The sequence below is a fragment of the Candidatus Protochlamydia phocaeensis genome, assembly GCF_001545115.1.
GTDB lineage: Bacteria > Chlamydiota > Chlamydiia > Chlamydiales > Parachlamydiaceae > Protochlamydia_A > Protochlamydia_A phocaeensis.
Map to the genome: position 1 here is coordinate 115343 of NZ_FCNU01000028.1, position 57671 is coordinate 173013.

Consider the following 57671-nt stretch of genomic DNA (forward strand, 5'->3'; position numbering starts at 1 on the left):
GATCTCTTTAGCTATCAAAGCCGCTTTGCCTGTCAAGCTCCACGCCTTTAATTCATTTAAAAGGGCAGTCACAGTAAGGGAGCAAAGTTGATGGATGTTTTTGCCTTGAATGAGACAGGCAAGGCTTTCCGGCTTAAGGCGCGCGCCTTGACAGGCAGGACACTCTTGCCATTCGATGAAGGGCAGTTCGCTGAGAGAGCCTCTGGTCTTTTTTGTTTGCAAAGCTTGCTCTAAAAGGGGGACAAGCCCTTGCCACTGTTGTTTGACAAGGAGATCCTCTCCGGATACGGAAAGAGAATGTGCAAAAATATGGGCTGAGCCATACAGAAGAGGCTCCAATAGGGAAGAGGGAAGATCGCTTAGGCGAGTGTCATCTGGAAGTTTTAAAAAGTTCCAGAAGGAGGAAAAGAGTTGTTGAATAGGATAGGCGGTTTTTTTGGGAAGATGGTCGATAAGAAATCGGATTTGTTCGATCAAAGGCCATTCGGAATCGGAAAGAAGGAGCTGGGGATTGACCTTCTCTTGCCCCCCTAGGCCTAGGCAAAGCGGGCACGCCCCGCGTGACGAATTAAAATTAAAATCCGCTGCTTCCAAGGGCGGAAAAGACAATCCTGTTTCTGGACAGACGTAAATTTCTGTAAAATAATGAAAACGCCCCTCTCTTCCCTCTTGTACCTTTAAAATGCCTTGGCTTAAATCCATGGCTGTTTCAATGGAATGCGCTAGCCTATCTCTTATTCCCTCTTTTATTTCTATTCGATCAACAATGACTTCAAGCTGGCTCACTTCTTCCAATGAAGGCAATGGGTCTTCGCTGACCCAATCTTGGCCTTCAATTCTCAAACGGATGAATCCCATTTGCTGTAGCCTGGTCACGGCTTGATGAAATGTTTCTTTTTGTAATTTGACAGGGGCTAATAATTGCAGTCGCATTCCAGCCGGATATTCTTTTAAAATTAAATCAATAATTTCCTGCCTTGTATAGCGGATCAAGCGCTTGCCTGTCGCCGGGCTATGCTGTTCTCCAATGCCGGTATAAAGCAAAGTTAAAAAGTCATAAATATCTGTATAAGTAGCAAGTATTCCAAGCGGGTAAAGCTCTTGCCTACCTTGGCCGATAGCTAAAGTGGGGGATAGGCCTTCAATGAGATCCACTTGCGGCTTGGCCATTTGCTTGATCCATACTCTAGCTTGAAGAGAAAGGTATTCCAAATAGCGGCGCTGGCCTTCAGCAAAAAGCGTGTCAAAGGCTAAAGAAGATTTCCCCGATCCGCTCACCCCTGTGATTACCGTAATGGCCTGCTTAGGGATTTTTAAAGCAATATTTTTTAAATTATGCTGGCGGCATCCTTGCAAATAAATAAAATCGCGAGCAGAAGGAACAGGCATAGCTTCACCAAAGTTTGAAAGCCAATTTGTTTTTATTTATCCAGTGAACTCAACTTAAGCTCAGTTATTCGAAAGAATAAAAGGGCTTATTCTTTTGGATAGAGGAAATGAATAGGTTGTGGCGGATATTTTTCTTTCTTTCCTTTAAATTTAATTGTTAATTAAAGAAACATCAAATAGAAAATGATTCAAGTATTTAATTACAATGCCCCTTGGGAAAGTTCTTTGCATTCGCAATAACCTAAATCCGAATCTTTCAAGGGATGGCTTTGAAGAGGAATTTATGAAATTGAAAAAGTTATAATGGTATGAATAGAAATAACGTCTTTTTTAAGCCGTTAGCAGTTTAGGAAACCCTCTTATTAAAAGAGTTATTTTGTTGCAATTTCATGCCAAAACAGCTTAACATAAAATAAAGACAAGGGTTGCTGCCGAAATTGAATCGAGGAGTATATGGGAAATATAGAAGGACTCGTAAGCATCAAAGAGGAAGCAAAAGGAGATATCTTAATTTTAAGGATGAATGGCCGTTTGGATGCCGTCTCTTCTCCCACAGCCGAGCGCAAAATTTTTGATTATATTCATAATGGACAGGATAAGTTATTATTAGATTTCTCCGGCGTCGATTATTTAAGTAGTGCGGGAATGCGCATGCTGTTATCTGTTACCAAAAAGCTTAAAACGCTTTCTGGAAAGCTTGTTATTTGCGAAGTCACGGCTAATGTAATGGATGTTTTAAAGATGTCTGGCTTTGACCATGTATTAGAATTAGCAAAAACAGAAGAAGACGCTCTTCGTAAGTTTTAATGATTTGAAAGCTTAACACTTTTCTTTATCCAAGTTAAAATACCCCTTTTGACCCATGTTAAATATTAAAATTCTACAGTTTATGAACGGATGGCTATTGTGATCAGCGGAATTTCTTTTGAAACTGAAGAGGTCAAACGCATTATTCTAAATTTTGCTTTAGAAATTCAAAAGCAAATCCCTTCGAATCTCCAACGAAAAAAAAAGCGCGTGATTGTTATAGCCGGTCCCACCTGCTGCGGTAAATCGGCTTTGGCGATGAATTTAGCTCAAGCAATGGATGGAGAAATCATTTCAGCAGATTCCATGCAGGTTTATCGAGGCATGGATATTGGAACGGCAAAGGCAACCAAGGAAGAGCGGCTGCTTATTCCTCATCATCTTATTGATATCCGCAATATTCAAGAGAATTTCAATGTCGTTGATTTTTATTATGAGGCCCGACAAGCTTGCCAGCAAATTTTAGACCATGGAAATGTGCCTATCGTTGCCGGAGGATCGGGATTTTATTTGCATACCTTGCTTTATGGACCTCCAAGTGGGCCGCCTTCTGTCCCTGAAGTGCGAAAATCTCTGGAAGAGGAAATTGAGCGTCTTGGATCCGATGTCCTTTATGATCGTTTAAATCAGCTTGATCCGCAATATGCAAAGACCATTACAAAAAATGACAAGCAAAAAATTGTGCGGGCCTTAGAAATTATTATGCTGACTAATAAAAAAGTCAGCAAATTATCTTGGAAAGGAAGGAGAAGGCCGCAAAACTACGATTTTCGCTGTTGGTTCTTGCATCGTCCAAAAGATAAATTATATGAAAGAATAGACCAACGATGCGACAAAATGCTGCAAGATGGATTTATAAATGAAGTGCGCAGCTTAGAGCAACAAGGCTTAAGGCAGAATTCATCGGCCTCGCAAGCTATCGGTTATAGGCAAGCTTTGGATTTTCTTCAGACAAACCAAACGCCTGCGGATTATGAGAAATTTGTTCAATCTTTTAAACAAGCCACTCGCCATTATGCCAAAAGGCAATTTACTTGGTTTCGAAAAGAGCCTTTATTCCGCTGGCTGGATGTTGATATGCATGATCCTGAAGTGGTGTTTGATATTATTATGAAGGACTATGAATCTCTTTAAGCCATATGCCTTCTTATGAAAATTATAGCCATTGGAGGCAGTCTACGCCCCCATTCTTACACTTATCAAATTTTAAATTTAGCTTTAAAAGAGATCCCAGATAAGGACATCCAAACACAATTAATTGATCTGCGTCAATTAAACCTGCCTTTTTGCCAAGGCGGAAATGATTATCCGGCGTTTCCGGACGTAGAAAAATTTAGGCAGACTGTTCGCTCTTCTAGCGGAATCCTTCTCGCTACTCCAGAATATCATGGGAGCGTGAGCGGAGTATTAAAAAATGCGCTCGATCTTTTAGATGAAGAGCATCTTGCTGGAAAAGTGGTCGGCCTTATCGCTGTCGTTGGCGGTGTGCATAGTACGAACGCCATCAATACTTTGCGTCTAATCTGTCGTCAGCTTCATTGTTGGGTGTTGCCTGAGCAAATCGTGATCCCTCACGCTGAAACTAGCTTTAATGCAGAAGGGGAGTTAACAGATCTTCACCTGCAGGAGCGTTTAAGTAAAATGGTTCAACATTTGATTGAATTCTCTAAAAAAATTAAAGGATAATTCTTTTTTTCATTAAATTACCTTTTTTAGAGGCTGTATTAAAATCTTTAATAACCTATGTTTGAGATTATTTTCTCCCTAATCCGAGCCTTCTCGTAGGGGAAAAGAATGCGAATCTACGTCTTTAGCAGTTTTTAATACATCCTCTTAGAGGAAAATAGGCTGCTAGAAAACAGCATAATTTGATTTACTTAAAAAACAGTAATAAACTATGATCTCAGAGTAAAACAAGCACTATTGATTCCATTCTAGGCAATCCTTAAGTGGTGAGCATCTGCCTGTAGAGTTATATGTAGTCAATATCTCAAAAATCTTACCAAGTAACTGTCATGAATGAGTCTGAAAGCATGAGTTTAAAAGAAGAATCTCAAGAGAATCAGTTTCCTATCAATCAAAATGATCCCACTTCTCATCAAGAGGACAGTGAATTAGCTGCCGATACGGATAGTCCTGAATGGCAGGAGGGTGAAGAAATGGATAAGAGTAAAAGTGAAGAAGAGGACCATAAAGACTCAACGCGTAAGAAGAAAGAGCATAAAGAAGCGCATACTGCTCAATTTGAAGCTTTTTTGAAAATTTTTAACGAACAAGCAGATGCAGAAGCGAAGTTGCAAATGGCGATTGATTTTATGGAATCCGCTTTGGCACAAGGCGGCACGCCGCATTTTCGCAGTTTTTGGGAGGCGAGACGCTTATGTCTGCCTTTGTTTAAAGAGAATATTTCACCAGCCGTGCGCAGCCAGCTATGGCAAAAATATAGTGAACTGTCTAAAGAGGCGCGTCGCTTAAAAGAAATTTTAGATGAACAAAGTGCTTTTGCCGTTGAGCAAATCGAAATAGCCATTCAAGCTCTTGAAAAAGATATTCATCAATATGATGAACAAGTCGAAAAGGAATCTTTGCCCGACCATCTCGTTTTTCCGCAAGCGTTAAAGGAAAAGCATGCCCTATATGAAAATTTGCAAAAGCAATTAAATGTACTTAACGTTCAAGCTTCTCGTATTAACGCATTGAGGAAAGAACTCCTAAAAACTGAGATGCGCGTTCGGCAGAAAAATAAGTTTTTCCAACGCCTTTCTTCAGCGGGCGATGCGGTTTTCCCTAAGCGCAAAGAGCTAATCAAGCAAATCAGCCACCAATTTGTCGAAGATGTGGACCAATTCATCAGCTCTTATTTTTCAAATGAAGCGTCTAATGAGTCGTTATATACATTAAGAGAAGAAATTAAGGCTTTGCAAGGATTGGCTAAGGTCTTAACTTTAAATACCAATTCGTTTACGCAAACACGTATGCGCTTGAGCGAATGCTGGGATAAAATTAAAGTAGAGGAAAAAGAGCGCAAGAAAGAGCGAGCTCAACAGAAGGTTGTGTTCAAACAAAATGCGGAGCTTATCCGTCAACAGATTCAGGCGGCTAAAGATGCGTTGGAAAAAGAGAATCTGCCAACCACAGATGCGCATAAAAAAATAGAAGATATTGTCTCTTTGATGCGTAAAACAGATCTTGGGCGTGAAGAGCTCAAGAAACTGCGTGAAGAGCTTGGCGAATTGCGCGCAATCCTCCAAGAAAGGACAAAGAGCGAAGAAGAGGCGCGGCAGCAGCAAGAAAATGAACGTATGCGTCAGAAGAAAGAGAAATATAAAATGCTGCGCGATCAAGCCGATAAGCTCGTGCGCCAATCGGACACTTTTGAAGCAGATCAATTGATTGCAGAACGCGACCAGTTGCTGGCTCAAATCCAAGAGACAAATTTGACTAAGAATGAGAAGAATGAACTTGAAAGGATTTTAAAATCTCTTAAAGACATTATTGCCGAGAAGCAGGAAAAGGCTCTTATGGATATCTCCGAAGATGAGCGGCATGCTTTGCAGCAGCTTCAAGATATTCTTAAGCAGCGCAAAGAGCGACGTCAAGAGATCAAGAATCAATTAGAAATTTATCGTAAGGCGGCCGGTTCTTCTAGTCTGGATTTTGAACGAGCAATGAGCTTTACCGATCAAATTAATGAAGAGAAAGAGCGCTTGGAAAAAGCCAATCAAGGGATCCGTGAAATCGAAAAGAAAATTGCCGACTTGCAGTCCAAATTAAAATCTGGACGTGGTTAGTAATCGATTAAGCATTATTCCATGTGATGCGAGTAAGATAAAAAGCGGACTCTAGAGGTCCGCTTTTTTTTTAGCCTAATTCATTATCTATTTAATGGTTGCGAAAAGCTTTAATCCAAAAGTGATTGTAGCTTAGCTTGACTTCTTTTGTCGGATCTTGAGCCGTATAGGCCAGAAAAGTTTCCGAGACAGCTTGAGCAAATCGCTTCTGCTGAGCGGTTGGAATTTTCGCAATATGAGGTAGCCAAGCTTGCAGACTATTCGCGAAGGCTTCTTGGTTTTCAAAAGAAGACTGGCGAATACTATGCTGAGCCGTTTCTATTCTCATGCCTACACTTAAAATAATGTCTCGATATTGCTCAATTGTCATCTCGGGCATAATGGCTTTTTCTTTAAAATCTTCAAAAAAAGGCTGCCAGTGGGGATGTTGAATGCAAGTTTCAATAGCAAGAGCTAATTCTTTTTGACGAGGAGGGGGATTGAGAGAAACCAGGGCGCATCCTTCTATGCGTAAATGCTCTCTAATTTTTTCCCAGACAGCTTTTTGATCGGGTACCCAGTGTAGAGCAGAGGTAGAAATAATGACATCGGCAGGGCCTGAAAGAGCAAAAATATTAAAAAATTGCGCATCGTCTTCTTTGAAATAGACATTAGAGACGGCTTGAGACTTTTTACTGGCTTCAGCTATCATATTGGCAGATAGATCAATGCCATAAACTTGACCGTTGGGAACCGAGTCATGTGCTAAAATCGTTGCAATTTCTCCGCATCCGCATCCGATGTCAATGATCGTTTCATTTCCACGAAAAGAATAAGCTTTTTCTAACATCTCCAGAGCTAACGCAAATTGAGCTCTCGAATTCTTGGAGTAATTCTCTCCTTGCCACCACTTGTTAAAAAAATTCGCATCTTTATTAGGGAGAGGAGTCTCTTCAAGAGAAGGGAAAGGAGAAACAGAAGGAAGAAGGGAACTGGCTGGAACTTGCATGGAGACCTCTATGGATAGATTAAGAGATATATAAAAGGAGCATGAGTGTATATTTAATCACAAAAAAAATTAATCGAATTTGATTCGATTGGTTTTTGGCTTAACGGTTTTAATACATTCTTTAATAGAAAAAATAAATTTTAATTTTCAAGGTTTTAATGTCAAACCTGTCTGGAATAAAGGAGACTGAATTTGAATTTAACTGTTTTTGATTTGGATCATACTCTGCTGAACGCCAACAGTAGTTATCGCTTTGGGGCTTACCTTTATCGAAAGAAATTCTTTTCTTTTTTTTCCTTGCTTGCTTGCCTGACGTATTATACTCGTCATAAGTTATTAAGAATGCCTTTGCAAAAAGTTCACCAAAAAACTTTCCTTAGCATTTTTAGAGGGCATTCTTTAAGAGAAATTGAAAGGCATGCAAAGGCTTTTGTAGAGCAAGAACTTGCGGGCATGCTTCATTTACCTGTTCTTTGCCGTCTTAGGGAAGCGCAGAAGCAAGGAGATTATACGGTAATTTTATCCAGCTCCCCCGATTTCTTAGTAAGGCCTATTGCAGAGGCTCTGGGAGTCCATGACTGGAAAGCGACTATTTATTCGACAGATGGGCTAGGCAATCTCGCTCATATTTCCCGCATTTTAGAAGGACAGGGAAAGGCGGATTATGTCGAATCTTTAATCAGACAATGGGAGCTGTCTCGCTCGTCTATTACCGTTTATTCGGATAGCTATTTAGATTTACCTGTATTAAAAATGGCGGGAAAAGCTATAGCTGTAGATCCGGATTTTCAATTAAAGCGTATTTGCCAAGCCAATGGCTGGGAAATTCTTTAAGAGAGCTAATAGACTCGATTCGGGGCTTTTCTAGAGAAAAAATAATCTCACATATAGGCTATTATGAGCGTGAATACAGCCTCTAAGAGCATTAGTCTAACACTCTCAAATATAATCTATACCCCTTTTAAAAAGCTATTCTATCATTTTCCTGCACAGCCGCATCTGAAAAAAATGAGCTCGGGCAGAATTGAGCGGACTGCTTTATTTTCTATCGTTCCAGCCATCGAAAAGATTGCTTTTCAAACCAGAGGTGTATTAATACACCTTCTAAGAAGAATAAAATAACGCTTTGAATTTGCCGTTCGAATTTAAAAAAATTTGGATAAGGACAAATAAGTAAGGATAGATATGAATATTAGGTCGACTATACTAAAAGACATGGGAAAAGAGAACCGATTAGCCTATCAAAGCGATATCCGTCCCATGAATTCGGAGACGTTTGGCAAATATATTTTCTCGCGCGAGCTCATGCAAAAAATGCTTCCGCGCGATATTTATAAAAACATTCTTAATGCCATGTCCGGCCGCGAGAAAATTAAACCGGAATATGCGGATACCATTGCTGTGGCCATTAAAGAATGGGCGCTTAGCCATGGTGCCACGCATTACAGCCATTGGTTCCAGCCTTTGACAGGGGCGAGCGCTGAAAAGCATGATGCGTTTATTGATTGGAATACGCCCGATAAAGTAATAGAAAAATTTAATGGAAAGCAGCTCTTGCAAGGAGAGCCGGATGCCTCTTCTTTTCCTTCCGGAGGCTTGCGCAGCACCTATGAGGCGCGTGGTTATACGGGCTGGGATCCTGCTTCTCCAATTTTTTTATGGAAGGCCGGGGATGGAATAACCCTTTGCATTCCTTCTGTTTTTTTCTCCTGGACAGGAGATGTATTGGACAGCAAGATTCCCTTGCTCCGCTCTGACCGCACCATTGATCAAGCGGCTCTGCGGCTGTTAAAGCTGACGGGTATTTCAGCCCACTATGTTTTCTCGAATTTAGGACTAGAGCAAGAATACTTTGTCATTGACCGTGCATTGCGCAATTTGCGTCCCGATTTGGTTTTGCTTGGCAAAACCGTGTTTGGCGCTCCTTCTCCTAAAGGGCAGGAGTTGCAAGATCATTATTTTGGAGCGGTTAAGGATCGCATTTTAGCTTTCATGCAGGCTTTTGAAACATCTGCTATTGAGTTGGGCATTCCCGTTAAGACCCGCCATAATGAAGTGGCGCCTGCCCAGCATGAAGTCGCTCCGGTTTTTGAAAAAGCGACAGCGGCTATTGACCATAATATTTTGTTGATGGAACTGATGCGTCAAACCGCTCAAAAGCATGGATTGGCCTGCTTATTGCACGAGAAACCTTTTGCTGGCATCAACGGATCTGGAAAACACTGCAATTGGTCCTTGTCGACGGATGATGGGCTCAACTTATTAGATCCGACCGATGTCCCTCATAATAATTTGCATTTTTTGATTTTATTGACAGCTATCTTACACGCCGTCTATCAACACTCCGCTTTGCTTCGGGCCTCTATCGGTTCTGCTTCTAATGATTATCGTTTGGGAGGCCATGAAGCTCCTCCGGCCATTGTCTCTGTCTATTTAGGGCAAGCATTGGAGAGTCTCTTGGAAGAAATTGAAAATAAAGGCAGCTCTTCATCGGTTGCATCCAAAGTACGCTATGATTTGGGACTTGAGCTTCCTGATTTGTCTAAAGATAATACAGATCGCAACCGCACATCGCCCTTTGCTTTTACAGGAAATAAATTTGAGTTTCGGGCTTTAGGCTCGTCGGCTAATCCAGCTTTTGCAGTGACGGTTTTAAATTTAATTGTTGCAGAAAGCTTGAACATGCTTTTAGATGAAATTGAAGCCAACCTAAATGGAGATGCGCTTCAAAGAAGTCCCGAGCGTTTAACCCAAGCAGTCATGCCTGTTCTGCAGAAATATTTAAAGCTTTCCAAGGGCATCCGCTTTATGGGAGACAATTATAGCGAAGCTTGGTTGAAAGAGGCTCAAAAACGCGGCCTGCCCAACATTAAGCGTTCACCGGAGGCCTTCTTAATTTTATCCAATCCAAAAACAGTTAAAGTATTCGAGAAGACCTTAACAGAGCAAGAGCTGAAGAGCCGCCAAGATATTTTGCTTGAGCATTATACCCATCACATGAATATTGAAGCGAACCTTATACTTGAGTTATTTAAAACGCAAATTTTGCCTGCTGCGATCGAGTATCAAACCCATCTTGCCACGAGCTTTTTACAAATTAAAGACGCGCTTGCCCCTCATCAATTCCATTCCACTAAGCAGGCCGCCTATTTAAAACATTTTAATGACGCCATTGAAGAGGCGATGCGTAAAGCCGATGAACTGGAGAAAGAAAAAAAGGAGGCTTTGTCCTTGCCGAATACAGAGAAAGCCTTGCGCTTTAGTGAACAAATTTCCCATAAAATGGAGGGATTGCGAGAAGCTGTCGATCGCTTGGAGACGTTGGTCGATGATCAATTATGGCCGCTTCCCAAGTATCGCGAACTTCTTTTTATGGTTTAATATTGAAGGACACACCAGTTATCCAGCTTCCAATTTTTTAAGAGAAACAATTGATAGTTAAATAAGAAAGGGAAAGGCATGCTAAAAAAAATAGGGCTTCTAGGAGGATCCTTTGATCCCGTTCACGTAGGACACCTCAATTTAGCATTTGAACTAATGGAAAAAAAACAACTCGATGAAGTTTGGTTTATTCCCGCCCAACTCAACCCCCATAAATCCCACGCTCCTCCGACCTCGATCGACCATCGATTGAAAATGGTCCATTTAGCGATTAAAGATATTCCTCAATTTATCCTTAAAGATTTAGAGGCCAAACGGCCTCCTCCTTCCTATACCATTGATACCTTGCAGGCTTTTATTGCCGAAGAGGCTTTCAAACCGCAACCCAATCAATTTTTTTTGCTGATGGGAGAAGATATGCTTCCCAATTTTTATCGTTGGCATATGCCGGAAGAGATTGTCAAGCTCGTTCCTTTGCTAATCGGATCACGTTCGGGAATTTGGCAGACAGACGCTTTTCAAGATTTTAATTTAGCGATAAGAGAAGCTATCTTGAAAGGATTAATACAAACCCGGCTGATGGATATTTCCGGTACAGAATTAAGACAACGCTTAGCTCAAAGACATTATTGCGGTCATCTCATCCCTTATCCCGTTTTGCAATACATTCAAGAACATCATCTCTATGTGGAATGAGCCTCTTAGCTAAAGAGGGTGTATTAAATGCATGAGCTGTTTAAAATACCCTCTCGCCTCTTTTGGTTCTTGTTTCGCCCTCTTGATTTAACCGTCAATCTAGGCGGTTTTAATCATCCGTTAACCGGAATGTTGCGTTCTATTTTTCTACCTGATTTCTTTCCTCAATTATAAAGATTAATAAAAGCGTTATTTTTATGATCGCTTTGTTAATAATTTATTTAAAAATATAAAAATGATAAAATATAAAAGAGGTATTAGGAATACTCTCACTGGTAAGAAAGTTCTTTTATTTTATTAAAGTGATGGTGTTTAACTTGCCAGGTATGATAAAATTATCACTCCTAAAAAGAGGTTAACTTTAAACATTAATTTTATGATGGATCAGTCTATTTTTTCAGAACTCAATCAAGTGGCGCAAGCCATCTATGACAAAAAGGGCTTTAACATTCTAGTCTTAGATGTTAGAAACGTTTGTACGATGACGGATTACTTTATCATTGCCGAAGGAACGGTCGACCGGCATGTAAAAGCCTTAACTCAAACAATTGTTGATCAATTGGCGCAAAAGGGAATTCATCCTTTACATGTAGAAGGGGAAAAAGAGGGCGACTGGGTCGTATTGGACTACGGGTATTTTGTCGCTCATCTCTTTATTCCGGATCTTAGAGAAAAATATGCCTTGGAAGAGCTGTGGAAGGAAGGCAGCGTAATCAATGTCCAGATTAATACGGCAGGGGCTCCATTAAAAAATAAAGAATTTGCGAAAAGCCTGTATTGAAGCAAACAAGCTAAAAAAGTGAGAGAGCAAGATCTATCGGCTCAGCTTAAGAAGGCGGATAGGTATTTTTAATCTTTAGATGATAAGAATAAGAATGAATCGAGGGAACATGAATAAAAAGCGCATTGTAGTGACGGGAATGGGTGTTGTTTCATGCTTTGGAAATGACGTCGATGTTTTCTATCAAAACCTTTTAGCTGGCAATAGCGGAATTACGACTATTACGGAGTTTCCCTGCGAAGATTATCCTACGCGCATTGCTGGAATCATTAGAAATTTTGAGACGGGTGAGTATTTAGATAAAAAGCAGGCGCGCCGAGTTGATAAATCGATTGCTTATACTATGGTCGCTGGAAAAAAGGCTTTAGAGCATGCAAAGTTGTCTAAAGAGGCTTTGGATCAATTGCAAAAAGCCCGTTGCGGAGTGCTAATTGGATCCGGCATGGGGGGAATGAGCGTATTTGCCGATGGCGTGCAGACGCTATTGGAAAAAGGACAGCGAAAAGTGTCTCCTTTCTTTGTTCCTTATATCCTGACGAATATGAGCGGCGCTCTTTTAGGGATGGATATTGGGTTTATGGGACCTAATTATTCCATTTCCACCGCTTGCGCAACCGCAAATTATGCCATCATTTCAGCAGCTAATCATATTCGCCAAGGCGATGCAGACTTGATGTTGGCAGGAGGCGTAGAAGCGGCCATTATTCCCATGGGGTTGGCTGGATTTTGCGCCTGCCGCGCTTTGTCTCAGCGAAATGATGAACCGGCTAAGGCTTCTCGTCCTTGGGATCAAGGTCGCGATGGATTTGTGATGGGAGAAGGGGCCGGCGTCTTGGTTCTAGAAAGCTTAGAGCATGCATTAGCGCGCGGAGCAACTATTTTGGCTGAATACCTGGGAGGCGGCTTGTCCTGCGATGCTCATCATATGACAGAGCCGCGCAGTGATGGAGAAGGCGTTGCTTTATGTATTCACCGCGCTTTACAGGATGCAGGCATTCAAGCGGAAGAGATTAACTACATCAATGCCCATGCCACTTCAACTCCAGCAGGGGATATGGCCGAAGTCAATGCCTTAAAAAAAGTGTTTAGCCATCCTTCTTCTATTAAAATGAATTCAACGAAGTCCATGATTGGGCACTTGCTCGGCGCTGCGGGAGGCGTAGAGGCTATTGCGACGATTAAAGCGATTACCGACAATCGCCTTCATCCGACAATTAACCTTGAGAATCCTGAGCCGGGCTTAGCCTTTGATATTCCTACTAAAGCAGAGTCTTTTACCGTGAATAAAGCGCTTTCCAATTCTTTTGGATTCGGTGGGCATAATGCGTCTATTATCTTAGCTCCTTATCTTCCTTAAAGGATTGAAAATGGCATTGAATGAGCTGCCTATGGTCAATGACTATTCTTTTGGAATCATTCCTTTGCGGTATAGTCAGCAGCAATGGCACGTTCTGCTCGTTCAGCATCAAGCGGGCCATTGGGCTTTTCCTAAAGGACATGCCGATGCTGGGGAATCTCCCCAGCAGGCTGCAGAGCGAGAGCTCTATGAAGAGACGGGATTAAAAGTAAAAAAGTATTTATCTCAAGAGGATTTAATCGAGCGCTATTTTTTTAAGGTCCGTCAGCAGCGCATTTGCAAGCTTGTCCGGTATTTTATTGCTCTAGTCGAAGGACAGGTGGTGATTCAAGAAGCGGAGATTCAGGCCAGCCGGTGGCTGCCTCTTTCTGAGGCTTCCCAGCATGTTACTTTCAAAGAAGGAAAGCTGCTTTGCCAGCAAGTAGAAGAACTCGCCACTTTTTTTTCCATTCCCGCTTAGAATGGTTCGCCTACTGGCACGTAATCAATTCGATACGCTCCATTTTTTCACTGCCCATATTTTCCGTCAGAAATAAAGTTGAAAGTGCCGGAACAAATTAATGCGTTCAGGTAGATAAATGAAGAAGAATAGACTTTCCGGAACAGGAAGCGTCCGTCAAGTGGATGGGCTTTCGTTTTTCACCTTTATCCCTGCTCTAAAAAGTTAACTTCGCGTAAAGATAAGATTGATAGGAACTCCTTAAATAGTTAAGGGGAAGCTGTTGACATGCCTGCTGAAGAAGCACCTATACTTTTATATTGCTCTATAAGCTTATATCGCTTCATAAGCTTGTCCGCTTCTTCTTCATTTACTTCTGTTCCTAAGCCGTTTGAATAGCGGATAGCTAAAACCTTTATCCTCTCTAAATTAGTGGGAGTAAGTTCATAAGCTTTTTTCGCATATTTAAAAGCGGTTTCTTGAGAAGCTATGCAGGCTATTCCCTTAGCATAAAAGCGCGAAACCCGCGTGCATGCATCTGCATTGTTATTCTCAGCAGCAACCTGATACCAATAGAGAGCTTCTTTTTCATTCCTTGCAAAAAAAATTTTCGTGCAAGCGCTTACTGCATTATTGGCTTTGTTTAACATCAGGTCGGGACATTCATAGAGTAATCCAATTTTAGATTGCTCGCTGGCCAAGGCTGCTTGGCGGCCTGCTGCTATTTCATCCGAATAGATCTCATGAGCAGCGATAAAAGAATAAAACCATTCGTTGAGATCTTTATCCGTGCAAAGATAATTAAATTTAAGAGAAGGTTCAGGATCGCGCGCTTCCCTTTGCTCTTCAACCCTATTCGTATCCGCCCCGGTAGGCTTATCGACAGTAAAAAGGTCTTTATGAGGGGAAAGGCGATAGAAAAAAACATCTGTATTGGGCGCTCTATTCAAGGCAGATGAACCGTTCTCATGCACATACGAATTGCGAATATAACTACAGCCATCGTAAATGGTCAGACGCTTTAACGCATCCTTGGCGATCGCAATAATATATCCTAGCTTATGTGTATAACTCTCTTCCACCAAGTGTTTGAATTCGTACTGTGTTAAAACCTCTCTTTCTTCTAAATCAACCTCTTTAATAAATTCACAAGGGATATCCAACTTAATTGTGTATGTGGGGAAGAAACGCTGACAATAGGGGGTTACACAAGGGGAAGATTGCATAAGTGAATGTCCTGTTTAAAATAAAAATTTACAATTATAATATAATAAAAATCAGAATAAGTCAATTTATAAAGATTATTTATTAAACTTTTTTTGTTTAAATTTTTATAAGAAATATGGTTTCTTTTAATAAGTTTTGTTTGATTTAAGGTTAAAATTTCCCTTAGAAAATAATTAAAAATTTCAAATTTGCTCAATTCACTAGCAAGAGGTCTTAATAGAATAACAATTGGGTAGCCTATAAAAAAACGTTAAGGATCTAAATGCAAGTGGTTTTCTCTTTAGGAAGAAAGTCATTTCAATAGGCAAGAATGCGTCTTAATACACACTTAGGTTTAAAAGAACTCCTCGCCGATAAAGGAAATGGCGAGGAGAACGGAATTTAAGCGGCTATCCATTGTGTTAGGTGATGCCATTTAGGCGTGATAGAAGGGCTGATTGGATGTTTAGCTTCTGCTTCAGCATTCTCAATAGCTGCCCATATATCGCAAATGAGGCGCAATTCATACAAGTTGGTTAAAGAAGTTTTCTGGATAGGATGTTTAGTCAGTTCTGCAATACGGGCATTCAAACAAATTAAAGTTTGCTCTATATAATTGTGATTTTCTTTAAACACCTCAGCAAAGTCTACTTCTTTGTTATTTCTAACAAGGTTGGCTAGGTTTTTGCCTAACAATTTTTTGTAATCACGCTCGACAACCACAGACGAAGATGAACGCTTTCCTTGGCCTGTGCTAACGCGATTTAGACTATGCAATTTAACTTCAGATAGTTGATCTAGCTGTTGGTTAATGAACTCTGGCATAGCTTCGGTTTCTGAGGCTTGAACGAGTGTCAACTTCATAATAATTAATAAAGCTGCATGTATAAATTCCCCTTCATTAGTTGGAATTTCTGTTTCAAGTTGGTCAATAGCTTCTTGAACAAGCTTCATCCTATTTTTTTCTATATTTAAAGCCTTAAAAGTTCCACTTGTGATATACCTGTCAGGTGCATTTTCGCTAACTGAGATTGACTGGGCTTCCAGCTTTTCCTTTAATTTTTTTACGTCCCACGAAAAAACACCTGGAAAGGGAATAGTATGAGCATCTTGCCGGCTAATAAATTGCTGACGCGTTGCTTTTCTAAAAATGTATTTCATTTTCTCGTTAAAGATTGCATTTTTAGCTGTTAATAACTTTCCACCTTCTCCTTTGCCTTGCATTTTTCTATAAAACTCATGATCACCTGTACAGGCAGACTCATTTTCTTCTAAATGGGCATGAGAAAGCATATCAACAACAATATTCTGAATAATGGTGGGTTGAATACTTTTTAACTCCATTTTTTTCAGCAAATAAATCATGCTGTTGACAAAGTTGGCATGGCAAGAGAAAAGCTTTGTAAAACGGTTAAATGTATGGACTTGATGTTCGCTGGCAAGCTCTTTCAAAAGATTTGCCGCCATTTCTATTTCCATTTCCTGGTTTTGTTCCAAGATTTTTTTATTGGCTGGGTGCTTACCCTTCAACTCTTCATACAGTTCAGTCAGTTTTTCATGTTTTGCCTTTTTTAATAGGCTAGGGGCGTATTTCCCAAAGTGATTCCTGATTTCTTTCATGGCATTCAGTACAGAATTCTTTTTTGAATCAGAACTTGCCTCTCCATGAAGGAAGCTAAAATTATCGTCAAAAAGGGTATTTTGCACTGACTGTAAAGCTTTGGGGAAGGAAAGTGGAGAAGTGATCAATTTCTCCTCAAAGAGCGTTTCTAATTTTTTACGTTTATCTCCAGTGATATCATCCGGAACCAGCTTTGCCCAAAGTTCTTCTTCAGAGATTTCTACATCCTTCTTTTGTGCTTCTTCAAATTCTTGATAGTCACTTTGAAACTTTTGGAGATCTAAAATGAATTGATCAATTTCCTCTTTTTCAATTTCTTCTCCCTCGGGATTGCCTGTGATCTTTGCTTTGAATTGCTCAACGGGAGGAAGTGCTTTTTTAAAAATCTTTGACGCTCTAGCTTCAACAGAGGCCTGAATTTTTTCTTTTAAACACAAATCCAACTTTTCTTCAACTTGTTGAATATCAGGATTAAGAGTAATAATCAATGGCGGTCTTTTTTGATTTAAAAAATCAAAATAATATTCAGACTGCTTAATCATTTTAGATTTTTCTGCTGTGTACAAAGAGGGCGTAGACGAAGAGGTAGCCAAATGTTGTTCGAATAAAATATCTTCTAATTCGTCTAGGCTATCTAAAGCTAACGATTCTCTGGATAAGCGTTTTTCAGAATTAACCGATGATACGGAAGTTTCACTGCTCAAAGAATTGACAGATGAAACCCGTTCTATTCCGTTAACGGGAATTAATGAATTCATTTTGACCTTTTATTGTTTTATTAGATTAAGATTAATTAGTAATATAATAAATTAACTGTTTAATATTTTCTTATTTTAAAATTAATATTAAAATTTTATTAAGTTTTTTGATTTTTTAAAATATTTAATGGTTTTATTTGTGAAAATATTTTTGAAATGAAGTTAATTTAAGTTTAAATTGAGAAAATAATAACAAGTTTTAATTGTTTTAATTAAAACTTGTTATTGCTAGATTATGAGAAATTGTCGAATTGTTAAGATTGGGGAGTAGGATTAGGGGATGTCTTGAGCCAGCAGCGGAGCACCTCTGCCACACTCCAAGCTTGAGCTATGCAGCCGCGGGGAGTATAGGGTTCGACTGCATCAAAAATTTCGCTAATGGATCCGACGCCTGCATCGCTGAGATGGCGTTCGAATCCATCTAAAAAACGGCGGGCACCTTCCCGATCTTCCGGATAAATTTTAATCCAAGCATCAATAAAAGGACCGATCAACCAGGCCCAGACAGTTCCTTGGTGATAGGCCGCGTCTCGCGAGCGCAAGTCGCCATCATAGCGAGATTTATAGTCGGGATTATCAGGCGCGAGCGAGCGCAGGCCGTAGGGAGTTAGCAAGCGTTCCTTGACAACGTCAATGACAGATTTCCAGCGGGAAGGATCTAAAATGGGATGTTTAAGCGAAATGGCTAATAATTGATTGGGACGGCAAGCGGCATCTGTATTTTTTTCTCCATCCACGACATCATAAAGATAGCCTCCCTCTGCATACCAAAAACGCGTATTAAAAGAGTGGTAAGCTTTATCGGCATGCGCCTTAAGGGATAAGGCAGACTCTTCACCTTTTTCTTCTCTTAGCCAATTTTCTAGTAAACGCAGGGCGTTGTACCAAAGCGCGTTAATTTCTACCGTCTTTCCTCTTCTTGGCGTGACAACCCAATCGCCAACTTTTGCGTCCATCCAGGTTAATTGAAAACCTTCTGCCCCTTGTTTGAGCAGGCCGTCGTGCGGATCAACTCCAATACCGAAGCGTGTTCCTTTCAAGTGGTGATAGACAATGTTCATCAAGGTGGGAAGCAGAAATTTGAGCGTTTCGCGGTCGCCGGTTAGCGTGACATAGCGATCGATCGCATGGAAAAACCACATTGTTGCGTCTGCTGTATGATAGAGCCCTTCATTTTGCCCTTCTGGAAACAGGTTGGGAATCAATCCATCTTTAACGTAATGGGCGAATGTTCTTAGAATCCACCGCGCCTCATGATGCCTTCCTGTGCTAAGGGTCAATCCTTCTAGAGAAATCATTGTATCGCGGCCCCAGTCTGTAAACCAATGATAGCCGGCAATAATCGTGCGTGTTTCATCGCCGGCAGCATGAGCGCGCGCGGCGTCTTCTACGCGGCTGGCTGGCACAATGATGAATTGATCGGCTGCTAAAACAAGCTCTCCGCCTACTTCTGTTCGGGCTTCCATCGGAGCTGTAAAAAGCAACTGGTTGCGCCGCTCTTTTTCGGCTCTAAAAGCCTCTTCGCTGCTCATGGCATGGATAATTTCCCATGCTTCTGTTGAAGCGATTAAAGTTGCTTGCTGATCGGCTTTAAGGTCAACTTTGAAATAGCCAGGGCTCCACAAGTCTCCTACCGATTCATAGCCTCTTTTTGACTCCAGGCGGAAGAAAATGTGGCTCATCATGCGGCTTTCCAAAGTGAATTTGGCCCGATGGCCTTCGACTTTCAATTTAAGAGGGGGTAAATGGGCATTCGAAATCTCATATTGATTTTGGATAGCCGTAATAATATAGGGCTTATCCATAATCGTATTGACCGGCGCTTCATGCGGACGGAAATGGAAGGAGGGTTGTAGGAGCAGGCGCGCTTGTCCGTCTTGGGATAGCATTTTATAAGAAATGAGCACGGTATTTTGCAGATGGATCAGCAAAAGTCTTTTTTCAATGAGAATGCCGTTGATCTCAAATAGCCAGACGGGCATGCCGCCTTCTAATCGGAATTCTTTGAGGTATTTCATGCCTTCTAAATGAATTTCGCCGTCTGATTTTTCCTCACAGCCAATCCAGAAGCGTTTACCATCCGGAAAAATGACTTGCTCCGATAAATGATTGAGCATGATCGTTCTTCCAAAAGGAGGCGGCAAAGCAGCGACGAGTACGCCATGATATTTGCGGGTCGTGATCCCGGAGACCGAGCTTGAGGCGTATCCTCCCAGTCCGTTAGTTACGATCCATTCCGCACGCAGAAACTTTTCCGATTCCGCATAGGGATCTACTGCCGATTCTTCGGGCTTGAGCTTAATCAAGGGAACCTGTCGAATTAGCTTTTGGCTAGGCATGCGCTGGCTCGGCTTTTTTGGGAATCAAGACAAGTGTTGCATGTCCTAGAATGCGCCAATGATTGTCTGTAGAAACCGGAGGCGTTCCTCCTCCTCCATAGCGCGAATTCTCGCTAGACCATAGGAGTTCCCAGTCCGTTCCTTCCGGAGAGGCTAGTAGGGGCTCTGGGGAAGGGCTTAAAATAAAGTCAACGCCAAAATTGACAATGACTAAGCGCACATCTTCATAATCCCCAAAATACCGCAGAACAAAAGCATCCGGGCTTAACACAGCCCCATCTACTCCGCCCAAACGCGGCGTATTGAAGACAGGGTCATGGCGGCGGATGCGCAGCAGATCGCGATGCAAGGCATACGTTTGAGAATGGCTTTCACGCTCTGTAAAATTAAGTTTGCATTTGAGGAAAGTCTCTTCGTCAGCCGGTACAGGTAGGCTAGCTTGGATTTCAGGGGTGGCAATGCTGGCAAATTGTTTAAAATATTCGCGACGTCCTTGGAAGATTAGTTCTGCAAGCTCTTCATTGTGATCGGCAAAGTAATAAAAAGGAGTAGAGGCGCCAAATTCTTGTCCCTGAAACAAAAGCGGAGTGCCAGGGGCTAGCAGCATGAGGGCGGTCATGGCGCGGAAGTTGCCGGGATCGGTGATCTGCTGGATGCGGAAGCCATGGGCTGAATTGGCGACCTGATCATGATTTTGAATGAAGTTTATAAACGCAGATGGATTAAGGTGCAGACTAGGTGTTCCTCTCTTTTTTTCATGCCAGCGGTACCATTGCCCCTGGTAGAGATAGCCATATTTAATGGCCGAAATAAATTCCTGAGGAGTACCCAAGTAATCCGTATAGTAAGCTTCATTGCGGCCTGTCAATCTCACAAGGGCCGTATGATGGAAGTCATCATTCCATAGTCCATCTAATCCATATCCGCCTTCTTCAATGGGATGAACGTGCTTGGTCAGCTGACTTTCATTTTCGGCAATGATATAGGTATGCCGGTTAGGGGCCGATTGACGTACTTGCTTGGAAATTTCACTCAGGATATGGGGCGTGGAATCGTCGAAAATACTTTGCGTCGCATCCAATCGCAGTCCGTCAAAGTGATATTCTTCAATCCAATAGCCTGCATTGGCAATATAAAAGGCTCGCACCTCTTCTGAATCGGGCCCATCAAAGTTGATGGCGTCTCCCCATTCCGTCACATGCTTATGCGTAAAATAATGAGGGGAGAACTTGCTTAGATAATTACCGTCAGGTCCAAAATGGTTGTAAACAACGTCCAAAATGACGGCTATTCCTAATGCATGGGCATGATCGATAAAGCTGCGCAGCTCATCCGTTTCCCCATAGAGATGAGTAGGCGCAAAAATGTTGACTCCATCATACCCCCAACCGAATCGGCCGGGAAATTCATTGACAGGCATCATTTCAATCACGGTAATGCCTAAGTCCGCCAATTCAAGCAGCTCGCGCTTGGCGCTCGTCCATGTCCCTTGATGGGTAAAGGTCCCTATATGCATTTCATAGATGACCCTGCCTTCTAATTGAACCCCTTTCCAGTGTTGATCAGTCCACTTAAATTTTTTATGGTCTATGACTTGCGAAGGCCCATGAGGGCCTTTGGGCTGATAGCGCGAAGCGGGATCCGGATAGAACGGCTCTTTGCCATCGATTCTGAAGCGATAGAGCGATCCCTCCTGCGCGTGGGATATCAAACCGGAAAAATAGCCCTTTTCTTCCCTTTCTAAGGCAAAAAATTGAGGAGATTGCTCCGCTTCTTGAAAAGCAGATCCTTCCATCACGACTTCCATTGTCTGCGCGATGGGAGCCCAAACGCGAAAATGAACGCCTCCCTCTACGATTTCAGCACCGATTGGCAAACGCCTGGATAATTGTAAAGTTTCCATGACTGGGCCATCCTATCAATGAATTTTTCTCTTCATAACATTACCAAGATTGAAATGTCAAAAATAACTTATAAGAGCGTGTCGCCGAATTGCTAATCTAGGCCATTAAAAAATTCGGCGACAGTCAATTTCTCCTATTTACTCCCTGCGTTGGCTATCGTAGACATAGCGGAATAGCAGATCGAAATAGGGGCGTCTTTGATGGGTGAATTTGCGCAAAAGATAAATGGTGGCTTCGCCTGTATTTTCTTGCTTCTCCGTCCGGATGAAATGGTTAGGGGTTTGAGGGTGATCATACTCATAAATTTCTATATTTGGCTCGCTTTCTTTAGGGGAAGTAAAATTGAGTAATCGATTTTCAAAGTCTTTAAAAGCAGCCGTTAAAATTTTTTGCTCGGCTGTTAATGCATCTGACTTTACGAAAAGCCATTGGCGAGTACGGACAAAATTCCGATATTCCGGGTGATTGTCCAAGATAGAGCGGACTTGCTGGACAAGTTTGTCTAAGTATGTAGCGTGATAAGATAGATAAAGACCCGCTTCTACAGCTGCTTGATAGCAGTCTTTTTTAGGATCCGAGTAGGGAAATGGAAGAACGCCAAAACTAGGGAGAGGACGGGTTGGCTTTTTTTCGGCAGATGACATTTCAGCCGGGGGAGCAAGCGTTTGTGGAATAGGTGCCGACAGAGAGGGCGGTTTCAATGGGGTGGACAAAGAATCGAACGGCAGGTTGAGCTGGCCGATTGTTTGCGAGGAAATCTGCTGCCAAAAAACGCAATGGAAAGGAATGGATGCGTCTGCCTTAGCTTCGGGAAAATGATATGTTTGCTGAGCATGGAGGGCAAAGCAAGCGGGGGATTTTGAGATAAATTGGGCGAGCGCCTGCATGGCCCTTTCCTTATTGCCGTTTGCTTGATTATTAGAATCGTCTAAGAGAGGATCGAGGGTATGCAAAAAACGTTGAATGGATTCATCTTGATTAAGAGAAACTTTGGTTAACCCCGACAAGGGATGGATGTGAATATTCAAGCAATAAATTTTTAAAGAAGAAGAGGCATCGATGATAAAGCAAGGATGAATAGAAGAGGATAAATAAACGTGTTGGATAGACTTTTCTAAGCCCTGAATATGGAAAAGCCACTCTTTCATTTTTAATTGAAAAAAGAGCGGGCTGAAATATTGAAGCAGAGGGAGGGCTTGTTGATAAGAGGGATCGGGAATCGATAGCTCGAGGCTTTTCCTTTTAGATTGAGGAATAATGGCTTCTTTGACTATGGGATGGCACTCAAAAGCCTTAGAGACTCTAAGCTTTAGAAAAAGGGCGAAGTGGTGGGCGAGCGTTTTCTGATAGTCCATGGGTAATGGAAGGCTGTCCCATAGGTGCAAGGGCTCGCCTAATTGAGCGAGGTCGATTGCCAAAGCGCCTTGATTATCTAGAAGGATATGAGAAATTTTTGGAGACTTCAAATGAGCTTGTGTCCATTGCTGATCCAATTGTTGCGCAAAATAACCATAGGCTTTTTTTAGTAAAGCCAGATGGTCTTTCTTAAAAATTTCATTAAGATGAAAGAAAAGATCTCTTTCCGTATAAGCAAGCGGCGGCAATGCTTGCATTTGCTTCAAAAGCTCAGGAGCGGGAGCCGATGAAAAATAAAAACGAACAAAGTCCGGATAGTTGGGATGAGGAATTTGATCTTCCGCAAAAAGGCCATCTTTTCTCATTTGCTCAATTGCCTCATGGACGGGTTTAGCCAGGACCTGGTGGAAAGGAGAAAGAGGAAAGCAAGACTGCAAAAGTTCTTGGGCACATAAAGAAGCGGGAAAGCGATAAATTCCATAAGCTTGATATAGCTGCCGCAGAAATCCTTTTTGAAAGGCAAGCTTGTAAGGCGAAGGGGCAAAATGAATTTTATCTAAAGAATAGGGAGTGTAGAGATTGGCTCCCAAGGAGAATAAAAAGGGAATAAGAGAAAATTTGCCAAGCATTAAGGCTTTGGTCAAAGGTGTATGGGCAATAGAGTACGGATAATGGTAGGTTTGATTAAGCTTTTGGCTTCCACTTTCCTGTAAAGGGGGAAGGGGATTGTTACTCGGATCTGCCAGGTGCAATAGAATCTGCCGGATTTGAGGGGTAATAATCAAGCGCTCATTAAAGCCAGGAGAATAATTTAGCACCTGAGAGGATTGCTGAGGTGAAAAGGCTTGAAAAGCCCAGCTGATGGACTCGATAAGATGGTAATAATGGAAGCTATCGTGAGAACATAATTGTTTTTGAGCTTCTTTGTTCCATATAGAGCTGCTTTGAAGTCTTGCCAATTCCCAAAATGCATTTAAGGTATGAACAGGTTCTTCATATGCTATTTTGGATAGGTCATTTATGCATGTAAAAAGCGGAAAATGGTCTTTGCAGGCCTCAAAATAAGAGGCAAAGTCTCCTTGATAAAAAGCCGTTAAATAAAGAGGCTGCCCATTTCTTATCTGGCCTGGATTCGCCCCTAAGTTAGTAAGAATCTTGACCAAGTCGAATTTCTGACGCTTAAGAGCAAAGCTCAGCATGGTAAATTCGGGTGATTCAGCTTCTTGGCTTAATTTAAAAGGCTTATCGATTTGGCTATGGCAGAGAGGATTAAAACTAATCAATTGATAATAACCGATTGTATTGCCTTCTTCAACATGGCGGACAAATTCTGCCATTAAAGCATTCCACTTCGAATCAGTTAATACTTGAGCCTTTGCAATGAACGGGCCAGAAGGATTTTGCGAAGAAGAAAATGAAGGCCGAAGAGCAGGCCCTAAGGGCGAATGAGCAAGTCCTCTTGGATTAATAGGATTATTTGCCAGGGTGGCAGCTTGCGCTGTATTAAACGCGTGTATGGGAACCGATCCGAAAGAAAAAGCAGAATGTGGGTACATAAAACCTCCTGGTAAAATTTATCCAAAATCAGGATTAGAACTGGGTCATATGCCAATTGAAGGTGGCATTTACGAGATAGAAACACCTTAAGAGGGTATTAAAACTGCTAATGGCCTAATTCGAATTCTCTTCCATTAGCAGAAGATAATTTCAAATATCGATTATTATGGATTTAATATCTCCTCTAAGAGGCAGTCTCCAAATTTTCCTTTAGCCTTTAGGCAATCCTAGATCCTTTGTCTATCCTCTTAGCGAGAATTCAATTGCTTCAAAGAAGACAAGCTAGAATTAAGGTAAGGCTCCAGGCAAATCCAAAGGCTGCCTTACATCCTTAGAAAGAATGGATAAGCCGGAAAAGGTTTTTAAATGGCAAATTTCAAGTTTAATAGCAAGTATTTAGAAGTATAAATTTCAGCCTGCATCTTGGCGTATTAATGAGGAGCGCGTGAGTATTTGATTGCTCTGACGCGCTCTAAGTTATCCTGACAAATGAAGCAGTTTAAGAGTATCTGAAAATTTAAACGTTCAGATCCGTAAAAGCGAACCGACTGCCATCAAATAAGCCTTTGTCGCTGAGCTTTAATGAAGGGATGACAAGGAGTGCCATAAAAGACAAAGTCATAAATGGCGCTCCAAGCGTGGTCCCTAACTCTTTAGCTTTGCGGTCCAAAATAACATACTCATCCGCTATCTTGTAGCCATCGTCTGCGCTCATAATGCCTCCAATGGGAAGCGGAAGAGAATAGGCCTGTCCGCGGGAAGCTACCGAAATTCCGCCTTTATGCTCTATTAAGGCATTGACTGCTGCACACATGTCTTCGTCATTTGTTCCTACGCAAATAATGTTATGCGAATCATGGGCAATGCAAGAGGCAATGGCTCCTTCTTTCAATCCGAATTGATTGATAAATCCTATAGCGGGTTTAGCTTCTTGATAGCGGTTGACGACAGCTATTTTGAGCAGATCGCGCTTGACATCGGCAACAAGGTGATCTTGTTCGACTTTGGCATCCATGAGAACTTGATTTGTGATGAGTTGTCCGTCTAATACTTGGATGGTGCGCAGCTTGCCTGGCCGGCCTTTTATTGCAAAATCTGACGGCTTTTTAGCCAGGCAGTTGAAATGATTGACTATAGAGGCGGGTATGCGAGGAATAAGGGTTTTGCCTTCTTGGGCAACTAAGCGGCCTTTGATATAAGTTGATTTAACATTGAATTCGCGCAGGTTATCAACGACAATAAAATCGGCGGAATCGCCGGGGCGCAGAAGTCCGGATTCTAGCTGATAATGCTGAACCGGATGGTAGCAGGCAGCGCGCAGGACATCCATTGTATCGTAGCCTTTTTCCACTATAGATCGCCTGACAAGCTGGTTAATATGGCCTTCTATAAGTTCATGAGGATGTTTATCATCGCTGCAGAACATAACTTGAGAAGGATGGCTGCGGAGAAGGGGATGCAAAGCTTCGTAATTTTTAGCTGCAGAGCCTTCGCGGATAATAATTTTCATTCCGTAGCGAATTTTATCTAGGGCTTCTTCCAAAGTGAAACATTCATGGTCCGTTGTAATGCCTGCTTGGATATAGCGTTCTGCTTCTTCCCCCTTCAATCCGGGAGCATGCCCATCAATAGGCTTATGGTAGCGCTTGGCAATCGCAATTTTTTCCATGACGAGCGGATCGCGATGTAACACGCCGGGATAATTCATCATTTCGCTCAAGTAATGCAAATGATAATCGCTAAAAAGCTGCTGAATGCCCTTTGCCTCTATTGTCGCTCCAGACGTTTCAAATTCAGTGGCGGGAAAGCAGGGAGAAGCGCCAAAATAAAAATGAAAGGGAACTTGGCGTCCGGTTTCAATCATATAACGGATTCCCTCAATCCCTAAAATATTGGCAATCTCATGCGGATCCGATACAGTGGCGACCGTCCCATGCACGGTGGCAAGGCGGGCAAACTCTGAAGGGATCAGCATAGAACTTTCAATATGGATGTGCGCATCAATGAATCCCGGCAAAAGATAATCCCTGCTTTGAATCCGATCGTCTGGATTGATGGAAGTTATTTTGCCCTCTGATACTGTAATGGTTCCCGGATAGATGCGTTTTTCAATGATATCTACAATCTGTCCTGATAGGGTAAACGTATCCATGAATTCTCCCGTCTGCTTAATAATTTAAGATATTACTATATGTTTGAATGAATAGTTTAAGTCAAACAGGTAAATGTTTTTATTTATAAGCAAAAATAAATCCGTTTGACAGGATTGTTTTTGCTTCATCCTAAATCATTTTTTGAATTCAACTTGGGATAGGAGGCGCTTAAGAAAATCTATTAAAACTCTAGTTCGGATGGTGGAGAGAAGACAAACGCCTGCTAGACTAACCAAGCCACGCGAGTGGCGCAGCTAAGGCGGTTGCGGATGATGTTAAATCCCTTCTTTTCAAGAAGCAATCGTAGTGGTTTTAATACATTCTCTAATTCATAATGGGTTAGCTAAGAATAACCGGGCCAAGCTAGAAGCAATAATGATAAAAATAAGGCCGCCTATGAATTGGCTGGCTGGGAGAATTATTTTTTAAAGTTGTAAATTTTGCCCTGATTCTTGAAAATAGGAGCAGTCATTTTAGAAGGAGAAGATTGTGAAGAAATTGCTAGCTTTTTTGTTGCTTTACTTCATGCGCATGACTTTATGGTTTCGCTATCGAGTGACCATCAAAGGATTAGAGAATCTTAATCCACATACTCTTAATAAACCTGGTGGAGTGCTTTTTCTGCCCAATCACCCAACTGTCTTTGTTGATCCCACATTAGTCACTTTGGCCATTTGGAGAAAATACCCCATTAGGCCCATGATTGTTGAATACATGTATTACACGCCAATGATTCATTGGTGCATGAAATTAATGAATGCGCTTCCGGTCCCCAATTTTGTGACGTCCAGCAACAGCTTAAAAAAGAAACGGGCAGACCAAGTGATCGAAACTGTCATTGAAGATTTAAAAAGAAAAGAAAATTTTCTGATTTATCCTGCAGGCAAGGTCAAGCACCAGGCTAAAGAAATCATTGGGGCATCCGGGGTGCATCGCATCATTCAAGCTGTTCCAGAAGCAAATGTTGTACTAGTGCGGACAACTGGCTTATGGGGAAGCAGTTTCTCTCGCGCCCTAACGGGAAAGACCCCGCCGATGTTTGCCACGATTTTTCAAGGCATTAAGATTGCCTTAAAGAATCTCATTTTTTTTACTCCTCGCCGCGAAGTAACGATTGAATTTGTTCCTGCTGATTCCACTTTTCCTTATCAGGCTTCACGCTTAGAAATGAACCGCTATTTGGAAAAATGGTATAACCGGCCGGATGGGTTGACCCCGCAAACAGGAGAAGAGCCTGGAGAAAGCCTGTATCTTGTTTCTTATAGCATGTGGAAAGAAGAGCTTCCCAAGATTAAATCTTTGGATGAATATAGCGTCGAGATCGATTTAAATAAGATTCCGCTGGAGGTTCAAGATAAAGTTAAGCACAAGCTGTTCGAGATGACGCAAATGCCGGCTGACCAGATTAAACCGGACATGAGCTTAAGCGCGGACCTCGGATTGGATTCATTGGATAATGCGGAGCTGATCGCTTTCTTAGACGATAATTTTGACGTTGCTGGCGTCCCAGTAGGGGAACTGACGACTGTTGGAAAGGTAATGGCATTGGCTGCCAAGCAGGTTGCTTTTGGAGAGCAGCTGGAAGAAGAACATGAAAATTTGACCGATTGGTTTCAATCTGTTCCGCATGAAAATGCCACTTTGCCGGAAGGGGAAACCCTGCATGAAGTGTTTTTAAATAATTGCCAGCGCATGGGAAAGGCTGTGGCTTGTGGAGATGGCAGGGCAGGAGTGATTACCTATAACCAGGCAAAAGTCCGTGTCTTGCTCCTGGCCGACTATATTCGCACTTTGCCCGGAGAGTATATTGGCATTTTGCTTCCTTCCAGCGTAGCAGCCTACTTTACCATTCTGGCCTGCCAATTAGCTGGGAAAATTCCTTTGTTGATTAACTGGACCGTAGGCCCTCGTCATCTTGAAACGGTCCGTGCCTTATCTAAAGTCCAAGTTGTCTTGTCCTCTTGGGCTTTCTTAGACCGATTAGAGAACGTGGACTTGAATGGAATCGAAGACCTCATTGTCACATTGGAAGACGCGCGCCGCAATTTTTCTTTAAAACATAAATTGACCGCTTACTTTCGCTCTAAGCGCAGCACCAAAGCTATCCTATCGCTTTTTGACGTGCAAGATATGAACAAGCATGCAAAAGCTGTTTTATTGTTCACAAGCGGGACGGAAAATATGCCAAAAGGCGTTCCTTTAACGCATGAGAATATCTTGAGCAATCAACGCGCTGTTGCACAAGCTGTCCATATTTATAAAGACGATATTTTGCTGGGCATCCTGCCTCCTTTTCACTCCTATGGATTCACAATCAGCGGATTGCTGTGCTTGCTGTGCGGTGTGCGGGTCGCTTATTACGCCGATCCGACCGATGGCAAAGGCCTGGCCCGAGCAATTGAGCGTTGGGGGGCCACCATTATTTGCGGTGCTCCGACCTTTTTAAAGGGCGTTTTTAAGAATGCCCAACCGGAGCAATTAAAGAGCCTGCGTTTATGCGTGAGCGGAGCTGAAAAAGCGCCTGCCGAACTATTTGGCATGGTCAAACAACTGGAACACTGCCTTCTAATAGAAGGCTACGGCATTACGGAGTGTTCGCCTGTTTTGACGGCAAATATGGAAGGCAATCCGGCTTTAGGAGTTGGCCAGCCCATGCCAAATGTCGAGCTTTGCATAGTCAACATAGATACTCATCAACCCATTCCCCAAGGGCAGCAAGGATTGATTTTGGCCAAGGGACCGAATATTTTCTCCGGCTATCTGAATAAGGGAATTTCAACCCCCTTTATTTTTATCAATGGCCAGCAATGGTATTCCACAGGCGATTTGGGTTATCTAAATCCGCAAGGCAACTTGATCTTATCCGGAAGGCTTAAGCGCTTTATCAAAGTTGGAGGGGAAATGGTCAGCCTGGCTGCTATTGAAGATGCGCTGCAAACGACGATTGGGCAGAAGGCAGGTTTGCACCAAGAAGAAGGGCCTGTTCTGGCCGTTTGTGCTAAAGAAGAGGCCGGAGAAAAGACAAAGATTTTTGTCTTTACCCGTTTTACGACTTCTATTGAAGAAGTAAACCGATCTTTGAAAGAAGCGGGCTTTAGCAATCTTGTCAAGGTCTATCGCGTACAGCAGCTATCCGAAATTCCCATTATGGGGACGGGCAAGATCAATTATCGCGCTTTAGAAACCCAGCTATCGGCATTAAATAATAGCAATGAACTATCAAAGGCGACGTGAATGAAAACTACCCACTTACAAACCGATGACCTTATGAATTCTCAAATTGATTTAAACCAGATTCGGCTGAAGCTTTTTAACACCGCTTCCCGCCAGAAAGAGCCGCTTGTCCCGCTTCAAGATAAGCATGTGCGCATGTATACGTGCGGGCCCACTGTCTATAATTTTGCCCATATCGGCAACTTCCGCACCTATGTCTTCGAAGACCTTTTGCGGCGCACAATTAAATTCTTCGGATTTGCCATGACGCAGGTCATGAATTTGACGGATGTGGATGATAAAACAATCAAGGGAGCGATTGCTAAAGGCATCACGTTGGACGAGTATACTCAGCCTTATAAAGAAGCTTTTTTCGAGGATTTAAAAACGCTCAATATCGAGCCTGCCGAATACTATCCCGCTGCAACGGATTTTATTCCCGACATGATCCGCATGGTTCAAATTCTGCTTAATAAAGGGATTGCCTACCGTGGAGGCGATGGAAGCATTTACTATGCGATCAATAAATTTCCCCGCTATGGCTGCCTATCCCATCTCCATTTAGAGGACTTACAAGCCGGCGCTTCCGAACGGGTGGCTGCGGATGAATATGAAAAGGATCACGTGGCCGACTTTGTATTGTGGAAAAGCTATGATCCTGAAAGAGACGGACAGATCTTCTGGGACAGTCCTTTTGGGCTGGGGAGGCCCGGCTGGCATTTGGAGTGCTCGGCAATGGCCATGAAGCTGCTCGGCGAGACCATCGACATCCATGTGGGGGGGATTGACAATATGTTTCCCCATCATGAAAATGAAATTGCACAGTCAGAAGCTTGCTCCGGGGAAATCTTTGCCAAGCTTTGGATGCATTCCGAACACCTGGTTGTCGACAATAAGAAGATGTCGAAAAGCCTAGGCAACTTTTATACGTTAAGAGACTTACTCAATAAAGGTTTTACGGGAATACAAGTGCGCTATTTGCTTCTCCAGACGCACTATAAAACTCAGCTGAACTTTACTTTTCAAGGATTGGAATCTGTCAAAAGCAGCCTGCAGAGGCTGAATGATTTTATTCAAAGGCTGTATGAAATAGAAGGAAATACTCCGGGAGGCCGTATGGAGGCGCTCATTCGGGAGGCCTTAAGAGTATTTGCGGAATCATTGGCAGATGATCTTAACATTTCGGCTGCTTTGGCAGCTATCTTTGATTTTGTCCGCGAAGTTAATGGCCTTTGCGATGCCGGGCAGGTCAGCCGGGTAGAGGCAGATCAGGCATTAGCCTTGATGAAGAGATTTAACGATGTGCTTGGCGTCCTGTCTTTTGAAAAAAGGGAAGAAGAGATTCCTGCCGACCTGCAAGAGGCTTTCTCAAGACGCTTGCAAGCGCGGGCAGAGAAGAACTGGAAATTGGCTGACGAGCTGCGCGATTTCATTCATCAGCGCGGCTATTTAATCGAAGACACCCCGCATGGCGCGCGGTTAAAGAAAGCTTAACACTTAGGTGGAAGAAAAACGTATGGTTGATCGTGCAAGAACAAAAGACGAGAGTTTTATCATTCGCCTCTACGAGGAGGCCTCCAAGCTGCCTGATATAGAGGATCCCTTGGATCGCTATGTGATTGGAACAGCAGTCGGATTGCAGAAGAATGCAGTCGACACTATTTGCAATTTATTGGCTAAAGCAAATTTTATTAAAAAACATGGCAATGTCGATATTTCCATTACGGAAAATGGCATTAAGCTAGTGAAGAGTGTGACGGAGAGGTAGGTAGCCTTTTGCCAAAGCTTGATCTTTCTTGCCAAGCTGATAACTGCAGGGCTGCTATACATTGACTAAAATGAGATAATCACCTGAGTTTTGAGTTTTTTGCCTTTTCTTACCTCGAGACTTTAATGCAGTCCAAAAGGTAAATAAACTCAAAACGCAGGTTAATAAGAAAAACTCCCAGCTTTTATTCAATCAATTTTAAAGGAGAAACGATGAGCTTTAATCCATTAACTATCCCACCTGAATGCAGATTTATACCGAGTCCAGAGGAAATTACTCGAAGATACAAGGCATCTGAGGCTTTGTATAATAAATTTTCTGGTAGCAATCCTGAATTCCAATATTTTGAAGCGTCTTCTCGGTTAAAATTTGCTCAGGACTCAATTAATCAGGGAGATCGCAAAGAGGCAGGCATCCAATCGCTTAAAGCGCATGGACTATTTTATCAGCTCCATCTAAGTAATCCTGACCGTTATGGAATGCAGGATGTCAGAGCATGCGCCAATCTATTTCAATCCACTATGAGCGCAAAATTGTAGAATCAACGCGTCTTCCTTCAGAAGAATAAGCGATCATTCGTCTGAAGGAAAACCATCTTATTCCCTACCAGTTCCTGCGCCGTGCGCCCACGCTAACCATCTTCGCCTCGCCTCCTGTTCCGGCAAAAGCCACAAACCAGGCAATGATGCAGAGGATGGGATTGGTTTCCCAATAATATTGGGTGGCCAAAATGGCAACCGTCAAATGGGGAGCAAAAATCCAGCCGAGCCAAGCAAGCAGCCCGAATGGGATAGATACTGCGAATAGCATAGTCAAGCGGGGGAAAAGAGTGATAAAGATCAGAAAAAAAATTCCATGATGCTGCCAGAAATCCATAGCGATCTCCTTTTTCCCTGATTATCTATACTCAGCCTTTTGCAGACAACAAGCATTTATACCCTTTATCAGAAATAGCCTTGAATCGCGAGGCTCTGGCTTCAGTCCAAATATTGCTCTTGGTGCGTAAGGTGAGGATTTAGGCTGTGAAATAGATAGGTGTAGACATGAGATTTAAGTCCTCTCCCCACAGATGCGTTAATAAACGTGTGGTTGAGGGCTGGATTCGGGACAAAATTTGAAGATTTATTTTAATAATAGAGCTAGGCAAAATAATAAACCGCTTAAAAGGAGAAAGGGTATTGATTAAATTAATGTTAGCGGAAGGGATGGCATAATTGAGGCCGACATGTGCTATTGTTAAACTGAATGCAGGGATTAGCAATTCTTTATACCACGTCGATTCTGAACTAAAAATGTAATTGAATACAGGAATAAGCAGAGCATGAATGGTTGCAGCGAGGGCAGCTGTGACACCAGCTACAACAGGGCGAGCTAAATTTACTCCTGCTTGAGGATTTAAATGAACTAATATTACAGAAGCTGTGAAAGAAAAGACAGCGCTGCGGCCGACAGTCCTTAAACTGTTCCTTGGAATTTGGTTAGCGTAACTTAAAAAACCTTGTTGAAGACCTGTAATCATTTTTATTCACCTATCGTCTAAGAATCAAATCGGTCGATTTGATTCTTAGACGATAGTATTTATTGTGAATTAAAATCAACTATAAAGGCTTCATCCAAGGGAAGTAAAGGACGTCTCGGATGGAGTGGGAATTGGTCAGGATCATGACCAGGCGGTCAATGCCGATTCCAATTCCGCCTGTGGGCGGCATGCCTTGGCAAATGGCTTCAATAAACTCTTCATCGAGCGGACTGGCCTCCTCATCGCCAGCGTCGCGGCGAGCTGCCTGGAGCTCGAGCAGGTTGCGCTGAATCTCGGGATCGTTCAATTCGGTATAGGAGTTGCAGACCTCTTGAGATAAAATGAAGCTTTCAAAGCGCTCCACAATGCCCTCTTCGCGCAGCTTTGGATCGCGGTGGGGTTTGCAAAGAGGCGTAGTTTCAATCGGATGGTCGTAGATATGGTGCGGCTGAGTGAGGTGAGGCTCGACCAATACTTCAAATAAAGCGGCAATGAGCAGCCCTCGGCTAAGACCTTTTAATTTTTTAAGGTCGCAATGGCCGCTTTCTTCTAGCATACGGCGCATGTCCTCGTCGGAGAGCTGATCGACATCTACATTGCCATATTGCTTGATGCTATCTTTCATACTGAGGCGTATCCAAGGAGCCTTCATATCGACATAAGTCGTTTCAGCCCCTTCATGCGGAGTATAAGGAACCACAGTCGTCCCATATAAGCTGATTGCCAGTTTTTCAAATAAATTTTCAACAAAGCTCATCATGTCCTTGTAGTCCCAATACGCGGCATAGGCCTCCAGCAAGGTAAATTCGGGATTGTGGTTGCGGTCAATGCCTTCATTGCGGAAGACACGCCCCATTTCATAGACGCGGTTCATTCCGCCTACAATGAGCTTCTTCAAAGGGATTTCTAAAGAGATGCGCATGAACATTTCTTGCTCAAGGGCATGGAGCTCTGTTTTAAAAGGGCGTGCTTCAGCTCCGCCATAAATGCTCTGCAAAATAGGCGTTTCAACTTCCAAAAACTGATTATCGTCGAAATAAGAACGGATTTGCTTGAGAATTTGGCTGCGCGTGCGGAAAAGTTGAGCCACATCGAGATGCGAAATCAAATCCAGCCAACGTTTGCGATAGCGCAGCTCTTTATCCGCTAAGCCGCTATGTTTGTCGGCAAGGGGAAGCAGGGTTTTGCATAGCAGGGTCGCTTGCTTGACAAAAACGGTTAACTCTCCCTTGTGGGTATGGAAAAGATGCCCTTCAATTCCAATGATATCGCCAAGGTCAATTTTTTTTTCGATGAATTTATAGGCAGACGATTCGCACTCAGCTGCTTCGCTGGGATTGGAGGGATAGCCAGTCAGCTGTGTTTGGTCGCGGTTAAACATGATTTGGATGCGGCCTGTTTCATCTTGCAGATGGGCAAACGCATTTTTTCCCATTGAGCGGAAAAGCACAAGGCGGCCGGCCAAACAAACAGGTGCAGTTGTGCCTGCTGCTGCATCCTCGCTATGCCCTACTTGCGCTTGATCATATTCCCGGTGCAGTTGTTGGGTTGTATGGGTAGGAGTATATTTGGGAGGATAAGGATCAATGCATTGCCGAATTTCGGTCAATTTGCGCAGGCGATTCTGAAATTCCTCGTGTTCATGATAATCAGGCTTTTTTGTCATAGATGTCACTACTTCGTCTCAGGGGTTTGAATAATAATGGACTTGGGTGGTGTACCACTTCTGCTATATTCTAGGCGAGCATAAGCTTGAACCGTCGTCCAAATAAGGGCCAACATATAAAGCGCCCACATAAAAATAAAAAACTTTGTCTGGCGACTAGATCCCTTCAATGCTTTGATCGCTTGCTTAACTCTCATCTGTCTTCCTCCTGCGTTCTAACGAGGTTGGTTATATCGCATTTGGCGATTTCACTCAAAGGCTTCGGCATGTTGAATGCAGAAGCGCTTTAAAGTGAAAAAAATGCTTCACAGATGAGAATTAACGATTCTTGGTAACTAGAGCACGCGTCCGACTAAATCGTAATCGGAAAAATCGGTAATTTCTACCGTATAAATTTGACCAAAACTTTTGACTTTGCGTCCATCATTGATAAGTACTTGGCCATCAATGTCCGGACATTGACCGCGATGCCTGCCCACCATCAAAAGCTGAGTCTCAGGGTGATAACCTTCGACCATGACCGGAATTTTCTTGCCGACCATTTTCTTTAAATGCTTTTTGATCACTTTTTTCTGCACTTGCATCAAGCGGTGGTAACGCTTTTCCTTAACCTCATCCGACACTTGGTTAGCCATGTCATAAGCGGCAGAGCCGGGTTCGCGCGAGAATTTAAAAATTCCGACGTTATCCAAAGGATAGTCCTGAATAAACTGGACCAGCTCTTCAAATTGTTCATCTGTTTCTCCGGGAAACCCAACAATTAAGCTTGTTCGAATAGAGACATCCGGAATCTCACGGCGCAATTTAGTAATAATGGCAATGATGTCTTCTTTAGAAGTCATCCGCCGCATCGATTTTAACATTTGATTGTTGATATGCTGGATCGGCATGTCCAAATAAGGACAAATGCGCGCATCGCTTTTCATTAATGCAATAAGCTCGTCTGTAATTTCATCGGGATAAAGATATAATAGCCGCAGCCAAAAAGGTTTATCCACACTCAGCATTGTCTTTAAAAGATCGAGCAGGGCGGCAAGATTTTTAGAGCCTGTTTCTTTGCCGTAATCGCCAAGATCTTGAGCAATTAAAATAATTTCTTGGACTCCCTGATTGAGCAAAAGGTTGAATTCCTTCATGATCTGCTCTTTGCCTTTACTCTTCAAAGGTCCCTTAATTGTTGGAATAATGCAATAAGCGCAGCGCTTGCGGCAGCCTTCGGCAATTTTCAAATAGGCATAATGCTTAGGAGTAGAAAGGCGACGGGGGACTTCCCCTGCTTCTAAATAGCTTTTTGCCGAAGAGACAATTTGTCCTTTCTGGGTCGATTGGACCGCTTGTAAGATGCCTTCTACATCGCCTGACCCTAATAGATAATCAATTCCAGGAAACGTCCCTTTAAGGGCGTCGCTATGTGTCTGCACCATGCATCCCGTTACAATCAATTTAGCAGTTTTTTTGCGATGGGCAAGCACATCTTGAACCGTGTCCATCGATTCTTGGCGAGAAGCCTCTAAGAATCCACATGTATTGATGACAATATAATCGGCCTCTTCCAAAGTAGGAGCGACTTCATAGCCGGCTTTAAGCAAAATTCCCAGCATCACTTCACTATCGACTAAATTGCGCGGACAGCCCAGGCTAATAAAATTAATTTTATTGCCATCAAAGTGAAGGGGAGGATGGGACGCGCCTTCATTTTCTCTGGCAGGAACTACAGGTGCGCCTTTATCATCGGATTTTTGATTTTTTAAAATGGGTAACATAAAGCCAATTCGCTCCTTAACTAATCAATAAATAAAGAGAGGGATAATTTATAAATGTTCTTAATACACTCTCTGAGAGCCTGTTAAATGACTTATAATCGCGTGCATTTGAGATTATTTTCTCCTTAGAAAGCACGCTTGCTTCCTAGAGGAAAAAACTCGAATCCAGGTCATTAGCGGTTTAATACACCCTCAGAGACGGCATCTATGAAAGCTTGGAATAGCCGACTTCTCAAAAATAGGCAGACGAATCCTCTCAGTGACCCGATAGATTAACATCTTCAATATTTAATTTCAATCGTTTGGTCAAATGTTAAATTAAATAATTGCTTTAAAAAATATTAAACATTTCTCGTTAATTTATAAAATAACTTAATTGATTTAATTTTTAATAAAATCTGATTAAATATAAAATATTTCTTAAATTTTAAATGCAAGTAAAAATCTTCTTAATAAAACACTCGAATTAACAGTGAATGCACTATTGATTTATGTTTTTTAATTATATTTATTTATTGATTGCCTTTAAAATTTATTGTTAATTAATTAACGTGAATTAAAAATTAGTTTAACGAAAACTTTTTATTTAATTTATAAGCTTTAATTAATTTGTTCTTATAATAATCTTTTAATTTAAAAAGTTAATATCTTTTAAGAGGTTATTATTAATGATTAGTACAACATATACTGCCAATAATCAGGCAATTTTAAGACAATATGGGGAAAAAATTACCCAATGTCTAAATAATAATAAAACGGACGAAAAATCTAATTCGATTTGGAATTCCATTTATTCCTATTTTCCCACTTCGCAATCAACGGGCAAAATGGTGGGAGAACATTTAGCGCTTACTTATGGGTCACAATGGAGTAATTCGGCCATTGATACAGTCGTCAGTAAATTTTTCCAGCAAGAAATTGTTCCTGTCTCTACTTGGAGTTTAGCGGGTCTGAAGCAATTAGTCTCAGGGGCGACACAAAAGACGTTGTCTGAAACGTTGAAGCTAAGCGTTACTCCTAAGGCATTACCATATATTACTCTTTTAACCGGTGTAACCGGCCAAGTGGGGCTTCCCGTTCTGGTTAGCTTGGTGTCTTTTGCTTATCAAAGGACGCTGGGGAGTCCGGAAAAAGCCAAGCAATTGGAGGTGCTTTCTCTCAACCAGCTTTTTACTGTTGATGCGGAAACCGGGCGTTTGCGCGATGCGTTTGGCCGCTTGCTTACAGAAGAAGATATGCGAGATATCTTTACAGGCGCTGCTGAATATGATTTGGTGTGCAAATTAATTCAGTTGAATCAAGAGATAGATAAGAAGCCGGAAGAGGAAATTGAATCTTCAGCAAAGGATATGCTTAAGACTCTGACTAAAGCTTATCGCATCAAGCGGGAAGATGGAGTGGTTGTGTTTCCGGATGGTCAATTAAGGACGGCGGAAGATAAGAAAATCCTTTTGGATGGCATTAACATATTAAGACGTGTCAATCCACGCTTTAAGACAGAAGAAATCCACAAATTGATTCAGCTCTTGGCGGGCCATTCTCTTCTGCCAATTGAAAAGCTGACTTCAGAGGACGCGGCGACGATCGGACAAACAAATGTTACACCTAAACGCATGCCAACGGTTTTCCCAGAGGGCGAACAGGAGTGGAAAAATTATATTGTCCGTTCAACTGATGGCTGCTATTTTCTGAGCCGCGAAGTCGGGGGAAAAGCGAAGGGGACGATTATTCCTCCGGAAGAAATGAAGAAAATTTTTGTTGAGCTAGATCGACGGGAGTTTCTTTTAGCGTCTAGCAAAACGCAAAAACTTAGCCTGTTAATGGGTCAAGCAGATTCCCATCCTGCTTTGATTGAACAGCTCAATCAAATGAACAAAGAAGAGATCCGTGCTTTCTTTAATGCTTACATTGTTCAGCGTTTGGACAATCAAGAACTCGTTTATCCAAACGGCACGCGCATGTCAAAAGAAGATGAGCAAGCATTTAAACAAGCCTTGTCGTTACTTCCTTCACGCAACTTGCCAGAAAAACGCAAAGAGAAGCTCGAAAGTTTGGTTACGCTCATTGCCAAGCACATGCCTAAAGAGAAAGACGCGATGAATTTGCCTCTGATCGCATGCGAAGATGGGCTTTTTGTCAATCGCGCCGGTTATATTTTCCAGCCGGAAGAGGCTAAGTTGGTTTTAGATCAACTCCAGCTCTTGCAAAAGCAGGAAATGGAAAGAGAAGTGGAAAACGCTCTTGAAGAGTGGATTTCAGTTGAAGGGGACAATTCTCCAGCTGCCCTTTCAATAGAGAGGGGTACGTTGGCAATAGAAGAGGGGAAAAAAGAGGGAGATCAAGCCTCTTCTTTGGCTGAAACGCTTAAAGAGAATGCGTCTCAATAATCCTTGGCTGCCCGATCGCAGGGAAAGCAAGAATCATTTCAAGCTCGGTTTTGGCTTTTATTTAAGGTTCAAAATCGAGCTTTTCATTTATTGGCCGCTTCCTTGCCAAATTCATTCAGGGGCAATTAAAAAAAAGTAGAGGACGGATTGACATCGACAAAAAGGTTGATGGTCCTTGGCAAGGGAGAGGCTGCTTGAACGGATTGAAGCGCTTCATTTAGCGGATACATGGAAGGGCCGCGAAGCAAGAATTGATAACGGTATAAGTCTTTGACTTTCGCATAGCCGCAAGGAATGACGGGATTAAATTCAAAATGGGCAGGCAAGCAGGCGATAAGCTTGCTGCGCATCATTTGCGCGGTTTCCATGGTCTGTCCTGCATCCGGGCCGCTGAAGGTGAGCTTTGCCATATGAATAAAGGGAGGATAGTGGAACATTTCTCTTATTCCAATTTCTTCTTGGTAGAATCCCGCATAGTCCTGCTTGGCAGCATATTGAATTGTCGAATTATCCGGTAAGGAGGTTTGAATAATAACCTCCCCGCGCATAATGCCTCGTCCCGATCGCCCTGCGACTTGCGTAATCAGTTGGAAAACTGTCTCAGAGGCCCGAAAATCGGGAATATTCAAAGCGGCATCGCTATTGAGAACGCCCACTAACGTGACTTCTGGAAAATGCAGTCCTTTGGCAATCATTTGCGTGCCGATAAGGACATCGGCTTTTCCTGTTCCGAAATCACGCAAAAGCTTTTGATGGCTTCCCTTGTGCTTAGTTGTATCGGCATCGACTCGCAGTGTGCGGATAGAAGGGAAGATCGCATGCAAGGCCCTTTCAATTTGTTCGGTACCGGCGCCGCGGAACTTTAAAGGCTTTGGGCTGCGGCAGGCTGGGCAATCTTTAGGCGGAGGGGCAAGTTGATAGCCGCAAAGATGGCAAGCGAGCAGGTTAGTTCCCAAATGAAAGGTAAGCGGAACATCGCAATGCTGGCATTTAACTGTTTGGGAGCAGTCTTGGCATAACAAAATGGTGTGATAGCCTCTCCGGTTGAGAAAGAGAATGGTTTGCTCTCCTTGTTTATGCCGCTTTTCAATTCCACTTAGCAAGAGGTCCGAGAAGTTGGTAAATCCTTTGGCTTTGTCGAATTCTTTTTTCATGTCCACAATTGTGACATCGGGAAGGGTAGCTATATCGGCGCGCTGATGGAGCACGCTCAAGGTGTACTTTCCTTTTTGGGCATTATAGTAGCTTTCCAAGCTTGGAGTGGCACTGCCTAAAACGACCGTGCATTGGGCCAGCTTGCCGCGCATGACGGCAACATCGCGGGCCTGATAGCAAGGAGCTAAATCATTTTGTTTATAGGATTGTTCATGTTCTTCATCAACGATGATCAGCCCTAGGTCGCAAACTGGGCTGAAAATGGCCGAGCGGGCGCCGATAACAATTTTCGCTTTGCCTGAGCGAATTTGGTGCCACTCGTCCCGGCGCTCTCCTTGGCTGAGGCGGTGGTGCAAAATAGCAATTTTTTCAGGGAAGCGGCTGCGGAAGCGCTCGATGGTCTGAGCTGTTAAGGAAATTTCGGGGACAAGCATGATTGTGCCCTTTCCTTCGCTTAAAGCTTTATCGATGGCCTGCAGATAGACTTCAGTCTTGCCGCTTCCTGTCACTCCAAAGAGAAGATGCGTTTCAAATTTGTGCGCGGACAGGCTTTGTACAATCTTATTTAATGCATCCGCTTGATCGGCATTCAATGCTTTCGGCTTAGTCATAAAGTATTCTTCGTTGACAAGAGGGGAGCGGTCGATTTTTACCGTATCAACAATCAATAAGCCTTGCTTGGCCAGCGTATTGACTGTGCTGCGCGAGCCTTTTGTTTCTTCCAGCAATTTTGAAAGCAGAATTCCCTTTTTAACTTTTAGCATGGCTTCCAAGATGATTGCCTGCGCAGGCTTTTTTGACCTCAGTTCTGTACAAAGCTGCCTTAATTCCTCCCGTGTTTTGCCGCGCATGACAAAAAGCTGTTCTTTGTGCGCCATTCCCTTCCTGACGCCGGGCGGAAGGATCATGCGGAAAATATTGCGAAGCGGAGCGCAATAATAGCGGGAAACCCAAAGCGCCAATTCAAAAAGATCTTTGGAAATTAAAGGAATGTCTGAGAGGATCCGGTTGATAGGTTTAACATGAGAGAAAGAGGAGGTGTCTTTAATATCTAAAATATATCCTGTCCGCAAATGTCCCCTGACCGGTACTTCAACGCGCGCTCCGCACTGCGCTTGGCCGCGCATGGGCGAAGGGATGCCATAATCAAGCGTTTTATCGACCGATACATCTAAAATCACAGAGGCAAAAGTTGCAAAATTTTCCATAATTAAATATGAGGCTCACATGCGTATAATTTCATCTTTATGGGATCGTTTAGGAATTTGAAAAGCCGGCAGGAGGGGTATGGGAATCGTGAGGAAGGGTGAATTCCTTGCAAATGGCGCGCCAAAGAAGAGCTTTTAATTGAGGGTCTTTGAGATAGAGATTCAAATCGGAAAGGAGCAATAAAGGGGTTTGATGTAAAAAATGCTTAGCTTGCTTGGGCACTTCTCGGTAATGCTTCATTAAGCCTGGCTGCAGATATAAGCCATAATCGCTAGCAATCACTAATCGCAAATGCGGCTCTCTTAAAATAGTTTCCCATTGCTTCTCTTTTTCTAGCTGAACTCCCGATAAAACACGTGCCGGAGCTAGCCGTAGACTGATCGCTTGAGCCACATTTTTTAAAAAAGTCAAATGCTTGTCTTGATCGTTGAAAGATAAAATGATAATCGGAGGAATGACTTTTTCTTGGTACCAAGCATTTTTAACCTTTTTTGCAATCTTATCATCTGGAATGTTGTCACAGAGAGGATAATGAGGAAAAAGCTCTCTTAATGTTTGCTTGAAGCTTAGATCTAAAGTTGGAAAAGAAGTTGCAGATAACGGCTCTAATTGCAAGGGCCTTTTGTCGCGCACAATTTGCGGAGGCTGGGGGTCTGGCGAAGGCGACTGCGGAGGCGTAGTGGGTGGAAGGGGATCTGGAAAAGGATGCTCAGGAGGGTTAACAGGCGGAAGAGGATCGGGAGAAGGCAGAATCGGTCCTGGTTGTGGTTGAGGGTCGGGTGAAGGCGACTGTACTGCCGGCTGACGGCCAGGCAGCGGGCGATTTAAAGCAATGGGTTGAGGAGGTGGCGAATCTTTAGAATAAGGGGCAGAAGAAAGGGATCGCTTCATTCCTGCTTGGAAAAAAGAATGATTCGAAGGAGCTGCTAAACAGAAAGGCTTATCTTTAAGGGGATGCTCTCTTAGCAGGAAAATTTGAGTTAAAGCGACAAGCTCTTGATAACGATGCTTTAAAGATGTCATATTAATTCACTAATTCCCGATTAATTTTATCTAAAAGATGGTCAAACCCTCTTAATTTATACCGATCAGATAAAAGCTGATGAGTAGCTTGTTTCTTCGCCAACGCTTTAAAGAATTTTGCCGTCCCTTCTATTCCATAAATCGTTGCTAGTTGCTTTTGCTTGCGTAGTAAAAAGAAAAGAACGTTTTCATTATCTACATATAAATTGACCACGCGTGGTATTTGCTTAGTCATGCTATTTAGACAACTGTGCAAGCTGTTAATCGTACGGCGTAAATGAGATAACAAAGCGGTCGGATTTTGCGAAGGTTTACAGGTTTTAAGCGAATGAATAAATTCCAAATAATACATGGCTTTTAACCAAGCCCGATGGACATGGCTATGCAACGTTAGATGTAAATGGTCCAAATTCGATTGGTTATAAGAAAACTGCTCGCAATAATCTTTTAACTTTGTCAAAGGCCCTTTTGTCCATCCGGAAATAAATAAAGGATCATGGCGGGAAGGCTGGCCTAATAACTGGCTAAAGAATTGAAAGAAAGAATGAAGCGAATCTTCAAATAAATCAATGGAAAGCAAACAACTATCAGCCAAATATTTAATTTGGCAAATCAATTGATGCGTACAGACAAATTCGGCAACTACAAATTGAACGAGTAGCGAATTATCTTGATAATACGCATTGAAATGTTGGTCCGGCTCTTGGATTTGTGTTAACACTGTCCTCAACCGTCTTCCATTTGCGTTGAATATACCACAAGAATGAGAAAAAACTAAATAGAAAAGTGTGAAGAATGATCGCAAAATCTTTTATAGACAAAAGATATCCTTAATCATTTCTACTAAATTCACTGATTTGCAAGGGCAAAATGAAATGTTTATGAGCAGATTGGACGGCCGCACGGCCAAAAGGCCGTGCAGTTGACTGAAGTAAAACTCTTAAGAGTTCCTTTCTATCAGCAAGAACTAGCCAATTAGAATTGGCCTTTCTTTTGTGTGGGATTCTTTGTAGAAGATTGATTTGGTTTTTGCTGTGGTTGTTTTTGCTGAGTTGGATTTTGTTTTTGTGGCTGTTGTTGTTTCTTATCCATGATTTTCTCCTTAAAATATTTTAATCGTCGCATGTCCCTAAAGTAAGCTGACTTTGCCGCTTTAGACCCATAACACTGAAACGATTATGTGTTTAATTTACACGTAACTATCTATTCCCTGTTGCCGATATCGTTGTCAATAAAAAATTTTTTAACCATGTTTTTTCGGTGGCAAAATTTAAAATTTTAAATTTTTAACTTATTGATTATTAACGATTAATATGAAAAATAATTTTTTTTAAATTTTTTGCAAAAGATCTCTTTTTGAACCAATTCTTGAATGGGTGAGGTAAATTCCTGCTTAAAATTGTTTGAGGACTTTTTTTTGGTGAAATTCATCTTTTAGGCTATCCCAGACCGCGATTTATTTTGAATTTTGCCGCGCTTTGTTTGTTTTTAATTTTAAAAGCGCATGGCGAAGGGAAATGCGTTTTAAAACCTAGCTAGAATGAGAAAATGAGGGTTTCCTTTACTGAAAGGGCCTGTGAGGGCTAATAAAGGCAGAGAACATTTAAAAACCATCCGCCAAAAATTCATATCTGGGCGGATGATTGGCGATTAGCCCTCAAATAGAGACAGCTGAAAATCTGTTTGAGGGACTTTTAATTTGGCCGAAGCCGGGCGCTTGATTCGAGAAGGCTCGAAAGCGCTCTTGCGATTGGCATTTTCTTCTAAATGCTCTAAAATATCCTTTGCACGTTGGATGACTGCTGAGGGAAGGCCTGCAAGACGTGCAACGTGGATGCCATAGCTTTTATCCGTTCCACCTTTGACAATTTTGCGCAGGAAGGTGATATGGTCTTCAGCCTCATGCACGGCAACATTATAGTTCACTGCTCCCGGAACTTTTTCTTCCAATTTGGTAAGCTCCCAGTAATGAGTGGCAAATAGCGTTTTGGCCATGCGGTTTTCTGTAGTGAGCAAGTATTCGGCTACCGACCAGGCGATCGAAATGCCGTCGTAAGTGCTTGTGCCGCGGCCGATCTCATCCAAGATGACAAGGGAGCGGGATGTGACATTGTTGAGGATGTTGGCCGTTTCGCTCATCTCGACCATGAAGGTGGACTGTCCTCGGGATAAGTCATCGCTTGCTCCAATGCGGGTGAAGACTTTGTCGACAAGCCCGATATGGGCCCGCTTGGCAGGCACAAAGGAGCCCATCTGAGCCAAAATAACGATGAGGGCAACTTGGCGCAGATAAGTGGATTTTCCGGCCATGTTTGGGCCGGTAATAAGCAGAAGCCTGCTATGCTGGTCATCTAAATGGGTATCATTCGGAACAAATTTTTCCCGCATGCATGCCGCCTCGATGACGGGATGGCGTCCTTCTTCGATGTCCAATGCAAAGCCTTCATCCACTTTTGGACAGGTGTAATGCATCTTTTGCGCAACTTCCGCTAAAGTGCTTAAGCAATCTAGCCGCGCTAAGGCTTGAGCGATGCTTAGGACGGCTTGGGTATAGTGGGAAATATCTGCTCTTAATTGATGGAATAATTCGCTTTCAATTGACTCGATCCGTTCTTCGGCAGTCAAAACTTTGCTTTCATAGTCTTTTAGTTCGGGTGTGATATAGCGTTCAGCATTGACAAGCGTTTGACGACGAATAAAAGTGGCCGGCATTTTTTCTGATTGCCCGCGGCTCACTTCAATATAGTAGCCGAACATCTTGTTAAATCCGACTTTTAAAGTCTTAATTCCCGTTTCTTCGCGAATTTGCGTTTGATAGCGAGCCATCCACGCTTTACTGTCACGGCTGATTTCGCGAAGCTCGTCCAATTCGCGGTGATAGCCGTCTCGAAAAGTCTTTCCCTCTCCTAATCTTAATGGCGGCTCGTCTACAAGAGCTTGAGCAATGAGTTGGTTCATATGGGGCAATGGATCCAACTTGTTAGCCTCGCTTTGAATCCAAGATGAAGGAAGCGAAGCCAAAAGGGCTTTGATCTCTTGGATGGGTTGGAAAGAATGATGTAAAGCCACAAGGTCGCGCGGAGTCGCATACCCGGCGCTGACTTTCATCATTAGGCGTTCCAAGTCGCGAATATGGATGAGCCTTTCCCTAAACTGATAGAGGCGGTCTTCGTGGTCTAAAAAGGCCTGGATGCCATTTTGCCTGTGACGAATTTCCTCTACGCTCAAAAGAGGCTGCTTGACCCAATGCTGCAGGAGACGTGCACCCATGGGAGTGGCTGTTTGGTCGAGGACTCCAAGCAGGGTATTGCGGCGGCTGCCGTCTTGCAGCGAATGCGTCAATTCCAGATTGCGTTGTGTCATGCGGTCTAACAGCAAGAATTGAGAGGTGGAATAAGGGCGCATATCTTGGATGTGCTCAATCGGCAGGCACAGCGCATCTTTGAGATAACGCAGAAGCGCTCCGGCCGCATTGATGGCTGCCACCATTCCATTCAAGCCGAATCCATCCAAAGAATGGACTTGAAAGTGTTGAACCAAGAAATCATAAGCTGTTTGATGCTCAAAATGCCAGTCTTCTTGCGTATTGAGCAAAAAGGCATAGGTTTGATGAATCTCGTCAAATAAGCTACCGTATTTTTCTTTAAATTTTTGCGAAGTGAGAAATTCGGCAGGATGCAAACGATAAAGCTCGTTCAAAAGATCCCTTTCATGCATAAATTCACTGACGCAGAATTCTCCAGTCGTCAGATCTAAAAAGGCCAATCCAAAGACTTGGCCCGTACGATGCAGAGCTGCAAAGAAATTATTGTTTTTGTCAGATAATAAATTTGAATTGATGACAGTGCCTGGAGTAACGACCCGGACAATTTCCCGTTTGACCAATCCCTTGGCTTTCTTAGGATCTTCAACTTGTTCAGCGACAGCGACGCGGAAGCCTTTGGCAACAAGCTTATCGATGTAGGTTTCGCTAGTATGAAAGGGCACGCCGCTCATGGGAATGTCTTGCCGGCGCGTCAAAGTCAAATCCAACTCTTTTGCCAGTAAATGGGCATCTTCATAAAAAGCTTCATAAAAATCTCCCATGCGGAAGAGAAGCACGGCATCGGGCGCCATTTTTTTGCAAGCATGCCATTGCACCATCATAGGTGTAGGAGAAGCTTTATTTTCATCAAAAGAAAGAGACTGAATGGGTGAAGGGGAAGTTTGCATAAAATATTTAAATAAAATTTTTGATTTTCTGCCGAATGATAAAGAACGGTAAGTATAAAGGGTCTGGAATAAAAAAGGCAATCGAACACTTGGATTAAGAAGAAGGCAGCCAAAGCAAACGGGCGCATTTGACAATTAGCAATTGCCTTCCTGCTAGAATGCGCGAAGTCTTAAGGCTAGAGAAGTTAGGACGTAAAGGATCTAAATTGGATCAAATTAGCATGCTTAGTAACTTTTTGCATTTGAATGGGCGTTTGATTGATCTGAATTGCAAAAGATGAGTGATTGAATGCAGATTTAGTGGGGAAAAGGTAAAAAGAGTGCCTATGAGGATTGATCCTAATAACAAAAGTCATCCGGCCTGCTTGGTCTGTTCCTCACATCATTGAGTAGAACTCCTGTATAGGAAAAGAGGCTGAACAGAAAGCGGAGTTTGAATTATTGTTTTCTTTTAAAAGTTAAAGTTTATTATTTAAAAAGTGTTATTGTGAATAACTTAACTAAAATATCAAATTAAGGTGTTATAAAGCTTTAACGTAATTGCTTGATCATTCACGAGATTAATAACCTGAGTTTGGAGTTTTATTGCCCTTTAAACATTTGTTTATCTCCGAGGCTTTGACGCAGTCGAAAGACAAAAACTCCACCCTCGGGTTGATAGTAACTAGTTTAATTTCAAATAGCCTATCATTTGCTCTATGACTTTTGCCATCTTAGCTCCCTTCATTTTTTGAGCGTCCTTCCTGCCATTAAAGAAGAGAGGCTGCTTTATTATTTAGGTTTGAGGTTTGCTTCAATGCCTTTGCTGCAAAAGATTGTTCGTACCGTAGACCTGCTTTTAAATGACATAGGGGATAATTTTATAGGGTACTTTTTGGCAATACGCTTGCCAATCATCGCCATATTTCTTGGCACAGCGCCTATCGTCTCTGAAGGCTCTTTCTGCCAGTAAAATAGTCAAAAAGAGGACATAGAAATAAGGCAAAAAGTGATGAAAAAGGGCTGGAACAGTCCAACAAAAGGCGCCTACTATTTCCGGTATATAGTGGAAATGGCGCGAGAGACCCCACCAGCCAGAAGCAAGGAGGACATTTTGTTTGCGTTCGCCCCTTTCTGTCGTATAACGGGCAACCGTAAGAAGAGGAGGCTTTCCCCAAATTGTACATTGACCGGCGCTTGCACGCACGATCTGCCTTTGCCTATCCGCCCAATAGTTGATTAAAATGCTGGCAGCTCCTACGCCGAAAATCAGGCTAGCTAAAACAGGGCCTAAATGAACAGGATGATTGACCAAATAGAGGGTTGGAGAGGTGTAGATGCCGGGCACCCATACCAAGCATCCCCAGCAAATATAATAGCCTGCTCGGTCATGCATGATATCCAAAGATCTCAGATATCCTGTTTCCCAAATGAAAAATTTGGTGATATAAATCAATTGAAGTGCAATGGAAACGACCATGGAGTCGCTCAACCCGTATAGCTCTTGCTGTTTAGAAGCAAAAGATAAAATAATTAAAGGCCATCCCATCATGGCAAAGCGGCAATTGGTGAACATCTTGACATCCCAGCCAAAGATCCGCGGATAGAGCTCCATTCCCCAATAATAGTCGAAAATAAAGTTGCCGGATCCTCCAACATCACTGCTTGAAGGAAAAAAATGGCCTTTCATCCATAGGAACAAACAAAAGAAAAGGCTGAAAATATTTAATGCTCCTAAAAGACCTCCAAAGTGATCATAGATAATCGTAGGAGAGAAGAGCTTTAAGTAAAAAGAGCATGTGATGAACATAAAAAGTGTTATGGCAAAGGCCGGTAACCCATTTGCACGGTAGAGGGGAATATTTCCCGCTGGTGTGATAGGGCCTTCATAACGCTTGCCCGGTAAGAGGCGCATTAAAGCTAATTCAAAACCGGCAAAAACGCCTAAAATTTTCCAGGCTTCAGGCGTTCCAAAAAAGTAGGGAAACCAGATCGTAGAAAAAGTTTTCCATAAGCCCTGCTCTGTCACAAATTGCCCGAATCTAAGAAAAGAACCGTCTAGAAAGACATTGGTATACCAAAAGGCAAATACGGCGGGCGGGCAAACTAGAATAAGAAAGAGAGGGCCGATGAATTGACGAAAGTATTGCGTTTGCTTATTGATAAGGAGACGATCTGAGACCATATCTATTCCCTTGCCTATAAATTTATAAATTCCCTGCACCAATAGCAGAATGATCTAATAAAATTATAGGAATTTTTAATAAAGGGATTAAAAGAAATGCTTCAGTTTTTTAATACCTACCTCAGGAGCATAAGTAAAATAGTGCAGTTTTTTTAAAGAGGTGACAAAATAAAAGAATGTCGTCGCATTTGAATCCTAACGGAAATTTGCCTTTGATTATTTGAACTCGATTTTTTTCAATGCGGCAATGATTGATTTTGAAATAACCCCTTACTTTAAGAGGAGGCAAAGCAATGACATCCTCATTAATTGAGAACCAAAATAAAGTCCAAAGTTATCGCGTGCGCATGATCCAGGAAAAATCCGGACATGCCTCTTCCTTGGATCCTAAAGATAATGTTACAGTAGGCGCGTTGGAAGATTTGAATCTTGAAGATTTTTTTAATTTTGATCCCACCTATTCTGAAGAGGAAATATTTGATGTGTTGTTAGCGGAAAACGAGGAGCACCTGCCTCAAGAAGCGATAGAATGGATAAAGAATGCCAAAGCTCCTCATAGCACTCTTAATTGGTTAAAGATAGGCCATTTACAAATCTACTATCAGCTTAGACGAGCATTGATCATTGGACCGCTCCAGCAATTCAGAGGAGAAGAAATCATTATAGGCCTAGCCGGCTTCATGTCGCTATTCCGCAGGCTCTCTAAATTGGAGACAGAAGTTGAAACCGATTTGGGACTCGCTAAATCCGATGTCGTTCTATTAGAAGATGTAAAGGGTGCTCCTCTCAAGTCTTGGCAGCACGCCAATGATCGCGCGAAAGTCAATGCCCTGCGCCGCCTTCACTACTTGCAGCTTAAAAAAAGGTTGGAATTTCCCAATCCAGGGTTAAGTAAAACAGTTAAGATTCTTTTCAATGCACTTAAAGAACAAGAAGAAATCTCTTTACGCTTAGATTGGATAGAAGAGAGCCTAAAAGTTTGTGAGAATTTATATGAAGTTGCCAATAGCCGAATTGCCAACTTTAGCTATTTTTATCGAACCTATAAAAGCGAACTTTTGATCTTCTCTCTTTTGCTGGTTCAAGCCATTACTATTGCAATCGCTCTTTGGTAAAGGCAAATTGCTCATTCATGAAACTAAAGATCTTAGGAACGCGCGGCGAGATTGAGGAATCCCTTCCCTATCACGCCAAGCATAGCGGCGTGCTGATAGATGACGAGCTTCTTTTAGATATAGGAGAAAAAAGCTTTCTCGCTTTGCATCCGCGCTGGATCTTTATTACGCATTTGCATCCCGACCATGCTTATTTTGTGCGCTGGGGACAAGAAGAAACGCCTTCAACAGACGCACAAATTTATGCTCCCGAAAAGCCGGAAAACGAACAGGCTAGCTCTGTCATTCGCCTGATTGACCAGCCTATCCAGGTGGGACCTTACTCAATTATTCCCATTCCTACTCATCATAGTAAGCGCGTCAAATCGCAAGGCTATCTTGTCAAAAAAGGGGCGCTTGCCCTGTTATATACGGGCGATCTTGTTTGGATCGATAAAGCGTATCATTCTCTTTTCGACCATTTAGATTTAGTCATTACGGAAGCGAGCTTCATGCGCAAAGGAGGAATGATAAGAAAAGATAAGGAAACCGGCGCACTGTACGGTCATACAGGCATCCCTAATTTATTGGACTTGTTTAAACCCTATACCAAGCAAATTCTCTTTCTCCATTTTGGAGCTTGGTTTTATAAAGATACAAAAGCTTCCCGCCAGGCGCTAAGCACTTTAGCGCAAGAAAAAGACATGAAGGCGATCATTGGATACGATGGACTAGAATTGGATTTAGGGCGAATCGCCAATTAACCGCTGAACTTTATTCGAATTTTTTCTAAGCGAAATACTCAAAATCAGTTTGTTAAAAAATCCTCTAAGAGCGGACTCTTATCGTCTTCTTAAATTAAAATATTTTATTGATACATATCTCAATAAGGTATACATCTGCTAAAAAAGGGGGAATGGTATGAGAGCGCTTGTATTTCATCATCCTAAAAAAGTTCAAGTCGATCAAGTTCCGGATCCAACTATTCAAAAAGGAACAGATCTCATTTTAAAGGTCACCTCTACTGCCATTTGCGGATCGGATCTTCATATCTATAATGGATTTTTTCCTCAAAAACGAGACATGGTCTTAGGCCATGAATTTATGGGAATTGTAGAAGAAGTAGGAGCGGAGGTTAATCACCTTAAGAAAGGCGATCGAGTGGTCGTTCCGTTTCCTATTGCTTGTGGGCATTGTTTTTTTTGCAATAAAGGCCTGAGTGTCCATTGCGAAAATTCCAATAGCAATTATGGGCCGGAAGGGGGACTGTTGAAAGAAAAAGGCGCCGCCCTTTTTGGTTATACGGATTTATACGGAGGCTATGAAGGGGGCCAAGCGGAATATGTCCGCGTGCCCTATGCTAACTTTGGGCCGCGAAAGATTGAAAGCGATTTAAAAGATGAAGAAGTCCTTTTCTTAACGGATATTTTTCCTACAGGATGGGCGGCTATTGACTGGGCGGAATTGAAAGGAGGAGAGACAGTTGCCGTTTTCGGCTGCGGGCCTGTCGGGATTATGGCACAGAAATCAGCTTGGCTAAGAGGGGCAAAGAGAGTAATTGGAATCGATCTGCTCGACTATCGTTTGGAGATTGCGCGTAAAACAGCTAAATCTGAGACATTGAATATTAGTGAAGTCAATGTCATTGAAGCCATCCGTGATATGACAGAAGGAAGAGGGGCAGATGTGTGTGTAGATGCTGTAGGAATGGAGGCTAATCGGAACTGGTTAGAAAAAGCATCCAATATGCTGCATATGCAAGCGGGGACTATTAAAGTGATCGACTACTGTTGCAGCGCTGTCCGCCGCGGGGGAGTGGTTTCCATTGTCGGCGTCTATGGAACAAACTATGCTAACTTTCCTCTCGGACAAATTTTTGATAAAGGCTTGTCTTTGCGCATGAGCCAAGCTCCTGTACAACGCTATATTGATGAATTATTACAGCTTGTCAAGGATAAGAAAGTCGTTTTAGATGATATCATTACGCATACGCTTCCTTTGGAACAAGCGCCCTATGCTTATGATATTTTCTGTGAAAAGAAAGACGATTGTCTCAAAGTAGTTTTAAAGCCATAAGGTAAGGGGAGAATAGCAGGATAATGCGTAAACAGCTTTCTCTCTGGTTCATTTGCGTTATTTTCTTGTGGTTCTACGCGGGGCTTTATGCGGAGAAACAACGCATCGCTGTTATTGGAGCGGGGGGAGCCGGACTGACAACGGCCTGGCTTTTAGATCAAGAGCATGCCGTGACTTTATTTGAAGCGCAAGAGCGCTTGGGCGGCCACGCCAATTCTATTGAGATCAATGTCAATGGAACTTTAGTTCCCATTGAAGCCGGCTTTGAATTTATCTCTCCTGCCCACTTTCCCTACTTTTACAACTTATTGAAAAATATTTTGAATGTCCCTTTGCATGAATACACGCTAACAACTTCTTTTTACCGGACGGATGGAAGCGATGTGCTGCTGCTTCCTCCCATTCACGATGGCCAAATCGAATGGCATTCCCTTTCGCCCCATGATATCTTCACGATGCTGGAATTTGAGTACTTGCTTGAAAAGGGAAAATCTTTGCTTGCCGTTCAAGATGTAGGGATTGCCCTCGAAGATTTCCTCTCTCCTTTATTGCTGACACAAAATTTTAAGGAGGAATTTCTCTATCCTTTCTTGGCTGCCGGGTGGGGAGTAAGCAAGGAAGATATGAAAAAATTTGCCGCCTATAATGCCATGAAATATGTAGTAGAAGGCAAGGAGACTAAACATTATACTTGGATTGAAATTGCCGGAGGCACGCAAAGATATATTCAGTCTCTCGCTTCGCAGCTTGAGGGGACGCAAGTCAAGCTGGGCGCAAAAATTGCAAAGATTACCTATGAGGGCGGCTTATACACGATCTTGGAAAAGGATGGAACAAGCTCGCAATTTGATCATCTTGTCATTGCAACCAATGCCAAACAGGCTTCACAGCTTTTAGCCCATATTCCGGAAGCCTTATATATCCGCTCTATTCTTGGGCGCATCAAGTATTTCGATACGACCATCGCTATTCATGGAGACAAGCGCTTTATGCCTGATTCAGAGCAAGATTGGCGAGTTGTCAATGTAAGATATGATGGCCAAAATAGTGCGACAACGGTCTATAAGAAATGGCTGAGCCCCTCCAATCCAATTTTTAAATCCTGGATCACTTATGATGTGCGTCCTTCCCAGGATAAGGAAGGCCCTCTTCCTGACCCCTTATACGCTCTTGCCTATTATGAGCATCCTCTAGCAGACTTAAATTACTTTCAAGTCCAGAAAGCTCTTGGAATGGTTCAGGGAGAGCAAAATCTGTGGTTTGCCGGAAATTATACGCATGACAATGACTCGCATGAGAGCGCCATTGTCTCAGCAATCAACATAGCCCAGCAATTGGCTCCCCAAGCCGAGAGGCTGGCTAAAATCACTGCCATCTCGGGTGACTAGTAAAGGGAAAAAATTGCTTTATCTGATCTGGCATTTAATTTAAACTTCTTCTATTTCATCTTTTTATGCTGCATAAAGAGCTTTGATTTTTCTAAACCATTTAGAATGCCTTCAACATTTCATGTTTTAACCAAGCATAAGAGAGGGTAAATTTGGCCGGTCAGCAAATCCTATTGGCATTTTGGAAAAGGCTTTCCCTAGTCAATCAATTGACTTTTCAGGCAAGAACGCATTCTCAGCATGCGGATGGGTGGAATGGACAAGGAGCAGGGAGTGTTTCCATTACTAGAGAGGGGGCATGCGCCTTGATTTTTAATGAAAAAGGGAGCTGGCAGAACAAAAGAAGAGAAGTCTTTAATTTTAGTAACGCCTTCCGCTGGACGTTGGATCAGCAAGGCGAAATGATTTCCTTGGAGCATCTCAGAAAGGGGAGAGATCGTCCAGTTTTTCTCTTCCATTTGGTTCCTTCAGGCAGGGCGTCTTTGGTATCTGTTAAGGCTCATCTATGCGCTGAAGATAAATATGAAGGGTATTTTTACTTAGGCAACCATAACTTGTGCCTAAGTTGGCGCGTGATCGGCCCCAAGAAAAATGAAGAAATGGATTATTTTTACTCCTAATTCGGCCGCAACATCGCTTAGGAAGGCTAGATAGCGATTGCGAAATCTAGCCTAAATGGAGCATTAGCGCGGACATTCAAGGTAAGCGGCAAAAAAATCGTTTACATTGAAAGGCTCAATCAACCCATCAAAATCTTCTTCATCTTCTATTTCAGGAGAAGCGTCTTTGCTTAACCGGGATAATAGCCATTGATTATTTAAGTGGCTGGCTAAGGAGTGGGCGGATTCTCCCGTTTGATTTTCGTGCTCTAATGTTTGCCTAAAGGAAGGAAGCTTTTCTAGTTTTTCCCACAAGGTGGCATAGCCATAGTTTAAAGGCTTAACAGAGGATGCAATGAAAAAGGTGATAAAAAGCATGGCAAGCGTGTTGCCCTCGTCATCTTTTTCTTCCCCTTTACAGCCTGCTAACAAGCAATCTAAAAAGAGGAAATTATCGGCATGATTAATTAAATGTTTAAATAGATAACATTTTTCTTCTGCAGAAAAAATGGTAAGAAAACTCTTTAATTTCGAGATCAGCTTATCAGGCGTTTTTTCGGACTTTACCCAGTTAATTAAAGCGTGTAAAGCCTCTTCTTTTGGAATGCGCGCTTCTTTAATGAGAGAATCCATTAACTCAAATTCTCCTCCGATGAGACAAGCGGATAAAGGGCCTCCTAAATCATCCGTTACATCAGCTTGAGCTCCCTTGTCCAGGAGCTGATGAACAAGATCGCATTTGCCGAAATAGCAAGCGGCAGTTAAGGGAAAAATTGCTTTTTTCCTTGCGCGAGGCTTATCTCCATCGGCAAGATGGCAAACGGCCTTTTCGGATAGAAAAGAGGGATGATCAGCCATGAATTCGCTTGCCTCGTTTGGCCGTGCGGTATGGATCATGAGCAAATGATCAATAAACGTCGCCCTGTCAGTGGAAGGTATTTGAAAGCCGAGATGGGAGAGGCGTAAAGGGCGGTCGCAGGCTAAAAGAAATTCATTTTCGCAAGGAGAAACGAGATTGCTGCTGCCGGGCAAAATTCCCGCAATTGTCACCTGCTCTTCTAAGTTATCCATGTCTGGTAAAAGAGTCGAACACATTGAAGAATCTAGAAGGCGCCTTTGCTGACGATCTTTTTCATCGTGAATGGCATGCAGCATCTCGTGAAAAAGGCTGATCTCTAAGTCTTTCTTGATTAATTTTAATTTTCCCTCTTGATTTAAAGACAAATAATAAGATGTCTCATTCGGATTAATTAAAATAACATCCTCTCTACAAATATTGCCTTTGGTCTCATCTTTTTGAATATCAATTTTAATGACTTTATTATTGGCTATCAATTGCTTGAGCAGGGACCTGCCGGGCTTAACTGTGGCAATTCGGTCAATCGCTTTAGTAATGAGCACTTGAAAAGCGTCATCCATGTATTGAACTTGAATAAAGGGAAAAACTCTGTTGCTAATCTCTTGAGCTTTTAATTCCAGGTCTTGAAGGGATCGGCTAGGCTTTTCAACTACTTTGGCATGAAGATGATCGACATACTGATCAAATTTAAAGTGAATATTAAAAGATGCGTTCATAATAATTTATTGATTGTTTGATTGGTGTTAGTTTAGATTTTTTTTGTATTTTTTATTAATAGCTAATTAATCAAAGGGTTTTAATTTTTGTAATACTGATTTACGCATCTATAAAACGTTAAAAAAAGCCATTAAACGTTAATTTTGTTGTTCAAAGGTAAGTCTCATTTTTTTATCATTATTAAAATAATATAATTATATTTATTAGTATTTTAATAGGTTTATTCTTAAATTAAAAGTAAAAGTTGAATTGATTTTATTATGTGTAATAGGAAACTAATAAAATAGAATAATCAGGATTCCTATCTCATCTCTAGTTGCCATTCCTTTAAGAGAGCCTGTTCTTTCTCTCGTTCCATGCCTGCTTTTCTTTCAGACCTGCTTCGGCCGGCATTCCATTTTAAAATAGCAGATAGCGTTTCGTCCAGTGGCCGGAAGGAGAGGCCTGCTTGTATGGCTTTAGAAACATCGACGCTTAAAAAGCCGGGCATGTGGCGTTTGCGGGAGAGCCAAAGGGGAAGCTCGATCCAATCTTGTACCTGATGGGCATGAAGAAAATCTTCGCTTACCCAATGGAGGATGCATGTTTTTTGGCTAAGGGATTGACAAGCGTTTAATAATTGCCCAAAGGTCAAAGGAGCGAGAGGGCCTGTGGCATTGTAAACGCCTGTTGCCTGTTCCTCCACCATTTTGACTATCCATTTAACCAAGTCGCGTACGTCAATTAACTGGATGGGAGCGCTTGGATCGCCTGGAGCAAGAATATCTCCGCCATCCGCCAAGCGGACGGGCCAATAGGTCAATCGGTCTGTTGGGTCGAGAGGGCCGACAATCAGTCCTGGACGAATGATTAAAGAATTGGGAAAATAGCTTTGTATGGTTGTTTCGCAACGGGCTTTTAAAGCCCCGTAGGTTTTCTCGTTAATGTCTTCAGTCGCCTCATCATCTAGCTGGGCAACAGAATCACCTTCCGTCATGCCGAACCGATGAAAATTTTCATAGACGCTGATGGAAGAAATGAACGTATAGTGATCTGTTGCTTGAGCTAAAATTTTTGATGACGCTTCTACCACGCGAGGAAGATACCCTGAAGTGTCAATAATCGCATCCCATTTGCGTCCTCGCAAGGCATGCAGGTTTCCATCTCGATCGCCTTGCAGTTTTTCAACTTCCGGAAATAGGGCAGGATTATGCTGCCCGCGATTGAACAATGTCACTTCATGTCCCTGCTCTTGAAGTTCTTCTACAAGATGAGGGCCTAAGAAGCCTGTTCCGCCAAGGATAAGCACTTTGAGAATTAGAGTTTTCATATAGTATGTTCCTATAGACAAACGAAGGGCGAAGTATAGCAAGAGGGGATTAAAATCGAGCTATTCTTTATCTGCATGATTCCATGCCGCTTCAATGGCTTCTAATGAAAGGTTTTTTGTTTCAGGCACTAAAAAATAAGAAAAGATCCAAGCCAATATCCCAATTAACCCGTAAAGCCAAAAAGTGGCCGCTATGCCTAGTAATTTGATCAAACTTAGAAAAGTCAAGGCGATCGCTAAATTGGCAAGCCAATTAGCAAAGGTCGCGACGCTCATCGCTGTGCCTCTAATATGAAGAGGGTAAATTTCGGCAATTAAAAGCCAAAAAATGGGGCCTAGGCTGATGGAAAAGGAAATGACATATAGCGTGAGCATGGACAGGGTTAATACTCCCAAATAATGGCTTAAATGAGGAAAGGAAAAGAATATTCCTAAGCAGCCTAAGCTGAAAACCATACCTGCCAGGCCTACTAGTAATAAGAGGCGTCTACCGGCTTTATCTAGCAGCCAAAGGGCAATGCAAGTAGATAAGACATTGATGATGCCAATTAAACCAGTGGCTAAGATGGCATCTGACGCAACTGTAAAACCGGCCCACTCAAAAATCATGGGAGCGTAATAGATAATCGTATTAATTCCGGTCAGTTGTTGAAAAATAGCCAGGCCGATTCCGATGAGAAGCGCCCTTTTTAGCCAGGGCGTCATAGCTTGAGCCAAGCTGACATGAGCAGACTTAGTATAGTTTTGGATGTCTTCCAATTCCTGAAGGGCTTTTTCCTGTCCGTGAATGAATATGAGCACTTGCCTGGATTGGTCAATAAATCCTTTTTTGGCAAGCCATCGGGGGCTTTCCGGTAAAAAAAACATTCCCAGTCCAAAAATGATGGCGGGCAACGTGCCTAATCCAATCATCCATCTCCATGCTCCTATCGGGGCTAAAGAATAATCGACAAGATAAGCGAGCACAATGCCAAGGGTAATGGCCAATTGGTTGAGCGAAACGAGCATTCCTCTTATAGAGGCGGGA

41 protein-coding genes (2 of these 41 running past the window's edge) are annotated in these 57671 nt (G+C 42.5%); 20 read left to right on the forward strand and 21 right to left on the reverse strand.

Annotated elements, in window-relative coordinates; translation table 11 throughout:
* Positions 1-1389: the beginning of an excinuclease ABC subunit UvrA gene (uvrA, locus tag BN3769_RS10085; protein WP_068470164.1), read on the reverse strand. 1428 nt of this gene lie to the left of the window's left edge; 1389 of the gene's 2817 nt are visible here — the first part of the coding sequence; the start codon lies at positions 1387-1389; the stop codon falls past the left edge of the window.
* Between the two features lie 453 nt (positions 1390-1842).
* On the opposite strand from uvrA, the gene BN3769_RS10090 reads away from it, so the two are divergent.
* The 4 genes from BN3769_RS10090 to BN3769_RS10105 all read left to right on the forward strand — a co-directional run bounded on the left by BN3769_RS10090 (position 1843) and on the right by BN3769_RS10105 (position 5987).
* Positions 1843-2196: an STAS domain-containing protein gene (locus tag BN3769_RS10090; RefSeq protein WP_068470168.1), complete on the forward strand. Its 354-nt coding sequence runs from the start codon at positions 1843-1845 to the stop codon at positions 2194-2196.
* A 90-nt stretch (positions 2197-2286) separates the two neighbouring features.
* Entirely contained in the window at positions 2287-3330 is a 1044-nt protein-coding gene (gene miaA / locus BN3769_RS10095; protein ID WP_068470170.1) for a tRNA (adenosine(37)-N6)-dimethylallyltransferase MiaA, read from the forward strand.
* Positions 3331-3345: 15 nt separating this feature from the next.
* Positions 3346-3882: an NADPH-dependent FMN reductase gene (locus tag BN3769_RS10100; protein ID WP_068470172.1), complete on the forward strand. Its 537-nt coding sequence runs from the start codon at positions 3346-3348 to the stop codon at positions 3880-3882.
* A gap of 329 nt (positions 3883-4211) precedes the next feature.
* Positions 4212-5987: a hypothetical protein gene (locus BN3769_RS10105; RefSeq protein ID WP_068470175.1), complete on the forward strand. Its 1776-nt coding sequence runs from the start codon at positions 4212-4214 to the stop codon at positions 5985-5987.
* Between the two features lie 91 nt (positions 5988-6078).
* On the opposite strand, the gene BN3769_RS10110 is transcribed toward BN3769_RS10105, so the two are convergent.
* Positions 6079-6975, reverse strand: coding sequence for a class I SAM-dependent methyltransferase (locus BN3769_RS10110; protein ID WP_068470177.1), 897 nt, complete (start codon positions 6973-6975; stop codon positions 6079-6081).
* Between the two features lie 192 nt (positions 6976-7167).
* On the opposite strand from BN3769_RS10110, the gene BN3769_RS10115 reads away from it, so the two are divergent.
* The 6 genes from BN3769_RS10115 to BN3769_RS10140 all read left to right on the forward strand — a co-directional run bounded on the left by BN3769_RS10115 (position 7168) and on the right by BN3769_RS10140 (position 13650).
* Complete coding sequence (locus BN3769_RS10115; protein ID WP_068470179.1) at positions 7168-7809, forward strand: HAD family hydrolase; 642 nt, start codon at positions 7168-7170, stop codon at positions 7807-7809.
* Positions 7810-8160: 351 nt separating this feature from the next.
* Complete coding sequence (locus BN3769_RS10120) at positions 8161-10356, forward strand: glutamine synthetase III family protein (protein WP_068470181.1); 2196 nt, start codon at positions 8161-8163, stop codon at positions 10354-10356.
* Positions 10357-10434: 78 nt separating this feature from the next.
* Positions 10435-11052 carry a nicotinate (nicotinamide) nucleotide adenylyltransferase gene (gene nadD, locus BN3769_RS10125; RefSeq protein ID WP_068470182.1) on the forward strand — a complete coding sequence of 206 codons (618 nt, stop codon included), beginning with the start codon at positions 10435-10437 and terminating at the stop codon, positions 11050-11052.
* Between the two features lie 379 nt (positions 11053-11431).
* Positions 11432-11833: a ribosome silencing factor gene (gene rsfS, locus BN3769_RS10130; protein WP_068470185.1), complete on the forward strand. Its 402-nt coding sequence runs from the start codon at positions 11432-11434 to the stop codon at positions 11831-11833.
* 109 nt (positions 11834-11942) lie between these two features.
* Positions 11943-13190 (forward strand): beta-ketoacyl-ACP synthase II, encoded by a 1248-nt coding sequence (gene fabF, locus BN3769_RS10135; RefSeq protein WP_068470483.1) that lies wholly within the window; start codon positions 11943-11945, stop codon positions 13188-13190.
* 10 nt (positions 13191-13200) lie between these two features.
* Positions 13201-13650 (forward strand): bis(5'-nucleosyl)-tetraphosphatase, encoded by a 450-nt coding sequence (locus tag BN3769_RS10140; RefSeq protein WP_228840673.1) that lies wholly within the window; start codon positions 13201-13203, stop codon positions 13648-13650.
* A gap of 248 nt (positions 13651-13898) precedes the next feature.
* Here BN3769_RS10140 and BN3769_RS10145 read toward each other — a convergent pair whose 3' ends face one another.
* From BN3769_RS10145 to ade, 6 genes are all read right to left on the reverse strand, one after another.
* Positions 13899-14855: a tetratricopeptide repeat protein gene (locus BN3769_RS10145; protein WP_068470186.1), complete on the reverse strand. Its 957-nt coding sequence runs from the start codon at positions 14853-14855 to the stop codon at positions 13899-13901.
* Between the two features lie 382 nt (positions 14856-15237).
* Complete coding sequence (locus BN3769_RS10155) at positions 15238-17214, reverse strand: hypothetical protein (RefSeq protein WP_068470189.1); 1977 nt, start codon at positions 17212-17214, stop codon at positions 15238-15240.
* Between the two features lie 254 nt (positions 17215-17468).
* Positions 17469-19553: an amylo-alpha-1,6-glucosidase gene (locus BN3769_RS10160; protein WP_079989521.1), complete on the reverse strand. Its 2085-nt coding sequence runs from the start codon at positions 19551-19553 to the stop codon at positions 17469-17471.
* Positions 19546-21456, reverse strand: coding sequence for a malto-oligosyltrehalose trehalohydrolase (treZ, locus tag BN3769_RS10165; protein ID WP_068470193.1), 1911 nt, complete (start codon positions 21454-21456; stop codon positions 19546-19548). Before treZ ends, BN3769_RS10160 begins: the two co-directional genes overlap by 8 nt.
* 138 nt (positions 21457-21594) lie before the next feature.
* Positions 21595-24369, reverse strand: coding sequence for a hypothetical protein (locus BN3769_RS10170; protein ID WP_068470195.1), 2775 nt, complete (start codon positions 24367-24369; stop codon positions 21595-21597).
* A 518-nt stretch (positions 24370-24887) separates the two neighbouring features.
* Positions 24888-26522, reverse strand: a complete 1635-nt coding sequence (gene ade / locus BN3769_RS10175) for an adenine deaminase (RefSeq protein WP_068470198.1) — start codon at positions 26520-26522, stop codon at positions 24888-24890.
* A 490-nt stretch (positions 26523-27012) separates the two neighbouring features.
* Between ade and BN3769_RS10180 the strand changes: the two genes are divergently transcribed.
* The 4 genes from BN3769_RS10180 (at position 27013) to BN3769_RS10195 (ending at position 32043) form a co-directional block, all read left to right on the forward strand.
* Positions 27013-29757 carry an AMP-binding protein gene (locus BN3769_RS10180; protein ID WP_068470200.1) on the forward strand — a complete coding sequence of 915 codons (2745 nt, stop codon included), beginning with the start codon at positions 27013-27015 and terminating at the stop codon, positions 29755-29757.
* A gap of 33 nt (positions 29758-29790) precedes the next feature.
* Positions 29791-31230: a cysteine--tRNA ligase gene (gene cysS / locus BN3769_RS10185; RefSeq protein WP_068470489.1), complete on the forward strand. Its 1440-nt coding sequence runs from the start codon at positions 29791-29793 to the stop codon at positions 31228-31230.
* A gap of 22 nt (positions 31231-31252) precedes the next feature.
* Entirely contained in the window at positions 31253-31504 is a 252-nt protein-coding gene (locus BN3769_RS10190) for a hypothetical protein (RefSeq protein ID WP_068470202.1), read from the forward strand.
* Between the two features lie 212 nt (positions 31505-31716).
* Positions 31717-32043 (forward strand): hypothetical protein, encoded by a 327-nt coding sequence (locus tag BN3769_RS10195; protein ID WP_068470204.1) that lies wholly within the window; start codon positions 31717-31719, stop codon positions 32041-32043.
* A gap of 64 nt (positions 32044-32107) precedes the next feature.
* Here the strand turns inward: BN3769_RS10195 and BN3769_RS10200 are convergent, their stop codons facing one another.
* The 5 genes from BN3769_RS10200 to rimO form a co-directional block, all read right to left on the reverse strand.
* Complete coding sequence (locus BN3769_RS10200) at positions 32108-32380, reverse strand: hypothetical protein (protein ID WP_068470206.1); 273 nt, start codon at positions 32378-32380, stop codon at positions 32108-32110.
* Between the two features lie 139 nt (positions 32381-32519).
* Entirely contained in the window at positions 32520-33023 is a 504-nt protein-coding gene (locus BN3769_RS10205; RefSeq protein ID WP_068470208.1) for a hypothetical protein, read from the reverse strand.
* 79 nt (positions 33024-33102) lie between these two features.
* Positions 33103-34689 carry a lysine--tRNA ligase gene (gene lysS, locus BN3769_RS10210; protein ID WP_068470209.1) on the reverse strand — a complete coding sequence of 529 codons (1587 nt, stop codon included), beginning with the start codon at positions 34687-34689 and terminating at the stop codon, positions 33103-33105.
* Positions 34690-34697: 8 nt separating this feature from the next.
* The gene (locus tag BN3769_RS10215) at positions 34698-34886 is read right to left on the reverse strand and encodes a hypothetical protein (protein ID WP_068470211.1); all 189 of its coding nucleotides are present in this window, start codon (positions 34884-34886) and stop codon (positions 34698-34700) included.
* A 138-nt stretch (positions 34887-35024) separates the two neighbouring features.
* Positions 35025-36452, reverse strand: coding sequence for a 30S ribosomal protein S12 methylthiotransferase RimO (gene rimO / locus BN3769_RS10220; protein ID WP_079989522.1), 1428 nt, complete (start codon positions 36450-36452; stop codon positions 35025-35027).
* Positions 36453-37120: 668 nt separating this feature from the next.
* Between rimO and BN3769_RS10225 the strand changes: the two genes are divergently transcribed.
* Positions 37121-38839, forward strand: coding sequence for a hypothetical protein (locus BN3769_RS10225; RefSeq protein ID WP_068470212.1), 1719 nt, complete (start codon positions 37121-37123; stop codon positions 38837-38839).
* Positions 38840-38964: 125 nt separating this feature from the next.
* Here BN3769_RS10225 and priA read toward each other — a convergent pair whose 3' ends face one another.
* The 5 genes from priA to BN3769_RS10250 all read right to left on the reverse strand — a co-directional run bounded on the left by priA (position 38965) and on the right by BN3769_RS10250 (position 48602).
* Positions 38965-41202, reverse strand: a complete 2238-nt coding sequence (gene priA, locus BN3769_RS10230; protein ID WP_068470213.1) for a primosomal protein N' — start codon at positions 41200-41202, stop codon at positions 38965-38967.
* Positions 41203-41251: 49 nt separating this feature from the next.
* Positions 41252-42226, reverse strand: a complete 975-nt coding sequence (locus BN3769_RS10235; protein ID WP_068470215.1) for a hypothetical protein — start codon at positions 42224-42226, stop codon at positions 41252-41254.
* A 1-nt stretch (position 42227) separates the two neighbouring features.
* Positions 42228-42947 (reverse strand): hypothetical protein, encoded by a 720-nt coding sequence (locus BN3769_RS10240; protein ID WP_068470217.1) that lies wholly within the window; start codon positions 42945-42947, stop codon positions 42228-42230.
* Positions 42948-43876: 929 nt separating this feature from the next.
* Complete coding sequence (mutS, locus tag BN3769_RS10245) at positions 43877-46438, reverse strand: DNA mismatch repair protein MutS (protein ID WP_068470493.1); 2562 nt, start codon at positions 46436-46438, stop codon at positions 43877-43879.
* An 838-nt stretch (positions 46439-47276) separates the two neighbouring features.
* A complete protein-coding gene (locus BN3769_RS10250; RefSeq protein ID WP_068470219.1) occupies positions 47277-48602 on the reverse strand; it encodes a phosphatidylethanolamine N-methyltransferase family domain-containing protein in 1326 nt (441 codons plus the stop codon).
* A gap of 293 nt (positions 48603-48895) precedes the next feature.
* Here BN3769_RS10250 and BN3769_RS10255 point away from each other — a divergent pair, with 293 nt between their 5' ends.
* From BN3769_RS10255 to BN3769_RS10275, 5 genes are all read left to right on the forward strand, one after another.
* Positions 48896-49717, forward strand: a complete 822-nt coding sequence (locus BN3769_RS10255; RefSeq protein WP_068470221.1) for a hypothetical protein — start codon at positions 48896-48898, stop codon at positions 49715-49717.
* Positions 49718-49734: 17 nt separating this feature from the next.
* The gene (locus BN3769_RS10260; RefSeq protein ID WP_068470225.1) at positions 49735-50460 is read left to right on the forward strand and encodes an MBL fold metallo-hydrolase; all 726 of its coding nucleotides are present in this window, start codon (positions 49735-49737) and stop codon (positions 50458-50460) included.
* A 157-nt stretch (positions 50461-50617) separates the two neighbouring features.
* Entirely contained in the window at positions 50618-51772 is a 1155-nt protein-coding gene (locus BN3769_RS10265; RefSeq protein WP_068470227.1) for a zinc-dependent alcohol dehydrogenase, read from the forward strand.
* 23 nt (positions 51773-51795) lie between these two features.
* Positions 51796-53160: an FAD-dependent oxidoreductase gene (locus tag BN3769_RS10270; RefSeq protein WP_068470228.1), complete on the forward strand. Its 1365-nt coding sequence runs from the start codon at positions 51796-51798 to the stop codon at positions 53158-53160.
* A 152-nt stretch (positions 53161-53312) separates the two neighbouring features.
* Positions 53313-53780 (forward strand): DUF6314 family protein, encoded by a 468-nt coding sequence (locus BN3769_RS10275; protein WP_068470231.1) that lies wholly within the window; start codon positions 53313-53315, stop codon positions 53778-53780.
* A gap of 63 nt (positions 53781-53843) precedes the next feature.
* Here the strand turns inward: BN3769_RS10275 and BN3769_RS10280 are convergent, their stop codons facing one another.
* From BN3769_RS10280 to BN3769_RS10290, 3 genes are all read right to left on the reverse strand, one after another.
* Positions 53844-55334, reverse strand: coding sequence for a hypothetical protein (locus tag BN3769_RS10280; RefSeq protein WP_068470232.1), 1491 nt, complete (start codon positions 55332-55334; stop codon positions 53844-53846).
* A 302-nt stretch (positions 55335-55636) separates the two neighbouring features.
* Complete coding sequence (locus BN3769_RS10285; RefSeq protein ID WP_068470235.1) at positions 55637-56644, reverse strand: SDR family oxidoreductase; 1008 nt, start codon at positions 56642-56644, stop codon at positions 55637-55639.
* A gap of 60 nt (positions 56645-56704) precedes the next feature.
* Positions 56705-57671, reverse strand: partial view of a sugar porter family MFS transporter gene (locus BN3769_RS10290; protein WP_068470236.1) — the 3' portion only. The gene runs 377 nt beyond the window's last position; the window shows 967 of its 1344 coding nt (coding positions 378-1344); the start codon falls outside the window, past its right edge — the gene reads right to left on this strand; it ends in the stop codon at positions 56705-56707.

Excerpts from the sequence above, each read along its gene's own strand:
- BN3769_RS10090 (WP_068470168.1), top strand. The coding sequence starts at position 1,843 with ATGGGAAATATAGAAGGACTCGTAAGCATCAAAGAGGAAGCAAAAGGA.
- miaA (WP_068470170.1), top strand. The coding sequence starts at position 2,287 with ATGGCTATTGTGATCAGCGGAATTTCTTTTGAAACTGAAGAGGTCAAA.
- BN3769_RS10100 (WP_068470172.1), top strand. The coding sequence starts at position 3,346 with ATGAAAATTATAGCCATTGGAGGCAGTCTACGCCCCCATTCTTACACT.
- BN3769_RS10105 (WP_068470175.1), top strand. The coding sequence starts at position 4,212 with ATGAATGAGTCTGAAAGCATGAGTTTAAAAGAAGAATCTCAAGAGAAT.
- BN3769_RS10110 (WP_068470177.1), bottom strand. The coding sequence starts at position 6,975 with ATGCAAGTTCCAGCCAGTTCCCTTCTTCCTTCTGTTTCTCCTTTCCCT.
- BN3769_RS10120 (WP_068470181.1), top strand. The coding sequence starts at position 8,161 with ATGAATATTAGGTCGACTATACTAAAAGACATGGGAAAAGAGAACCGA.
- nadD (WP_068470182.1), top strand. The coding sequence starts at position 10,435 with ATGCTAAAAAAAATAGGGCTTCTAGGAGGATCCTTTGATCCCGTTCAC.
- rsfS (WP_068470185.1), top strand. The coding sequence starts at position 11,432 with ATGGATCAGTCTATTTTTTCAGAACTCAATCAAGTGGCGCAAGCCATC.
- fabF (WP_068470483.1), top strand. The coding sequence starts at position 11,943 with ATGAATAAAAAGCGCATTGTAGTGACGGGAATGGGTGTTGTTTCATGC.
- BN3769_RS10140 (WP_228840673.1), top strand. The coding sequence starts at position 13,201 with ATGGCATTGAATGAGCTGCCTATGGTCAATGACTATTCTTTTGGAATC.
- BN3769_RS10145 (WP_068470186.1), bottom strand. The coding sequence starts at position 14,855 with ATGCAATCTTCCCCTTGTGTAACCCCCTATTGTCAGCGTTTCTTCCCC.
- BN3769_RS10155 (WP_068470189.1), bottom strand. The coding sequence starts at position 17,214 with ATGAATTCATTAATTCCCGTTAACGGAATAGAACGGGTTTCATCTGTC.
- BN3769_RS10160 (WP_079989521.1), bottom strand. The coding sequence starts at position 19,553 with ATGCCTAGCCAAAAGCTAATTCGACAGGTTCCCTTGATTAAGCTCAAG.
- treZ (WP_068470193.1), bottom strand. The coding sequence starts at position 21,456 with ATGGAAACTTTACAATTATCCAGGCGTTTGCCAATCGGTGCTGAAATC.
- BN3769_RS10170 (WP_068470195.1), bottom strand. The coding sequence starts at position 24,369 with ATGTACCCACATTCTGCTTTTTCTTTCGGATCGGTTCCCATACACGCG.
- ade (WP_068470198.1), bottom strand. The coding sequence starts at position 26,522 with ATGGATACGTTTACCCTATCAGGACAGATTGTAGATATCATTGAAAAA.
- cysS (WP_068470489.1), top strand. The coding sequence starts at position 29,791 with ATGAATTCTCAAATTGATTTAAACCAGATTCGGCTGAAGCTTTTTAAC.
- BN3769_RS10190 (WP_068470202.1), top strand. The coding sequence starts at position 31,253 with ATGGTTGATCGTGCAAGAACAAAAGACGAGAGTTTTATCATTCGCCTC.
- BN3769_RS10195 (WP_068470204.1), top strand. The coding sequence starts at position 31,717 with ATGAGCTTTAATCCATTAACTATCCCACCTGAATGCAGATTTATACCG.
- BN3769_RS10200 (WP_068470206.1), bottom strand. The coding sequence starts at position 32,380 with ATGGATTTCTGGCAGCATCATGGAATTTTTTTTCTGATCTTTATCACT.
- BN3769_RS10205 (WP_068470208.1), bottom strand. The coding sequence starts at position 33,023 with ATGATTACAGGTCTTCAACAAGGTTTTTTAAGTTACGCTAACCAAATT.
- lysS (WP_068470209.1), bottom strand. The coding sequence starts at position 34,689 with ATGACAAAAAAGCCTGATTATCATGAACACGAGGAATTTCAGAATCGC.
- BN3769_RS10215 (WP_068470211.1), bottom strand. The coding sequence starts at position 34,886 with ATGAGAGTTAAGCAAGCGATCAAAGCATTGAAGGGATCTAGTCGCCAG.
- rimO (WP_079989522.1), bottom strand. The coding sequence starts at position 36,452 with ATGTTACCCATTTTAAAAAATCAAAAATCCGATGATAAAGGCGCACCT.
- BN3769_RS10225 (WP_068470212.1), top strand. The coding sequence starts at position 37,121 with ATGATTAGTACAACATATACTGCCAATAATCAGGCAATTTTAAGACAA.
- priA (WP_068470213.1), bottom strand. The coding sequence starts at position 41,202 with ATGGAAAATTTTGCAACTTTTGCCTCTGTGATTTTAGATGTATCGGTC.
- BN3769_RS10235 (WP_068470215.1), bottom strand. The coding sequence starts at position 42,226 with ATGACATCTTTAAAGCATCGTTATCAAGAGCTTGTCGCTTTAACTCAA.
- mutS (WP_068470493.1), bottom strand. The coding sequence starts at position 46,438 with ATGCAAACTTCCCCTTCACCCATTCAGTCTCTTTCTTTTGATGAAAAT.
- BN3769_RS10250 (WP_068470219.1), bottom strand. The coding sequence starts at position 48,602 with ATGGTCTCAGATCGTCTCCTTATCAATAAGCAAACGCAATACTTTCGT.
- BN3769_RS10255 (WP_068470221.1), top strand. The coding sequence starts at position 48,896 with ATGACATCCTCATTAATTGAGAACCAAAATAAAGTCCAAAGTTATCGC.
- BN3769_RS10260 (WP_068470225.1), top strand. The coding sequence starts at position 49,735 with ATGAAACTAAAGATCTTAGGAACGCGCGGCGAGATTGAGGAATCCCTT.
- BN3769_RS10265 (WP_068470227.1), top strand. The coding sequence starts at position 50,618 with ATGAGAGCGCTTGTATTTCATCATCCTAAAAAAGTTCAAGTCGATCAA.
- BN3769_RS10270 (WP_068470228.1), top strand. The coding sequence starts at position 51,796 with ATGCGTAAACAGCTTTCTCTCTGGTTCATTTGCGTTATTTTCTTGTGG.
- BN3769_RS10280 (WP_068470232.1), bottom strand. The coding sequence starts at position 55,334 with ATGAACGCATCTTTTAATATTCACTTTAAATTTGATCAGTATGTCGAT.
- BN3769_RS10285 (WP_068470235.1), bottom strand. The coding sequence starts at position 56,644 with ATGAAAACTCTAATTCTCAAAGTGCTTATCCTTGGCGGAACAGGCTTC.